Genomic DNA, 57,204 nt, shown 5'->3' with positions numbered 1-57,204 from the left:
CGCCGACTCCCCGGCCGGAGTTGTTGTGGCCAAGGCGCAAAGGGTCGTTTCCCGCCACCAGTCTCGTCTCCTGCCAGGCCAGACGCTGCATCTCCAGCTCGTCACTGGCAAAGTCGCGCTGCGGGTCCCAAAATGGCCCTGCCTCCAGCACGACGACGCGCAAGCCCGCTTTTGCCAACTCGTACGCCAGCACGCCTCCTGCCGCGCCCGCACCAACGATGCACACATCGGCTCCGTCTGCGTATTTCCTGTTTGCCATCTGCTGCGTGCCGGGTTTCTGACCAGCGCCTGCACGCTGCGCCTGTTCTTTATTCGACATTTGCCCTCGCCTCCCATGGGTCCGTCAGTCCTTTTTCTACGCGCACATAACCGCGCGGGTAAGCAGGCCCGCCGTAGCCAATATCTGACCAAACAATCGGATGGGAATAATACGCCTGCACGGTGTCATGCAGCAGCTTTTTGAAAAAATCAACGGGAGCGACCTGGCTCCATGCCTCTGCATCTGTGACGTTGCCAGTGGAAATTTGCCTCAGCACCTCCTGCTGCTGTTCGGCAGAAAGCGCTGCAAATTCCGTCTTGTACAGAGCGTGGCTCTCCGCTTCCACCCCTGCCAGTCCCAGACGGTACAGCTCTTTTTTTGGCGGAACCCCGACCTTGCGCTGTGACTCTCCGATCGTGCTCGCCAGCGAGTCATCCAGGTGGGCAACAACAAAGGTCAGCACCTCCAGCCGATGGTCGTCGACGAGGACGCTCACGATTGCCTGCAGCAGCAACGCTTCCGCCTGCTGCAAATAACGATGGGCAATCTGCGGCATTTTTCTCGCACCGACCACTTGTCGCGTATGGACGTCCCAGTTTTGGTGCTGCTCCCAGACGTCATAGGAAGGGTAACGACTATGCTTGGCCATCTGTGTTCACCCCCAGAAAAGGGCCAGTAGCCCTAAAGCCGCGATGGCAGTAATGAGCAGAGGCAAAATGACAGGCGGGCCGACGAGAAAATTTTGCGATTGTGAAAAGCCACCTACCCGCTGCTTGACTCCGGCGGTATGCAAGTAGGCCCCGTACACGCCGCCGCCCATCCCGACGATCATCATCAAGGCAAACAACCACCGCAGCCACCCTGCATTCACAAACGATAAAACAATAGCCGTAACCGCAAAAACAGGCAGTTCAATGACTGGCACCCACATCGCCCAATGGCGAAAGTTTTGCCTGGAATGAAAAAGAGTGACTTGCACGGCAATCAGGATGAACGCCAGTCCCGTAAACAAAATGAGCACACGCTCGATCGGCCAGCCCTGCCACATGGAAACATCCTCCTTTTTACTTACGTTGCGCCTATTTTTCCCCTCGCCGCTACCGTCCTATTCCACAAAAAGAAAAAGCCTGCTGATCGCATCTGTTGCAGCATCAGCAAGCCTTTTTGTCACTTCTATTCTCACCAAACCAGCGCCAGGTACAACCCGAGCAAAGCGATCAACAAGGTCGGTATCGTCAGCACAATCCCTGTCCGGAAATATTGTCCCCACGTAATTTTGACATCTTTTCGGCCAAGTACATGCAGCCAGAGCAATGTGGCAAGCGAGCCAATCGGCGTAATTTTCGGCCCCAGGTCGCTTCCGATGACATTGCCATAGATCATCGCTTCGCGAAGAACCCCTTCCGCCTCTGTACTGCCAATCGCCAACGCATTGAACATCACCGTGGGCAGATTGTTCATTACCGAAGACAAAACAGCCGCAATCAAACCCGTCCCGAGCGTCGTCGCGAAGAGACCGTACTCCATCAGCGTATCGAGCGCCGCTTTTACGAGATCGGTAAGTCTTGCATTGTGCAAGCCCCAGACCACGACGTACATCCCGATGGAAAAAATGACGACGACCCACGGAGCTTCCTTCAAGATTCTGCCCATGGCAATCGCCTTGCTTTTTCGGGCAGCAAGACAGAAGACGAGAGCAGCAGCAGCAATGATGAACGACACCGGAACATGGATGGACTCGCTGGCAAAAAAGCCGAGCAGCAGGACAGCGAGGATGGGCCATGCCAGGCGGAACAGTCTTGCATCGCGGATCGCTTCACCGGGTTGTTTCAGGTGGGACAAGTCCACCTGACGCGGAATGCTTTTGCGATAATAAAGAAATAAGACCAACAGGCTCCCCGCTACGGAAAACAAGGTAGGCAAAACCATCCGCACTGCGTACTCGGCAAAGCCGATGTCAAAATAGTCGGCAGATACGATATTGACGAGGTTGCTTACGACAAACGGCAGCGAGCTGGTATCCGCGATAAAGCCGCTTGCCATGACAAACGCCACGACCATGCCTGCTTCCAGCTTGAGTGCCCGCACCTGCGCGAGTACAATCGGAGTCAAAATTAGCGCTGTTCCGTCATTGGTAAACAGAGCCGACACCAATGTCCCGAGCAAGATGACGTAGGTGAACATCAGCCGCCCATTTCCTTTTGCCAAACGGGCCATGTGCAAGGCAGCCCATTCAAAAAAGCCGATCTCGTCGAGAATGAGTGAAATGATAATAATCCCGACCAGCGCAAATGTGGCGTTCCAAACTATCGACGTCACCTCAGCCACATCGTCTAGCGATACCACGCCTGTCAGCAATGCCAGAATCGCACCGCCTACCGCCGGATAGCCAATCGACAAGCCTCTGGGCTGCCAGATGACCAAGGTCAGTGTGACGATAAAAATCAATAATGAAATCCAGACCACCGAGTATGTCTCCCCTCCATGTAAAAAAGAGCGAACCCGCAAGCAGGCCGCTCCTCTACCTTACTACAAACTGCTATTATCCGAAACGTCCAGTAATGTAATCTTCTGTCCGTTTATCCCGGGGATTTTGAAAAATCGCCTGTGTCTGGTCAAACTCGACAAGCTCTCCATTGAGGAAAAACGCTGTTTTGTCGGAGATGCGCGCCGCCTGCTGCATGTTGTGCGTCACGATGACAATCGTGTACGTGTCCTTCAACTCTTCCAGCAGTTCCTCAATTTTGGCTGTGGAAATCGGGTCGAGAGCGGAGGTCGGTTCATCCATCAAGATCACCTGCGGCTGAACAGCGAGCGCCCGGGCGATACAGAGCCGTTGCTGCTGCCCGCCTGACAACCCGGTCGCAGGCTTTTTCAAAACGTCCTTGACCTCGTCCCACAGGGCTGCGGCCTTGAGACTTGTCTCCACGATCTCGTCGAGCTGGTGGCGATCCGTCAGGCCGTGCAGGCGCGGTCCGTACGTGACATTGTCGTAGATGCTTTTCGGAAACGGATTCGGGTGCTGAAACACCATTCCGATATTTTTGCGCAAACGTTCGACTTCCACGCCGGAACCGTAAATGTCTTCATCAAATACCTTGACCACACCTGTAATTTTCGTGTTCGGCACCGAGTCGTTCATCCGGTTCAGCGTTCGCAAAAAGGTGGACTTCCCGCAGCCGGACGGTCCGATCAGCGCGGTAATGGAATTCGCGTCAACATCGAGATTTATATTGTAGAGGGCTTGTTTGTTCCCGTAGAAGAGATTTAACTCCCTCACCGAAATAACACTCATGCGTCCTTCGCCCCTTCGCGGTTGTAGCATCTGTTCTCCCAACCACTATAGCGTGCGAATGTTATGCTTTGATGTGAACTATATTAATTTTCCTTAAAGTTTTAACGCCAGGTAAATTTATGGTAAATGTTTCTTGCAAACCATATACGCTCCCCATAGTCCCCCCTACAATAAAGCTGAACGTTTTGTCGAATAAGGGGAGAGCATGCAATGCCGAGAAAAATACACCGTTCCATCTTCACCAGATTGTTTTTCGGGATTCTGACCATGGTTGTCAGCATGATGGCCATCGCCGCTTTTTTTATCAGCTATCAATCCGAAAGCACGCTCAACGAAAAGACAAAACAGCAGCTCCACGATGCTTCGAGTGCCGCCTTGCAGGAAGTGAACAGCCGCGTCCAGTCCATTATCACTGCCTTGTCTTCCTATGCTTCCACGTACAAAAACAGCAAGGTCACAAACAGTCAAAGCTTTGGCATTTTTAGCGACATGGTGAACAACAACCCAACCATTTCCGAAATACAAGTCGCGACAGCAGACGGGCGCTATTTGACCTTCCCCGGCTCGCCGCTGGACAGCTCCTACGATCCGCGAACAGCCGACTGGTACAAGGGCGCCTGGGACAAGCCAAACGCCTTCGTCTCAGATGTCTTTCAGTTTTCTGCCACGGAGTTTCCGAAGATCGCGGTCTCCATGGCTTTGCGCAACGAAGAGGAGGAGCCTGTCGGCGTCGTCGTGGCCTTCGTCTCTGTGCCGAAGCTTAGTGAATCAATCGGTCAAATCAAGCTGGGTCAAACCGGATATGCCATGATTGTCGACCAGCAAGGAAAGCTGCTCGCTCACCCGGATAAAGCCTACGCCCTGCAGCGTCCGCTCCTGACCGAGCTGCCTGTGGTCGCCAATGTCATTGCGGGCCATTCCGGCTTTGAATCGATGCAGATCAATGGCATGGACGCCTTTGCCGCCTACAAATTCGATCCTGCGCTCAAATGGGGCCTGATCGTCGTGCAATCTGTATCCGAGGTCAAACAGGAGGTGCGCCGCCTGCAGTTGACGATACTTGTTGTCTCCCTCGGCGGATTAGGCTCGCTGGCATTGCTGCTCTACTTGTACGTCCGCAAGATTATCAAGCCCGTCAAAGAGGTGCAGCAAAAAATGACGGCATTCAGCGAAGGCGATCTGTTTCAGACGATGCACGTCCAGACGAGAGACGAAATCCGCCAGCTCGCCGACAGCTTCAATCGAATGAGCGGGCAAATCCGCACCATCATCGGGAAAATCCAGCACGTAATCGCCGACGTCAAGCAGGTGGCCGAGCATGTGGGGAAAGGCTCACGCCACTCTCACGCAATGCAGACAGAGGTCGTCTCCGTCACCGAGCGGCTGGCGCAGGAAATGGACAACCAGCAAGGGCAGATCGACGACATCCACGTCACAATAGCAGGCATTACAGAAGAAATGGCCCGGATTACGCAGTCCATGGAAACAGCCATCCTGCAAAACGAAAAGTCGCGGGAGCAGAGCGTCAAAACCGCTACCTCCATTGATCTGCTAAAGGATAACATGCAGAATATCTCGGCCGACATGAAAGCCTCCCTCCAGGCAATGAGCTCGATGCGCGAGAGCATGAACGACATCCGGGAGATTGTCGGCTGGATCTCTTCCATCTCCCAGCGCACGCGGCTATTATCGTTCAATGCCCGCATCGAGGCATCGCGAGCCGGTCAGGCCGGACTCGGCTTCGGCGTCGTCGCAGACGAAATCCGCCTGCTGTCCGAACAAACCGAAGAAGCGACCGCCCGCATCCAGCAGGTCATCGCCTCGGGGGAAAACCGGATGGAACATGTGGCAACATGCCTGGAAACGACCGATCACACAACCATCAACGGCATTTCGACGCTGCATCAGGCAACGGATACTTTTCAGCAAACTTTTGCCATCAGCGAAGCGCTCACCGCGCAGTTTGAAACGATCAGACAGTTGGCCGAATCGATTGCGCATCAAAGCCAGACCATCTCTAGCCGCGTGGACAGCCTGACCGACTCCGCCCAGGAAGTCGTCTCGGGCACACAGCAAGCCGTCGCCGCCACCCAGGAAAGCCTCTCCCTCTCGGAGCAGTTCCTGCACGATGCCGAGCGGCTGACAGGCATCGTGCAGGATTTGGAGCAGGAAATTCGCTTTTTCCGGGTAGTAGAGAAGCCTTCTGCGTAGAAGAACAAAACATCCTCTTTGCCCAAAGTTAACGTTTATCACAACTTTGGACAAAGAGGATTTTTCGTTGAGGTTTTTCCTCTATGATTTCTGCTTCCATCCAAATTTTCTTTCTAGCAATTTCATTTTCCATACAAACGTTGCAATATCGAAGCTACTCTATTATGGTTATTTTTAAACCGAGCATTTTGCATAATTCCATTTTCGAGAAAAAGACAACAGATTTATATGGTCCGTGGTTGGTTTCAATGTCGTGCTGTGATGGCTTTTTGGAAAAATGGGCAGACCTGCAGAATTTTCGTTTATGCTGAAAAATTTAAGCTGCGGCTTTGCTTGAATGCCCCGCCATAGCAAGGGCAGAAGCCAGCAGTACAATGGCATTCAGGTACTGGTGCGTCGTGACTTTCCGGATTCCCCACACGTGCATCGCGTCAGCAGTTAAAAAGGTTTTCAAGCGGGCATTGCATCGTTCCACGCTAGTTCGTTCGTGGTACAGTTCTTTCCAGCGCTTGCTATCCCGGTGCGGTGTGGAGTAGCGGCGCAGATCACTGGTTGTATCCACCTTAACGACCATCCCATAATTGGAAGACGAACAAGCGGCCATTCCGAGTGGACAGTCTACTTTACCCGTAGCATGGGGACAGCGGAATTTCAAAATATCCCCAACCGCTCCCCAATAAGTCATCGGAAACCCCATGGAGCAGCATGGCGTTCCGTTCGACATCATACCAGCGGGCGGTTCCTTCTCGTTACGAAGGTTCATCGGGATGATAGCCTGTGCTTTCAAATTCCGTGCTGTTTCGTAGTTTTTGAGCTGGTCGTACCCGGCATCAAGCACAAAGAACTCCACTTTGGTTCTAACAGCAACTTGTTCCATCAGATTCGGTGCTAGATCACCGTCATGGACATGAGCCGGTGTGACTTCCAGTGCCATCGGCAGTTCGCTTTTGGTGTCGACGGCGAGATGGAGCTTGTAGCCAAACCACTTTATCTTGTTGCCGAAGGAGTCAAACTTGGCTCCCCAGTTTGCATTGCCCGTGAGCTCGCTTTTACGTTTCGGCTGTTTCTTCTCATAAGCATGGATCGCGGCACTATCGATGGCCACATGACATCCATCGATGATGCCTTCTTGCTTGCAGCGTGTGACCAGATCCTCAAAAAGTCGCTTGGCCAGGTCTTTACTCGTCAAATCGGCAAAGACGCGGCTCAACGTTGCCACGGAAGGAGCCTCCCGATCAAGCCGAAGTCCGCATTGATAGCGAAAACGAAGATCCATATCCAGCCGACGGTGCAGGCCGGTGAACGTACTGATATTCTCAAGCGGAGCTGCAAGCAAAGCTCGAAGAATTCCTTGTCTGCAATGACCGTCAGCGCCACGGGGTGAACGGCTTCTTAGTTCTTTGGCGTAAGGACGTAGGTCAAGAGCGCTGAAAAAGATAGGCAATCGTTCTTTGGATTCAAGTTTTTGCAGTTCCTCGAAGGAAAACAGACTTTCTTGGAGAATATACAAGGTGACTTCCCTCCCTTGGGTTTTCTTGTTTCGTCACTTGAAAACTTCTCCAAGTCGGGGTGAAGTCCCTTTTTTATCCCTAGAAATCCTTGTGTCTTAAGGGCTCAGATTTTTGCAAAATGCTCAAACCAAATGCGTTCAAAAAAGATTCATTCGTTATTGGGAGGACTGTTATGGATACCAAATCAACAGAAGCCCAAACAAGATGGTATGCAGTAAAAGTATTATTTGAATCTGTTCATTCTGGAGATCCACTCCCTGATAAATCAGATGCAGACGATAGTGATGATAATTTGAAGCTCTTTGAGGAAAGTATTATACTCGTGAAAGCGTTAAACGAGAGTCAGGCTAATGAAAGGGCAGCACTTCATGCCAAAAAAGGTGAGCATGAATACTTGAACGCATATGGTGCTTCAATTAAGGTTCAGTTTGTGAGAATTTTGCACACTTTTGAGCTCAACGACGACGAACTCACTGACGGAACTGAAATCTATGCAAGATTTATTCACGCTCGTAACGAGAATACAGCTATGGATATTATTAAACGCTATTACCCAGAAGCTGAGTATATGGATTAGGTGAAGCCTTGTTAAAAGTCAAAAAGCCTTCCTTGCGCAGTGAACGCAACGGAAGGCTTTTTCGTGTGCAGTTCAACCAAACCGCCCACTAATATACGCTTCGGTCTTGTCATTTTCCGGCGATGTGAAAATTTTCCCGGTCTCGTCCATCTCAATCAGCTCCCCGAGCAAAAAGAACGCCGTTTTGTCCGAGATGCGGGCCGCCTGATGCAAGTTGTGTGTCACGATCACGATGGTGTACTCTTCCTTCAACTGCATGACCAGCTCTTCAATTTTCATCGTCGAAATCGGATCGAGCGCGGAAGCTGGTTCATCCAGCAGCAAAATCGTCGGCTGCATGGCGATAGCCCGTGCAATGCACAGCCGCTGCTGCTGCCCGCCTGACAAGGAGAGCGCCGAATCGCGCAGGCGGTCCTTCACTTCGTCCCACAGCGCCGCTTTGCGCAAGCTTGTCTCCACCAGCTCATCCAGCTCGCGGCGGTCCGTCATTCCGTGAAAGCGCGGAGCGAAGGCGATATTTTCATAGATGGATTTAAAAAACGGATTGGCGCGTTGAAACACCATTCCGACGATTTGCCGCAAGCTCTCAATGTTGACCTGCTCGCTATTGATGTCGATACCGTCAATGACGATGGAGCCTGTCACTCGGCAGGAGGGCACGAGATCGTTCATCCGGTTCAGGCTGCGCAACAGCGTTGATTTTCCACAGCCGGACGGCCCGATGAAGGCCGTGACCGAGTTTCGTTCAATGTCCATCGAAATATTTTTTACCGCTTGCTTTTCCCCGTAGTATACCGAGACATTGTTCGTCTTCATAATCGTATCTTGCATGGTGAGTACGGACATGGCGGATCACCTCTTTTTAGTTGGAACCTGACGTCATCTTTTTGTACACCCACGTCCCGAACCAGCGGGCCGAGACATTAAAGAGCAGCACGGCAATAATCAGCACGGCGGCAGCGCCATCCGCCACGTCGCGCGCGTCTGGCACAAGCCCCTCGCTGTTCACTTTCCAGATATGCACGGCCAGCGTCTCGGCCGGGCGGAACGGATTCAGCGGCGAAGTCGGGCTATTCAGTGAGAAATCCGCAAAGTTCAGGTTCGGTGATGACATCCCTGCGGTAAACAGCAAGGCAGCCGCTTCCCCGAAGACACGGCCGGAAGCGAGAATCGCCCCGGTAATAATCCCGGGCAATGCCGCCGGAAGGATGACGGAGACAATTGTCCGCCATTTGGTGATGCCAAGCGCCAGACTCGCTTCTTTTTGGCTGCGCGGCACGTTGCGCAGCGCATCCTCTGTCACACGCACGAGCAGCGGCAGGTTGAAGACGGTCAGCGCAAGAGCGCCGGAGAACAGCGTGTAGCCCCAGCCTGTCATGTTGACGAAGACGAGCAAACCAAACAAACCAACAACAATGGACGGCAAGGAAGATAGCACTTCTATACTCATGCGGATAAACTGTGTAAACTTGTTATCCGGCGCGTATTCCGCCATATAAATGCCTGCTCCGATGCCAATCGGCAAGGCGATCAGCATGGTTAAGACCAGCAAATAAATCGAGTTGAACAACTGTGGACCAATCCCGCCCCCTGCGTTGACGATGTCGGGCGGCGAGGTCAAAAAGTCGAGATTCAGCTTGTGCCAGCCTTGCGTCAAAATGAAGCCGAGCAAGCCAATGAGCGTACCGACAATCAAAACGGAAATCAACGTCAAAACAATGGTAGCAACGCGATCCATCAGTCTCGCTCTCATCTACTTCACCAGCCTCTTTCTGCCCAAAAAGCGCAAGATCATAATAAAGACGAACGACATCAGAAGCAGCAGAAGCGCCATGGACCAGAGCGCATTGTTGTACGGTGTTCCCTGAATGGTGTTCCCCATGTTCAGCGTGATGCCGCTTGTCAATGTACTGATCGGGTCCAACAGACTGCCCGGAAGCTTCGTCGTGTTCCCGATAACCATCTGCACAGCGAGCGCTTCGCCAAAGGCGCGAGCCATCCCCAATACCACCGCAGTCAGGCAGCCTGGAAGCGCAGAATGCAGCACCACATTCCAGATCGTCTGCCAGCGTGTGGCACCCAAAGCGAGAGATGCGTTGCGCAAGTCTTGCGGTACTGCCTCAATAGCATCTGTCGCCACGCTGGTGATCGTCGGCAAAATCATCAAGGCAAGCACCAGTCCCCCTGCCAAAAGACTGAAGCCAAGAACGTCAAACTGTTCGCGAATAAAAGGAACCAAAAGCGTCAGACCTACATATCCGTACACTACCGATGGAATTCCAACCAAAAGCTCGATCACCGGCTTCAACACTTTTTTGCCGAAGCCAGGGAAGATTTCCGTCATGAAAATCGCCGCCCCGATCCCGAGCGGTGCCGCGATCACCGCAGCCAAAGCCGTTACCAAAAACGATCCGAGAATGAACGGGAACACACCGTAGAGTGCGGGCTCGCCCTCCGGGTCCCATTTCACCTGTGTTAAAAATTCGCTGATACTGACGCCGTCGACAAAAAAGGTGGACAACCCTTTGGAAGCGATGAAGTACGTTATCGACAAAACAACGATAACCAGCAAGGCCGCACAGAGCATGGCAATCGTTCGCCCCGTCATGTTCTCTGTAAATTGCCGTTTGTTATATGTCAGCATTTTTCGCGCAATCAGCGATTGGCGATTTGTCCCGACCCCTTCAATCCGATGGTTCATGTTCTCCCTCCTAGAAAGAAAACGGCTTTCGCGCAAGCAAAATGAGGGGTAAGGCCCCCCACCCCTCTATTTTGCTGTTGACCCGTGCGTATCTTATTTTTGTGTTACTTTCCCTTCAGCGTCGCGCTCTACTTTCATGTCTGTGATCGGCAAGAAGCCCAGATCGGTAACGGTTTTCTTTTGCACTTCTTCCGACAGGATGAAATCCAGGAAAGCTTTTGCGCTGCCAGTAGGCTCGCCTTTTGTGTACATGTGCTCATATGCCCACACTGGGTATTTGTTCGTTGAGATGTTTTCTGCGTTTGCTTCCACGCCATCCAGTTTCAATGCTTTTACGGAGTCATTGAAGTAGGACAGAGCCAGATAGCCGATTGCGCCCGGTGTCTCGGCAATGATTTTGCGGACAGTACCGGAAGAATCTTCTGTGATGCCTTCTGCTTCTTCTTTTCCGTCCAGTGCGAATTTGCTGAATGTTGCACGCGTACCGGAAGATTTCGGGCGGTTCACCAGCGTGATTTTCATGTCATCGCCGCCAACTTCTTTCCAGTTGGTGATTTTTCCAGTGAAGATGTCGATCAGTTGCTGTTTGGTCAGGTTGTCTACTTTTACTTGCGGACTAACGGCTGCTGCCATTCCGACAACGGCTACTTTATGGTCAACCAGCTCGTTTGCCGGAATGCCTTTTTTCTCTTCTGCGAAAATGTCAGAGTTGCCGATTGTAGCTGCGCCGCTTGCTACCTGGCTCAGCCCTGTTCCGCTTCCTCCGCCTTGTACCTGGATTTGTACACCTTGATTTTTCGCCATAAAGTCTTTGGCCGCTTGCTCGACCAGAGGCTGCAAAGCGGTAGAACCAACTGCTGTGATCGGTTCACCGGATGTTGTTGTCGAACCAGAGTTGCTTTCCGGAGCTGGAGTAGCTGATTGTTGCTGCGCCGGTTGTTGCGCTGTTTGTTGGGATGGAGCCGCACTGTTGCTGCCGCATCCGGCGAGCAGTGCTCCTGCAAATGTCAGCGCCATAAACAGTTTGCCGAGTTTTTTCATTGGATGAAAATCCTCCTTAACAGGTTCGGTTTGTTTTTGTTTCTTACAAGTACAAACTATACAGACCGAATGTTGTTGGATTGTTTTGCGATTGTTAAGCTTTTTTAAAGATGGGGTCAATTCTGGATGAAATGAAAGCGGGCTGTTAACAGCAAAGAAGAGGCTGGCTGCTACCTCTCCAAAACAAAAAAAGTTGGGTGGGAAAAGCAATGTTTTTCCGCCCAACTTTTTCTTTTTGGAGTCATTCTCTTCGCTGCCATTACCGCATCGGCAATCACTGTTTTGGTAGGCAAAAAAGCCGCTGCTAGTCACTCCGGATGGAGGATGAAACTGCGTATCCGTAGAGCGGTGGTGCAGACTGTAGAATAAAAGAACTGGTTTTCCTTCGCCAGTTATACTTTGTACCCCAGTTTCAGTTGGCCATTTTACTTGTCTGGAATGGCCTCAATCATCTCGTCAATCACACGAGTCACATGATGGGCCGGGATATACAGTTTCATTTTATCGGCTAAAGCAAGACAACGTAAAGTTTCGTCAATCCCGATAGCAAATCTCTCTCTTTGGAGTTCATAAATCGCTTTCTGATAGCGAAAACGGAAATGTCGGCTAGCACTTAATCCGTTAAGGTCATCTTCCCTGTAGCTGGTATATTCTGAAAAACGCTCTAATACCTCATCAATACAAAATCCGTATTTGTTTGCACATTCCATGATCGTTACTAATGCAGGAAATATTTCTTCTGGATAATCAGCAAGGAAGTTTATACACTCAGGTAAAATTTCGTAATTGCCCAACAGCATATCAAGGGTATATGAATTAATTTTTGCCCAAACTCGAAACTTTTCTACCTCTTGTTTTCCCGTCTCATCAAGAAACTCAAACCATCCTAAATCAGCATAACCTTGTATATACTTCTTAGCCTCTTCATACAGCCGTCGTTTTTTCAACGCTGCCGCCTTGAGAAGAAATCCTTGCCCATAGTACACAACTAAATGACGTTCCGTTTTGGGTAAATCATTAGCTTTAGAGCTTGTCCGTCTACGCAATTCGTTTTCGTAGACGATCGTGGCTAAATTCCGTAACTCATCAGCATATTTCTCGACATCTTTCCACCTGCACATCATGAAACATACGTTTGCTAACTGTAACAGCGCATCCAGTTGGACATTCTCGGGAAGTCGTTTCCAATACGAATCAAAACGAATAACAGCCTTCCAGTTTTCTTCAGTATTTGTTCCTTGCACCGCCCGAAATAATCGGTATTGACTCATCACAAATTGGTCGGAATAACTATCTTTCTCGTTATCAATGACCAACTCATAAAAAAGCACCGACTCCTTCTGTTTGCCGCTCTGAAATAACTGTTCTGCCACAGAAAAGAGAATTGAAATGTTTTTGGGATTCTCTAGCAGGTTAGAAACAATCGCTTTAATACAATCCTTCCGCCCGATCTCTGCACACCGAACCAAATACGGTACTAATCGCGGACGTGAAATTTTCCCTTCGGATAAACACTCTTCCGGATACAATTCATACAGCCATCCAGGAGCATGTCCAAAAGCCTTGGCCATCGCATCCAACTGGTTCACCGTAATGGCACGCGACGGACTGCTATTTAGCATCTCACTCAAATGTCCCGTGCCAATACCGCTCAATTCACTGAGTTTGCTAAGTGTATACCCGTTCTCCTTCAAGCTTTTTTGAATCTCAGACCGCAACGACCGCTGTATGGTCTCTTGTAGCTCCATGAAACTCCCCCTTCCCTCAAAACAATCTTATCTATATTTTACATTTTCTGATATATTTATCAAATATACCCCTTGATCTTGTATAACAACATGGACATGCTGCTTAAGATCGACAAATTCATTCTGGACGTAATCTGAGACTCCCAACAGAGGGCTTATTTGCATACATGGAGAAAACTATGGTTTTTGCATCATTTTCATCTGAATTTGCAAGAGGTATGTATCCAACTGCTGACTGAGCGACACAACCTCATCGTGCAAAAAATCACCCTTTTCCAAAAACAGTCGAACCAGCTGCTCACGCAAGTGTTCTACAGTTTTGAGTAGATCGTCTGTTTCCTGAAAATCTCCCCCTTCCTGCTCTAAAGATTGCGTGATACATTTATTGATAGGAGTGGAAACTTTTCCTCCTATGGACGTTCCTTTGACCTGGCGAGGGGCTGAAACGTCCTGCTCACACCTTATCGCTCCTATGAATAACGCCCCCTTTTTTTTACAAATAAGGACAATATTCACTATACAGCAATCCCCTAAAAAAACCGCCCTTAGAAAAATGGGGAAAACAAAAAAAGTTGGGCAGGAAAACAATGTTTCCCGTCCAACTTTTTTGTTTTTTGCTGGAAAGTAGCGAGGCGGATACCCGCCCCCCTTTCGTGAATCGTGAGGCAAAGCTATTCGTTGTCCCGCGTCAATGGCTCCGAAACATCAACATGCCCCATCAACGATTCGGCTTTTTTGCCGTCCTCCAGAATGACGATTTGCTTTACCTCTGGGAACTGGAAGAAGGTTTTCTTCAACGCATCCAGCGCCATCCCTTCGCCGCTTGAACCCAGGTTGTACTGGTTTTTGCTGTCCGCATCAATCGTCAGCGTGCCATCCGCAAATGTGACGTCATGATAGTGGAAGTCTTTCCAAAGCGGAAAATGAGCTTCTGCTTTTGTCGGCTTCTCCAGAAGCGAGAGGGTTTTCTTGTACTTTTCGATGTCCTCTGCAAAAGTGATTTCCTGTTCCTCTGCTTGCAGCTCCATCAGGTCACTATCGGAGTAGTAAACGGTAACGACCTGTTTGTTCAGTGTCGGCTCTGCTGTCGATGGGTCAGTGTTTGCGCCAGATGGTTGTTCAACAGGTGCCGTAGGCTGCGGTGCGGGAGCCGTATTTTGTCCGCAACCGGCCATTAGCAGCACAGCCAGAGCAGCCACCCAGATCATCCGACTTTTTTTCATCGTGAAAGCCTCCCTTACTGATAAGACTGATAGTATTCACGGATCGCCGCAACGAGGGCTTTCGCGATTTTGTCCTGGAATGCAGGTGAAGTCAGCAGCGCATTTTCTTGCGGATTGGACAGGAAGCCTGTCTCTGTCAAAACAGCAGGCATTGTGGTGTTCTTGATAACGTAAAAACCGCTCACCTTGACTCCCCGATCCGGGAACTGCGTTGCCCCTTGCAAATGCTTGTGTACAATTTGCGCGAATGTCTTGCTGTTTGCATGATAATAGAAGGTTTCCGTACCGCCTGTGGTCGGTTTCGGGAAGGCGTTGGCGTGAATGGACAAAAACAGGTCCGCTTCCAACTCATTTGCGATCGCCACACGCTCGGACAGTTCGTAGAACACATCTGTCGTGCGCACAGGCACTACTTGAAACTCCGGATATTGCTTGAGCAAAGCGACTACCTTGTTGGCGACGGCCAGATTGTAGTCTTTTTCGTGGTTGCCCGCCACTCCCAACGTACCAGGGTCTTTTCCGCCATGACCTGCGTCGATTACAATGAGGTATCCTGTTTTCTTCGGCTTTGGCGTCAGCTTTACTTCAATGCCGTCTTTGGTATATGCCAGATTATACTCGCTCTTCTGATTCAACTCAATCACGACGCGCACAGTCTCTGGCGAAGCACTGTACTGGCTGTACCGCAGGTTGGCGATCAGCGGCTCTTCTTTTGGCTCGCTGGCTGCTGCCTGCTGCTCGTCCAGGAAGTCGGTTTCTTCCGCATCCCGCTCATCGTCCTCATCCTCAGTGGAAGCGGCTTGCTTGCGATCCTCTGACACTTCGCTTCTGCCGTTTTCTTCTTTTGCTTTCAACTCTTCCACCAGATTGTCTGCCAATGCAGTTTGCGGGAGGTCCAGCACGATACGATGGGGTCCGGTGAGCACAAAAGAATTTGCCTGCACAGGCAGCTTCATATTAATCTGTACGCGATCCCCATCCTGTGTAACCCCTGTCAGCCGATTGAGTCTTTCGATTTCAACCAGATTCTTTTTCTTGTTCCAGACAATGGAACCGCCAAGCTCGTCCTCTACCTGCTCGATGGGAAGAACAAGCTCGCTGTCGATGGTCATGCCGCGTTCCGGGCGATTCCAGACAAATCCTTTTTGCCCGACCTGCTCAGCGACCGCATCAGCAGACACATACATGGTGTCCGACACGTGATACAGCTTGATCGCTTTTTCAGGCGCACGACCGTTCAACGTAACTTGCGGCGTTTCGTTTGCAATGACAGTGCGGGAGCTGTTGTCCCACCCTACCGTAATCCCGAGCGATTCCCCGACAAACCGCAGAGGGAGCAGCATACGCTGCTGGGCGATAACAGGCGGCGTATCCAGCTTGACCTGCTTGCCGTTCAGCGTCGCTGTGCGCGAGTCCAATGTGAGGGAAAGCTGCGTCGTTCCTCGTGTAATCACCGCTGTCCGCTTCGCTTCGTTCCAGGCGACATCCGCGCCCAGACCTTCTGCGATGACACGCACGGGAACCAGTGTCCGCCCGCTCTTGATTACTGGTGGCACATCCGGGGTAACTGCTTGTCCACCGATCATCAGGTTGACGGCTTCCTCAGTTACACTACTTGCCGCAGCCGCCCAACCGGGGATAAGCAGCAGGACCAGCAGCGCCAGAAGCAGAGGGTAAAATCGTCTTTTCATCCTGACCTCCTCCGTGATGTCTGTTCTGTTCTGTGATGTGGTGTAAGCCCAAGCGCAACGTTCACCATTCTATTAGACGCTTCATGATCTGTAAAGTTTATAGTCTTTTCGTACCAAAAAGACAAAAGACTGCCCCTTTTGACAAAGAGGCAGTACATGCAAGCGAAAAAGCTGTCGATTACCGGAACAACCCGCGCCGTTCTCTTCGGCTTACTTCTTCTACAGGCCCTTTCAGCATGTTCAAGCCTCCGTTGGAGATGAACTGCTGAATCATGGACAGGACGGCCGGATTGGACAGCACTTTGATGGAATCGGCCACCTTCGGATTTTTCAGTTGCGGGATCGCCCCGCTCAGATGCGGCAACAGCGGCAGCAAATCTTCGAGCGAAATCGCAGGCTTTGGTTTCTCCTGAATGGGCTGCACATGAATCGGACGCCGACGCGCTCCAAACAGAATGCTGCGCCGCGGTTGCTGACTGGAAGCGGCCTTCAGCCTTCCGAGCGTATCCTTCATGTCCTGCAGCTCTTGCTTCATCTGGCTCATCTCGCGCATCATCTGGGCATTGCTCTCATTGTGCGCATCCGCCAGTTTGTGCATCGTCTCCAGCAGTTGTCCCTGAGAGTCGGCCTGTTTCTTTTTCTTTCTGGTCCTGGCAGCGATAATCCCACCTCCCTCCTGGTAAGCCCCCCTTTACTTGAAGCGCTTTTTCAGGCTGTCGATGTCTTTTGCGTTGACACCTTTTTTGGAAAGTTTGTTCAGCAGGCTACCGACATTTTCAGTCCTGGACATATGCCGAAACTTCTCCACATATCCGTTCAGTTCCTTATCCGTGAAGTTTTTGCCGACTTTTTTGCCCAAATCGCGGATGACTTCCTTCAAGCCTGCATCCGTCTTCAGCTTATCCTTGGGAATGGACCTTACCATATTGAGCAGTTTGCCAATATCCACAGCGTTCCCCCCTGGTTGCAGTTTGTTCCTTTTTACTCTATGTAGCTGGGAGCACAATGGATTGGTCATTTGTCCATGCCGGAGAAAAAAAGAAGAAGGGCAGCGCATCCCTTCTTCTTTGAATCATTTCCTCATATAAGATTACGGTTTGATACCGATGTATTTGAAGTCCAGCATACCAAGTCCGTCCAAAAGTGCACCGTCGACCTTCTCGCTTTGCAGCCAACTTTGGGTATAGTAGTAAATCGGCATAATCGGCATTTCGTCCATTAAAATTTGCTCCGCCTGGGCCAAAATCGTTTTCCGTTTTTCCGGGTCCTGCTCCAAAGCGGATTGGTTCAAGAGCTCTTTGTATTTGGGATGTTCCCAGCCCGTGTCGTTGTTTCCGCCGTTTTTGTCCTTGAACATTTCCAAAAAGTTGAACGGATCGTTGAAGTCGCCGAGCCAACCCATACGCGAAATCTGGTATTTCCCATGGTGTACGTCTTCCAGGAATGCTGTCCACTCTTTGTTCTCCAGTTTCACGTCTACTCCGAGCTTTTTCTTCCACTGGTCCTTGATTTCTTCCGCAATCGCTTTATGAGCAATCCCCGTGTTATAGGTGATCGTGATTGGAGGCAGTTTTGCGATTCCCGCTTCCTTCATCCCCTCCTGGAGCAGCTTTTTGGCCGCTTCTGTGTCATTGTCTGTAAAGTAGCCGCCGGAGCTAACAGCCATGGTCGGCGGCACAAAACCTGTTGCGGGAAGGTTGTTAGCCGTCATGGCTTCCACCAAAGCTTGACGATCCAGGGCATAGGCAAAAGCTTTACGGATTTTGGCATTGTGAAAAGGCGCTTGCTCTGTGTTGAAGCGATAGAAGTAAGTGCCCGCGATGGGATGCGTATGAAACAGAGCTGGCGACTCCGAGGCAAGCTCGAAATCCATCGGGACGTCAGAGAAAGGGGCGCCTGCCCAATCCAGATCACCGTTGCGAAACATCTCCAGCTCTATATACCCGTCATCAATCATGGAAAATTCAATCTTGTCCAATTTTACATGCTGTTTGTCCCAGTAGTTCTGGTTTTTCGTCAGAACGAGCTGCTGCTTGGGCTTCCAAGTCTCGATTTGAAAAGGACCGTTCCCTACTATGGTCTTGGGATTGCTCGCCCATTCCTTGTCGGCTTCCACGACTTTTTTGTTAAGCGGATAATAGGTGTGAAAAGCTGTCAACTCCGTGAAAAACGGGGTCGGGTTGGTCAGCTCCACAACCAATGTTTTTGCGTCGACGGCTTTGACACCAACGTCACTCGCTGTCCCGGTCCCCTTGTTGTACGCTTCCGCTCCTTTTATATAGTAGAGCTGGTAGGCGTAACCCGATGCTGTCTTGGGGCTTAGCGCACGTTTCCAGGCGTATTCGAAATCATGGGCGGTTACCGGATCGCCATTGCTCCATTTGGCAGGGCGAATTTTGAATGTATAGGTCTTGCCGTCAGCCGAAACCGTATAACTTTCCGCCGCTGCTGCATGTATTTTTCCGTCTTTGTCCAAACGGGTCAATCCTTCGAAAATTGCCCTGCTGATGGTAGCGGACGTCGTATCTTCGGCAATGCCCGGGTCTACGGTTAAGAGATGGAAAGACAGGTTCATCCTTAATACTTTTGCTTTTGGCTCCGCCGCCTGCCCGACCTCCGCATATCCTGCCAGACTCCCGCCGAGAAGCAGCATGGCAAAAGCAGCTGCAAAAATATTCTTCTTCACGATCAAGCACCTCTTTTTTATATACACTTCTAGCATCAGTATACAAGAAAAAGTCAGTTTTGGCTTATTTTGCTTTTCGCTCGAACCAAAAAGAAGAGAAGCGTCAAGAACGCCTCTCTTCCTTAAATCGGCTGCATTTCTTCTATTATTGCTTGATGTCAGCGAATTTGTAGTCAACAGCACCCAGACCGTCGATGATTACGCCGTCAACCTTGTCGTTTTTCACCCAAGATTGCGTGTAGTAGTAGATTGGCATGATTGGCATTTCATCCATCAGGATTTGCTCAGCTTCTGCCAGGATCGCTTTACGTTTGTCCGGATCTGTTTCCAGAGCGGATTGGTTCAGCAGCTCTTTGTACTTCGGATTTTCCCAGCGAGTGTCGTTGTTTCCGCCGTCTTTATCCTTGAACATTTCCAGGAAGTTGATTGGATCGTTGAAGTCACCCAGCCAACCAGCGCGAGCTACCTGGTATTTACCTTGGTGTACGTCATCCAGGTATACTTTCCACTCTTTGTTTTCCAGCTTCACATCTACGCCGAGGTTTTTCTTCCATTGGTCCTGGATTGCCTCTGCGATCTTTTTGTGAGCTTCGGAAGTGTTGTAGGACAGAGTCAAAGTTGGCAGCTTGCTGATGCCAGCTTCTTTCATACCTTCTTCCAGCATTTTCTTCGCGGTTTCGATGTCGTTGTCCTTGAAGTAGCCATCTGCTTTCACAGACATGCTTGGTGGTACATAACCGGTTGCCGGCAACTGACCCGCCTGCAGGATGTTGTCGATCAGGCTTTGACGGTCGATCGCGTAAGCAAACGCTTTACGGATTTTCACGTTGTTAAATGGCGCTTTTTCTGTGTTGAAGCGGTAGAAATAAGTACCCGCGATTGGTTGGGTAATCATTTTTCCAGAGTCTTTCAGAGCAGGAATCGCGTCAGTTGGCAATGCGGAAGTTGGAGCACCTGCCCAATCCAGCTCGCCGTTTTCAAACATGGACAGCTCCGTGTTCTCATCTTCTACCATGGAGAACTCGATTTTGTCCAGTTTTACGTTGTCTTTATCCCAGTAGTTTTCGTTTTTCACGACAACCAGCTTGCTCTTGTGTTCCCAGGTTTCCATTTTGAACGGACCGTTGCCCACGATGGTTTTCGCGTCACTAGCCCACTTGTCGTTGGCTTCCACTGTTTTTTGGTGAACAGGGAAGTAGGTTCTGAACGCTACCAGCTCCAGGAAGAACGGAGTCGGGTTTTCCAGTTCCACTTCCAGAGTCTTGTCGTCGAGCGCTCTTACACCAACGTCTTCTACTTTACCAGTACCTTTGTTGTATGCTTCCGCACCCTTCACATAGTACAGTTGGTACGCGTAGTTGGAAGCTGTTTTCGGATTGAGCGCGCGCTTCCAGGCGAATTCGAAATCTTTCGCGGTTACAGGATCGCCGTTGCTCCATTTTGCATCGCGAATTTTGAATGTATATTTTTTACCGTCTTCCGATACGGTATAGCTTTCTGCTGCTGCTTCTTGCACTTTGTTGTCTTTGCCTACACGAGTCAGACCTTCGAAGGTAGCAAGGATGATAGTACCGGAAGTAGTGTCTTCCGCGATACCTGGGTCTGCTGTTGGGGGCTCGGAGTGCAGGTTCAATTTCAACACTTTCGGTCCCGCTGCTGGTGCAGAGGTTTCCGTATTATTGCCTGCTGTATTGTTATCTGCTGGCGCTGCCTGGTTGCCGCCGCATCCTGCGAGTGCTGCACCAAGAACGAGGATGGAACTCATTGCTACAAAAACATTCTTTTTCATACAAGTAATCCCCCTTTTCTAAATCTTTTATCAATATACACGATTGTATATTATTATTAAATATGTTTTAGAATGATTTAATAAAATTTTATTTATTTATAAAAATAGTTAATGTTTTATAAAGAATTATGGGCGAACGAAACTCTGCTCGTCTGCCCCTTTATTTTCCGCAAAAAAAGGAAGGGCTATCCGCCCTTCCCGCATTTTTTCTGTCGATTGTTTTTTCTTATTTGATGTCCGCCCATTTCCAGTCTACGAAGCCGAGACCGTCGAGAACAACGCCTTGCACTTTGTCGCTCTTCACATAGGAATGGGTGTAGAAGTAAATGGGTGCCGCTGGCATTTCGTCCATGAACAGAGCTTCTGCTTCTGCCAGAATCTGTTTGCGTTTTTCCGGATCTTTTTCAACCAAAGATTGGTTCAGCAGCTGTTGATACTTCGGATTTTCCCAGTTGGTATCGTTGTTGCTGCCTTTTTTCAGCCTGAACAGATCCAGGAACGTGTACGGATCGTTGTAGTCGCCAGTCCAGCTGGAGCGAGCGATCTGGAATTTGCCTTGGTGCAGGTCGTCCAGGAATACTTTCCACTCTTTGTTTTCCAGCTTCACTTCTACGCCGAGTGCTTTTTTCCATTGGTCCTGGATTGCTTCGGCAATTTTCTTGTGCGCTTCGGAAGTATTATAGGAGAGAGTCACGGTTGGCAGCTTGGTGATGCCTTCCTCCTTCATCCCTTCCTCCAGCAGCTTTTTCGCAGTTTCCACATCGCCGTCCTTGAAGTACGGGCCAGTTGCTACTGCCATCGTTGGAGGCACCAGACCCATTGCCGGCTCCTGGTTCGCTTGTGTCACGTTGTCGATGATTGTTTTCCGGTCAATCGCATAAGCGAACGCTTTACGAATTTTCGCGTTGTTGAATGGCGGCTGCTCGGTGTTGAATTTGTACAGGTACGTCCCAGCAATTGCACGGGTTTGCATTTTGCCGGCCTCTTTCAACGCCGGAATCGCATCTGTCGGGAGTGCGCTGATCGGAGCACCTGCCCAGTCCAGATCGCCATTGTCAAACATGGACAGCTCGGTGTTTTCATCCTCTACCATGGAGAAGTCGATCTTGTCCAGTTTTACAACGTCTTTATCCCAGTAGTTCTCGTTTTTCACGAGAACGAGCTTGCTCTTGTGCTCCCAGGTCTCGATCTTGAACGGGCCGTTTCCTACGTGGGTTTTGGCGTCACCCGCCCAGTTTTGTGTGGATTCGACTACCTTTTGGTTCACTGGGAAGTAGGTGTAGAAAGCCGTCAGCTCCAGGAAGAATGGAGTCGGGTTTTTCAAGGTAACAACCAGTGTTTTGTCATCGGTTGCTTTGACACCTACATCTTCTGCTTTCGCTTTGCCAAGGTTGTACTCCTCCGCGTTTTTCAGATAGTACAACTGGTAAGCATATGTAGAACCGAGTTTCGGATCGAGCACTCGCTTCCACGCGAATTCAAAGTCTTTCGCCGTTACCGGGTCGCCGTTGCTCCATTTGCTGTCGCGCAAGTGGAATGTATAGGTAAGTCCATCTTCAGAGACCTCAATTTTTTCCGCTACGGATTCATGCGGCTTGCCATCTTCACCGATACGCGTCAGTCCATCAAAAGTCGCACGCATGATCGCACCGGATATGGAATCCTCCGCTAAACCAGGATCAGCCGTTGGCGGCTCAGTCTTCATATTCATGCGCAAAATTTTTGGACCGCTTGTTTGTTCACTTTCAGCAGAATTTCCTTGCTTTCCTGCTTGCTCGCCGCCGCCACATCCAGCCAGCGCTGCACTCAGGACCAGGATGGAGCTCATCGCAGCAAATACGCTTTTTTTCATTCAAATTGACCCCCTTTGATACGTGTAACACTCCTTGGAAGCTGCTTCCATAAATATACTGCATTTTCAACAATATTAAAGGTAATTTAAGCAAGATTAATTTTGTTTTATCCAAAGATCAAATTGTATGAAAGGAAATAAATTGATCGTTTGTCACATGAAGTTTTCCTCGTCCAAGAAAAACTATGCGAATCCTGGAAGCCCAGGCAAAACAAAAGTCCCCTTCCATCGCGAAAAAGCGATGTCACAGGGGACTTGATTTACAATGATAAAGTTTGGATTTTCCGGTGATTCTCTCCAGCAGCGAACTGCCTGTGGGGGTTTTCAGCTGTTACTCGACCATTTCCGCCCACTTCAGATCAATAAAGCCCAGTCCGTCTACTTGCACGCCTTTTACTTTATCGTTTTGTACCCATACATCCACGTCCGTAAACAGTGGAATGACAGGCATGGCATCCATGAAAATTTGCTCAGCTTCTGCAAACAGCTGCTTGCGCTTCTCCGGATCGGTTTCCAGGGCAGACTGCTTCAACAACTCCTTGTAGCGCTCGTTCTCCCAGCCGGTGTCGTTGGTTCCGGTGTTCGCATCGCGGAACATTTCCAGGTAGTTGATCGGATCGTTGAAATCGGCATTCCAGCCCAAACGGCCAATCTCGTAGTTCAGTTCATGCAAGTCTTGCAAATGCACCTTGAATTCTTTATTCATCAGCTTCACGTCGATGCCCAGGTTGCGCTTCCACTGATCCTGCATCGCTTCGGCGATTTTTTTGTGGCGGTCTGTCGTGTTATACGACAAGGTGATGGTCGGAAGCTGGCTCAGCCCCAGTTCCTGCATGCCTTCTGCCAGCAGCTTTTTCGCTGTCTCCACGTCGTTGTCGCGGAAGTAGCCCTCCGGCTTGATCGCCATAGATTGCGGCAGCATTCCCATCGTAGGCACCTGGCCGACCTGTGTGATGTTGTCCACGATGCTTTGTCGATCAATCGCATAAGCAAGTGCCTTGCGAATTTTTTCGTTTTTCAGCACTCCTTTGGTGGTGTTGATTTTGTACCAGTACATGGTCGCCTTTGGATGAACGACGAGTTTTCCGGATTCTTTCAGTGCCGGAATCGCATCGGTTGGCAGGCCGCCAAGCGGTTGCCCCGCCCAGTCGAGCTCGCCGTTTTCAAACATGGACAGCGCTGTATTATCATCCTCAATCATCACAAACTCGATCCGGTCCAGCTTGACTGCGTCTTTGTCCCAATAGTTTTCGTTCTTCTCAAAAACGATCTTGCTCTTGTGCTCCCAGGCTGTCATCTTGAATGGCCCGTTGCCCACGTGAGTTGCTGCCTCATGCGCCCAGTTCGGATTTGCCTCTACGACCTTTTTGTCTACAGGATAATACGTGTAAAATGCGGTCAGTTCCAGGAAGAACGGTGTCGGGTTTTCCAACGTGACTTCCAGTGTTTTGTCATCCAGAGCTTTTACACCCAGCTCCTCAGGGTTCGCCTGGCCTGCGTGTACTTTTTCTGCGTTTTTGATGTAGTAGAGCTGATACGCGTATTCAGCTCCAAACTTTGGATCCAGGACGCGTTTCCAGGCGTATTCAAAGTCGTGCGCCGTCACCGGGTCGCCGTTGCTCCACTTGGAGTCGCGAATGGTAAACGTATATACGCGCTTGTCTTCGGAAATTTTCACATCGGACGCAACCGAGTTCATCGGCTTCGCGTCTTTGTCCAGCCTCGTCAAGCCGTCAAAAGCCGCACGGACGATCGCCCCTGAGGTAGCATCCTTGGCCAGTCCAGGGTCTGCTGTCGAAGGCTCGCTGGTCAGATTCGCCCGGAACACTTGCGGCTTGTTGCTGGCAGTCGCAGGTGCTGCTTCTCCCGCCTGCTGTTTTGCAGGTTCATCCGAAGGCGTGCTTCCTCCACAGCCTGCCAAAATATTTCCTGCGGCCAATGACATGGCAATAAAAAGTTTAACATTTCTCTTCATCGGAATTTCCCCCTGATAAATTTTTTTCTATCGCAACCACAATATACGACAAGAAAAAATGTTTGAAAATGGGGTGTAGTTAGTTTTAATCAAATTTTATGAATATTTAATCTTTGATAAACAAAAATAAACCCAACCAGCCACTCGGGCTCATTGGGTCTATTTGTTGAACCATGCATCACTTTTTTTAGAACGCTGGAACGATGGAACCTTTGTATTCATCCTCGATGAATTTTTTCACTTCAGGAGAGTTCAGTTCTTTCGCCAGCTTTTGGATCGCTTCGGAATCTTTGTTGTCAGGACGAGCTACCAGGTAGTTCGCATATGGAGATTCTTTGTCTTCGATGAACAGAGCGTCTTTCGTTGGCACGAGCTTCGCTTCGAGCGCGTAGTTGGTGTTAATCAGCGCCAGGTCTACTTCTTCCAGAACGCGTGGCAGCATTGCTGCTTCAACCTCTTTGAATTGCAGGTTTTTCTTGTTTTCTACAATGTCTTTTACTGTTCCGCTGATGCCAGCGCCTTCTTTGAGCTTGATAACGCCGTTTTTCTCCAGGAGAGCGAGGGCGCGGCCGCTGTTGGTCGGGTCGTTTGGCAGCGCGATTGTAGCGCCATCCGCCAGTTCGTCAACGGATTTCACCTTTTTGCTGTAAGCGCCAAACGGCTCGATGTGTACAGCCACTACAGGTTGCAGATCCATGTTTTGTCCTTTATTGAAGTCTTCCAGGTAAGGTTTGTGTTGGAAAAAGTTTGCATCCAGTTGTTTTTCGTTGAGCTGTACGTTTGGTTGTACGTAATCGGTGAACTCTTGTACTTCCAGGTTTACGCCTTGTTCTTTCAGTTTTGGTGCAATGTGCTTCAGGATTGCTGCGTGTGGAACCGGAGAAGCGCCTACTTTCAGTGTTACTTCTTGTTGTCCGCCTTGAGCGCCGCCTTCAGCTGGAGCCGGAGCTGTTTCGGATTTGCTTCCGCACGCTGCCAGAGAAAATGCCAATACAGTAGAAAGTACAGATACAACCAGCTTTTTCATAAATGATTTCCCCCTACTTCTTTTGATTTTTGTCCTTGCAACTTCTATGGGAAAGACCTTACTTGCGGCTGAAGCGCAATACGAGGCGATCACCCAGCGACTGTAAGATCTGAACCAACACGAGCAAAATGACGACAGTGACAATCATGACATCCGTCTGGAAGCGTTGATAGCCGTAACGGATGGCCAAATCCCCCAGACCGCCGCCGCCGATCACCCCGGACATGGCGGTATAGGACACGAGGGCAACGGTTGTGATCGTAATTCCGGCAACCAGTCCCGGACGAGACTCTGGCAACAGGACGTTCCAGATGATTTGCCAATTGGACGCTCCCATTGACTGAGCCGCTTCAATGACCCCGCGATCTACCTCGCGCAGAGAGGTTTCCACCAGCCGCGCAAAGAATGGAGCAGCACCGATCACGAGCGGCGGAATCGATCCGAGTACGCCGAGCGAAGTTCCCACAATCAGCTTCGTAACCGGAATCAGCAAGATCATCAGGATGATGAACGGTACGGAACGCAGCACGTTGACGATGAATGAGGCAACCGTGTAAAATGCCTTGTTTTGCAGCAACTGTCCACGCGAAGTAAGGAATAGGATGATTCCCAGCGGCAAGCCGATCAAAATCGTAAACAGCGTGGAGAAGCCAAGCATCGTCAGTGTATCTAGTGTACCCTCCGCAATCTCCGACCAATCCACATTTTCCATTGTCCAGTCCATCTATATCACCTCTACTTCCAAGCCACGCTGACGCAACGTCTCGATGGTTTTTTCGTTTTGGCGAACATCGCCTTCCAGTTCGACGACCAGTTGGCCGTACGGCGTATCCTTCATGCGAGAAATCGTTCCCTGCAAAATACTGAACACAGTGCCTGTCTCCTGCATCGTCTGGAACAAAATCGGCTGGTACGTCTTTTCGCCCAGGAAAGTGACACGTGCAATCGTGCGGTTCCCCGCTGCTTTTTCGTGCGCAACTGCTTCGCGCAGCTCGGTGGAATCGGCCACTTGCTCGACAAATTCCTGTGTCGTCGGATGCTGCGGCTTGAGAAACACATCCAGCACCTTGCCCGACTCGACGATTTTTCCGCCATCGATCACGCCTACGCGGTCGCAAATCGAGCGGATCACGTGCATCTCGTGCGTAATCAGCACGATGGTCAATCCCAGCTTGCGGTTGATGTCCAAAAGCAGGGCCAGAATCGAGTTGGTCGTCTGCGGATCGAGCGCGGAAGTCGCTTCGTCGCACAGCAGCACTTTCGGATCGTTCGCCAACGCCCGCGCGATGCCGACGCGCTGCTTCTGACCGCCGGACAGTTGCGACGGGTATTTGTCCCGATGCGCTTCCAGCCCTACCAGCTTGAGCAAGTCGTCCACCTTTTTCTGAATCTCCGCCTTGGGACGCTTGGCCAGCTTGAGCGGAAACGCGACATTTTCGCCAACGGTCGCCGAGGACAGCAGGTTAAAATGCTGGAAAATCATCCCGATCTCCCGACGTTTTTCCTGCAGCTTGGCGTCGTCGAGCTTGGTCAAATCCACCCCGTCGACGATGACCTGTCCCGACGTGGGACGTTCCAGCAGGTTGATGCAGCGGATCAGGGTACTTTTCCCTGCGCCGGAATGGCCGATAATCCCGTAAATTTCTCCTTTCTCAATGGAAAGGTCAATTCCGAGCAATGCAGGAATCGTCTTGCCCTGCACCTGATAGCTTTTATGCAAATTTTGTAATTGAATCAACGCATCCACCTCCTGGCAAATCTGTATACATCCCTTGTGAAAAATAGAAAACCCCTTTTTTCACAAACGAAAAAGGGGCTGCAACGCATGTATACGTTCGCATCCACCCTTCTCATCTATCAAGATCCAACCAATCTTGTAGGAATTGGCACCGCGACGTCCATTTTCCAAAAAATGAACCGGTTGCCGGGCTTCATAGGGCCTGTCCCTCCGCCTCTCTTGATAAGAAAGATTTCTACGTATATGATGTTCGGTTTTTCAATTTTGATGATACAAACCGGATTATATCCCTTTTGAAAATATCCCGTCAATAGCAATCACAGGAAAAACTTTTTTGATCTACTTTTTGTAAAACATCTGCCCGAAACCACATCAAAAAAACAGCACACTCAATCTGGCGTGCTGTTTTCGTTGCTTTCTGTCGTGCCATTCGTTTGCGAAACCGACGCTTCTGTCGGCGGCTGCAATTTTTCCTGAATGAAGGACTGAACCTGATCGACATCGGGAATGAGTACCGCGCCTGCCCGATGGGATTCACGAAACATTCCCATTGGCGGCAGTTGGTAGTTGCCTGGCTCCACGGTGTTCAGTTTCAGCCCAAGCGCAGACAGTTTCAGCATATCCATGGAACTGATGTTTGTCTGGATATACGGCGTCACTTCTTTGAGGATCGACGGCAACTGCATCAGTGTCGCGCCGCTCTTCATCTGGCTAACTACAGCCGTCAGCAGCTTGCGCTGGCGCTCTGTACGCGTGTAGTCGGATGTTGCGTCATGACGGAAACGTACGTATTGCAGAGCCTTGTCTCCATCCAGTTGCTGCAGGCCCTTTTTCAAATTAATATCGTAGACGCCTTTATCTGTCGGGTCATGGTAATACATATTTTTTTCCACATCAATCTCGACGCCGCCAACGGAGTCGATCAATGCCTTGAAGCCTTCAAAATCTGTGATGACGTAGCGGTCCACAGGCAGTCCTGTAAACTGGCTGACGGTCTTCATCGCCAGCTCCGGTCCTCCGTCCACAATCGCGGAGTTGATGCGCGAGCTGCCGTGCCCCGGAATGTCCACGTACGTATCTCGCAAAATGGAAAATACATCGTAACGCTTGAAGACGGGGTCGATGCTGACCAGCATCATCGAGTCCGAACGGGGAAGCCCGTTGTTTTTCATTCCCCTGCGGTCCACCCCCATCAAGAGGATGTTCACCCGCTCTTCGCCGTCCCATTCGGGAATCTCGGCCGCTTTCGTCGAGGCCCCTCCATCAAGGGCAGGCGTAATGACATTGGGCTCTTGAATATCTTGAGCAAATTGATAAAAAGAGTATCCGTAGTAACCTGCTGTCGCGGCAACCACGACGAGCATCAGGAGCAACACCCGTTTCCACATTCGCATAAAAAATGACTCCACCTTTTGTTCTCGGTATCACATGGGCACATCCCACCACTTGTTTAGTATACTCGAATCTTTCCGTTATGGAGCAGCCTTTATTTGGTGGATCTTGCTGAAAATATAAAACAAGACGCCCGTTCCCGAGCGTCTCGTCATGGTCGTTTTTGCTTATTTGTACGTGTCGTAAGCGGTAGTCAACAGGTTTGCGATCGTTTGCAGATCATTGTTCTCGATCTGATGGCGCTCGATCATCGTCATGATTTTGCCGTCCTTCATGATCGCAAAAGACGGGGACGATGGCGCGTAGCCTTCGAAATACTCGCGTGCTTTTGCTGTTGCTTCCTTGTCTTGACCTGCAAATACGGTGTAGAGGTTGTCTGGCTTGGAAGGATGGTTCAAGGAATGAACCACTGCCGGCCGAGCCAATCCTGCCGCGCAGCCACAAACAGAGTTTACGACGACCAAAGTCAGACCTTTTGCATTTGGCAGCGTCTGCTCAACCTCTTCTGCTGTGCGCAGTTCTACAAATCCGTTGCGAGTCAGCTCGTCGCGCATCGGCTGAATGACCTGGCTCATATATGCTTCATAAGACATCATGGGGCAACCTCTCCTTTTGTATCACGTTTCCATATACGTATTATTATAACCCGATCAAGTGTCCGGGAGAACGAAGAAGTGCTCCCATCCTACACTTCCATCAAAATGGTGAGAATCATCGGATTGCGGCCGGTCTTTTCATAAATAAACGGCTTGATGACTTCGTTGATCTGGGACTTCAACTCCGACCATTCCTTGATCTTCTTGTCCAACGCTTCCTGGAGTCGCTGGCGAACAAGCAGCGTCGCTTCCTGGATGAGCGATTCCGAACCGCGCACATATACAAAGCCGCGGCTGACGATGTCTGGTCCGGTGAGAATCTTGAAGTTTTTCATGTCGAGACTGACGACGACGACCATCAGGCCATCCTCTGCCAGATGCTTGCGGTCGCGCAGGACGATGTTGCCTACGTCGCCGATGCCGCTGCCGTCGATCAGCACGATGCCGGCGTGAACCTTGCTGAGCCATGCCTTTTCGCGGTTGCAGTTCAGCACCTCGCCGTTGTCCATGATGAAAATGTTGCTCTCGTCAATGCCTACCTGCTGCGCCAGTTTCGCGTGCGTCTTCAGCATCCGGTACTCCCCGTGAATCGGGATAAAGTACTTGGGACGAATAAAGCTGAGCATGAGCTTCAACTCTTCGCTGCTGCCGTGACCGGACGCGTGAATGTCAAACACGTGACTGAGCACGACGTTCGCACCTGCGCGGTACAGCTTGTCGATCGTCCGGCTTACATTAATCGTGTTGCCCGGAATCGGGGAAGCCGAAATGATGACGGTGTCCTCTGGATAGATCGACACGTTGCGGTGCGATCCGGAAGCGATTCGGGTCAGTGCCGCCATCGGCTCGCCCTGGCTACCCGTGCAAATAATCAGCACCTGGTTGTCGGCGTAGTTGTCAATGTGCTTGATGTCAATCAGCATGCCCTCCGGCATCTGAATGTAACCCAGTTCTTGTCCAATCATGAACACTTTTTCCATACTGCGGCCGATCACCGCTACTTTGCGATTGCACTGCTCGGCAGCGTCTACCACCTGCTGCAGACGATGCACATTGGACGCGAATGTCGCCAGGATGATCCGGCCGCGCGCTTTGCGCACCACGTCGAGAATCCCTTCGCCAACGGTGCGCTCCGACATGGTGAAGCCGTAGCGCTCACTGTTCGTACTGTCCGAGAGCAGCGCCAAAACGTCACCGCTCGCCCCGATTCTGGCAATCTTGCCGTACTCGGTCGTCTGTCCGACTGGCGTCATGTCGAATTTGAAGTCACCTGTATGGATGACCATTCCTTCCGGTGTATGAATCACAACCCCGAGCGAATCCGGGATACTGTGATTGGTGCGGAAAAAGGTCGCCTTCAAGCGGTTGAACGGAATTTCCGTATCTTCCGAGATCGGAATCATCTTCACGTCGTTTTGCATGCGATGCTCTTCCAGCTTCGCCTTGACCAAGCCCAGGGTCAGACGGCCGCCGTAGATCGGCACATTGATTTGTTTGAAAATATAAGGAATCGCTCCAATGTGATCCTCATGTCCGTGCGTTAACAAAAGTGCTTTAATCTTGTGCTGGTTGTCCACCAAATAGGAAATATCGGGGATGACCAGATCGATACCGAACATTTCATTCTCGGGGAACTTCACCCCGCAGTCAATGATGATAATTTCGTCCTCATACTCGACGCAATACATGTTTTTTCCGATCTCGCCGAGTCCGCCCATCGCGAATATCTTAACGTCGCTCAAACTCTTTCCTCCTAACATCATCGTGCATGATTTTGGAAACCCGAACCAAGCATGCCATTCTTATTGTAACACAACGCAAGGCGTTCGTTTCACCCAGTCTTGTCAAATCCACACATTCATCTTCGGTCAATAACCGAAAACTGATACGCCATCGCGGCTACTCTCTCGTTTGTTCTGCTCCCGAAAAAATTGTTCCATGCGGGTAGCTTCTTTGGCCTATCGGCTATCGGCGCGATTACAGCGTAAAAATCGGCAGGATGAGCTAGCCCTCCGCACGCTTTCCAAATTGCAAAGATTTTCCACGGATGACATCCGAAAATGGCCTCAAAATAGATGGCAAGCTTGTTCACCCGCAAAAAGGGGGTTTTACGCCATGCCAGCCTTTGTCACCTCGCTCTTTGCCCGGAGCGTCCTGACTCCCCTCCTGGCAAGCCTGCTGCTTTTCTTCTTCCAGTACGACCCTGCCTGCGCCCAGCCGCCGTATGCCAAATGGGGCAGATTGGCGATGCAGGAGACGATGAAAAAATATCCGCATGCGCAGATCGTCGATTACCTGCACGTCGGGCGCACAGCAAAAACGCCCACCACGTCGGAAGAGACGTTCAAGCTCTTGCTCCAGGAGGGCAATCGCAGGTGGGCGCTTCTTGTGCATATTGAATTTGAAAATCAGACCGAGCATGTCGTGCAGATTACGTTCGAGGAATCAGCCTGATTCAGTCTGCAAGCTGCTCCATGTCCTTCATCATCTGCTCCATGTCCATGTCGGCTGCCATTCCGTAGGCGCGGCGCATGTTTCCGTCGCCGTCGACGAGGAACATGCGGGCGGTATGGGCAAAGGAACCGTCAGGCTGCTTCAATACCGCGACTCCGAAATCCTTCGTTACCTTTTCCACTGTCTGGGCATCGCCGCGCAAAAACTTCCAGCCGCTCTGATCCGCCTTGAACTTCGCCGCATACTGCTGCAACACCTCTGGCGTGTCAAAATCCGGGTCAAAGGTGATGGAAATAAACTCAACCTCGTCGCCAAACAGCTTTTTCTCCTTGAGCTGCTCTTGCAGCTTGGACATGTTGTACGTCGTCGCCGGGCAAATGTCAGGGCAGTTGGTAAACATGAACTCGACCAGCCGCACCTTGCCTTTTCCTTCCGAGAACGTATACGACGTGCCGTCACTGTTGTCCAATGTAAAATCGGCAATCGGCTTCATCACGGGAATCGGCTCTTTTGCCATGTATTTGTAGCCCAACACGCCTACAATCGCAAGGATAATCACACCTGCGAGCACCGTAAACCAATGGCGCTGCAGCGCGGACCCGTGCTTCTGTGCTCCCTCACTCACGCATTTCTTCCTCCCCTGCTTTTCTCATGCGCCCGCCGCAATCCCGCGAAAAGGCGCATGTTTCTTTTTGGGCGAAAACATCCGCATTGCCAGTGCGGTCGCAATCGTATCCGGCTTACACTTCCTTCTCGCCAGGCCAAGCCAGCATGCCGCCGACCATATTGGTAGCGTCAAAGCCCAGTTCAGACAAATATTCGGTCGCTCGGTGGCTGCGCGCACCGCTGCGGCATACCAAAACCACCGGGAGCTCCTTGTCCAGCTCGTCGATGCGGTGCGGCAAAAAGCCGAGCGGGATCAGCTTGGCCTCTTTGATATGGCCTTCGTTCCACTCCTCCACCTCACGCACATCAATCACCTGGAGCTTTTCATTTGCAGCAAGCTTTTCCAAGAGCTCCTGCGGTGTCATTTCCTTCACGCCATGACTCATCGCGTTTTTCCTCCTGTATGTACAATCGTTTCGTCGTTTTCTGCCACTCCCATCATATCATAGGGGCATGCCATTTTCTAACGACGAGGGCGACGAAAGCGCCAGGATCCAGGGACAAATTTGTGACAGGGTAAGAAATGGTTTGTTTTTGCGCAAAAAAGCGCTGCTTGCGGACACCTGCCACGGGTGAGCATGAGAGAATTCACGAAAATCCAACCTGAAAACTTATAATTAAATATTGACAGCTCCGTAAGCCTTTCATACAATTATGACAATAATTGAAGCAACATGTTCATCAAGAGCGGTGGAGGGACTGGCCCTATGAAACCCGGCAACCAGCAAGCAAGCCTTGCGCGGTGCCAATTCCTGCAGAATCCATAGATTCTGAGAGATGAGTGCACTCCCGTGTATAATCCGGAGCCTTCTTCTACTCAGAGAATGGCTCCGTTTTTTTATCCCCAATCCCCCATATATGAAGGAGAGATAAGCATGTCTGACCAGCAACAATGGAAACCGGAAACCCTCGCTGTCCATGGTGGACAAGAAGTAGACCCCGTAACAGGCTCGCGCGCCGTTCCGATCTATCAGACGACTTCCTACGTCTTCCGCGACACGGAGCACGCTGCCAACCTGTTTGCCTTGAAAGAGTTCGGCAATATTTACACCCGCATCATGAATCCGACCCAGGATGCCTTTGAAAAGCGCGTGGCCCTTCTCGAAGGCGGCGTCGGTGCTCTGGCAACTTCCTCCGGTCAGGCAGCGATCACCTTTTCCATCTTGAACATCGCACAGGCCGGGGATGAAATTGTCGCATCCAGCAGCCTCTACGGCGGTACGTACAACCTTTTTGCGCACACACTCCCGCGATTTGGCATCAAGGTTCACTTTGTGGATCAGTCCAATCCGGAAAACTTCCGGGCGTTCATCAATGAAAAAACAAAGGCGGTCTTCTGCGAGACGATCGGCAACCCTCGCATTGACGTAGCGGACTTGCAGGCAATTGCGGACATCGCCCACGAAAACGGCATTCCGCTGATCGTGGACAACACGTTTGCTTCGCCGATCCTGTGCCGTCCATTCGAGCATGGCGCGGACATCGTGGTGCACTCCACGACCAAATTCATCGGCGGACACGGCACAGCCATCGGCGGCATCATCGTCGATTCCGGCAAATTTGACTGGAACAACGGCAAATTCCCGGGCCTGACGACACCAGACCCGAGCTATCACGGCGTCGTCTATACGGAAGCAGTCGGACCGCTCGCCTACATCATCAAGGCGCGCGTCCAACTGCAGCGCGACATCGGCGCAGCCGTCGCCCCGATCAACTCCTTCCTGTTCCTGCAAGGTCTGGAGACGCTGCACCTGCGCATGGAACGCCACAGCCAGAACGCCCTGGCCGTAGCCCAATTCCTCGCCGCGCATCCAGCGGTCGAGTGGGTCAGCTACCCTGGCCTGGAAGGTGACGCCCACTACGCCCTTGCGCAAAAATATTTGCCAAAAGGCGCTGGCGCCATCCTCACCTTCGGCATTCGCGGCGGTGTCGAGGCAGGCAAAACACTGATCGAATCCGTGAAGTTGTTCTCTCATCTGGCAAACGTAGGCGATTCCAAGTCGCTCATCATCCATCCGGCCAGCACGACGCACCAGCAACTGACGGAGGAAGAACAGGCAGCCGCCGGGGTAACGCCAGGACTGATCCGGCTGTCGGTGGGCACAGAAGCGATCGACGACATCATCGGCGATCTGGAGCAGGCACTGCAACGGGCTGTTCAGGCTTCTGCTGTTAACTAGGTTTGCTTATATCGTAAAAAGCGGCACGCATCTCTTATGGGGGTTGCGTGTCGCTTTATTTTTTTGGGTGCTGTCTTCTGTTTGTTGCTAGCTTTCAGGTGCTCGGCCCCTCTACATCGCCATCGGAGCGCTCATCGTCGTCGCCGCCGTCAGTGGAATCAGTTTGCGAAAATTTGTAAAATACAGGATATTCCCTGTATAATAAAATCCGATCAACCGCCTTTCAATCCTATCTATAATAAAGGAGATTTTCCATGACCCATCCCGCTCTGGATAGTCTTTTATCTTCTGTCAACCGCGTAATTGTAGGAAAAGCAGAGCAGGTGCGCCTGCTGGTGACTGCTCTGTTGGCGCGCGGGCATGTGCTGCTGGAGGACTTGCCTGGCATGGGCAAGACCGTGCTCGCCAAAACGTTGGCGCAGGCCATCGGCGGAACGTACAACCGCCTGCAGTTCACCTCTGACCTGCTGCCTTCCGATGTAGTCGGACTGCACGTGTTCAACCAGCGGACGAACGAGTTTGAGCTGCGCAAAGGACCTGTGTTCGCGGACGTTTTGCTCGCGGACGAAATCAACCGCGCAACGCCGCGCACACAATCCGGCCTGCTCGAATGCATGGAAGAACGCCAGGTCACAATCGAAGGTATCACGCTGCCGCTGCCCTCGACGCTGCTGGTGATCGCCACGCAAAACCCGCTTGAATCTGAAGGGACCTATCCCCTGCCCGAAGCCCAGTTGGACCGCTTTTTGTTCCGTCTGTCGCTCGGCTATGGCACGCGCGAGGATGCAAAAGAAATACTCCGCAGATTCCGCAGCACCTCTCCTTTGGAGACCGTGCAGCCAGTGATGTCTGTGGAACAAATCGCCGCCCTGCAAAAAGAAGTAACAGCCGTCCATGTCAGTCAGGCGGTGGAAGATTACGTCATCGACCTGACGGAAGCGACGCGCAGCCACCGCTCCGTCGATGTCGGCATCAGTCCGCGCGCCATGCTCGCCCTGCTGCGCGCAGCCCAGGCATACGCTTTTGTCTCTGGCCGCACTTATGTATTGCCAGACGACGTGAAGGCTGTTTTCCCGAGCCTTGCCGCCCATCGCATCCGCCTGTCCATGGAAGCGGAGCTGCATGTTACCGAAGAGGAAGTGGTGGCGCAGATCCTGTCGAGCGTGCCCGCCCCTGTCGAGGAAAGCGTGTAGCCGGATGGATACGAAGCAAACCTTTCATGTGATTGGCTTTCTCCTTCTGCTTTTCGCGCTGTTTTCCGGCAGTTGGTTTCTTTGGCTGCTTGGCGGTTTTTTCTTTTTCATGCCAGCCGCCCAAAAGTGGTGGGCCAGGTCGCTATCCAAATGGCTCAAGCTGGAGTGGACAAGCGACCAAACCCGCGTCATGCCTGGCACGCCTGTGACGATTACTGTCCGCCTGCACAATCGCTCCTGGCTGCCGTTGCCCTCTACATGGGTACGTTTTTCCTTGCCTGAGCACGTCACGGTCGACGGCGGCGACGAGGTAAACACAAGCAACCAGCGGACGGTAGTGCGGCTGCGCTTCGACTTGCCCATGCGCCGAAGCGCCACCCGAACCTTGACGCTTACCCCCCACAAACGCGGCACCGTCTGGCTGACGGAGATTCAATCGGAGACAATGCCGCTGTTCGCCGGGGAAGCCACTTCGTTGCCGTTGTCGCTGTCATTTTCCCTGCTCGTCTACCCGTTGCCGCTCCCGCTTCCTCCGCTGTCACTGGAAGAGACGCAGCCGAACGGAAGCAGGCTCTCGCGCCAACGGCAACAGGAGGATGTCACCTTTTTGCGGGGAACGCGGCCGTATATGCCGGGAGATCGGCTCAAGCATATTCATTGGAAAACGACTGCCAGGTCGGGCACGCTCGAAACAAGACTTTTCGAGCACACCGCCCATCCAAACTGGCGGATCGTCGGTCATATTTTGCCATCGTATGAACCGATGCAGCAGCGGCATAACGACGAGGTCAATGAACGGGTCATCTCCAGTCTTGCCGCGCTGTCCATGCTGTGCCGCAAAATGTCGATTGGCTACGAACTGCTTCTCACCGTCAGGCAGCGCGGTCGCGAGCATTTTCATATGCCTGCTGGCAGCGGCAAGACGCACCATCTGCACGTCATGACCCAGCTCGCGCAAATGCACCATTACGTGACCACACCGCTTGCCAGTCTACTTCGCCGTCTGGAGGAAAGTCCGGCAAAGGCAGCGATCATCCTCGTAACGGCGCGGCCAGAGGAATTGCCCCAGACGACTGTGGAGCGGCTGGTACGGCGTGGACACAGCATTGCCGTGCTCGACGTATCCGGGGAACAGGTGACGGTCAGGCAGTATGAACGGTCACATCTGGAAAAAAGGAGCGTGATCGCACGATGAGCTTTTCCCTCGTGGGCCGCTGGACGCTTACGTTTTGGCTGGAAACGCTGCTTGTTGGCGCATCGCTGATGATGCTTGGCTGGATGACGGCAGGTTTTGGTGCGCTGCTGTTCTTTTGCCTCGCCGGCTGTCTGCTCCTGATCGCGGGAAGCTGGCTGTATCACCACGGCGGCCGACATACCGTGCTGCATCTGCTGCTTTATCCGTTTGTGCTTGGCGTGGGGGTGCTTAGCTTTGTTCTGTACGGCTCGTGGCTGATCGCCCTCGCTCTGGCAGGCGTCTTTTTTTGGCGCATACAAGGAGCGGCGGCAAATGGCATCAGCCATGTCAGCCTGCTGCGGCGGTTCGTCCTGGCCTTCATGGTCTGCCTGCTCCAGCTTGTTGTCGCGGCTCTGTATGGAACAGCCGTTCATCCCGACACGTTTTCGCCTGCCCCTTACTTCGGCATGCTCGCCCTTGTTACCGGAAGCTACGTGCTGATCGCAATCGGAGCCTACCTGCTGCGGGAGGAAGCTCTCCCCATCCGCCTGCCTGCCCGCCTCCGTCTTCTGCTCGCAGGTCAGGTGCTAACAACCCGTCTGCTTTTGACGGTTGGCTATGTGGCGGCTGCCTCTGCCCTGCTCGGTATTTTGGCCCTGCTCTGGTCCTGGGTGAAGGGACCGCTTGGCACCGGGCTTTACATGCTGATCGAGCCTGTCCTGCAGAAGCTGACAGAGTGGATTTCCGGGCTTTCGCAAGTATTGGACAAAGACCAGCGTGTTCATCATGCATTAAACAACGATGGGCAAGGCGGCAATCTTCCCCTGGACCCTGTCAGCCAGGGCGAGCCGCTCTTTTCCTTGCTGGAGCCTTATCTGATTGGGCTTGCCGTCGTCGTATCGCTGTTTCTGTTGGGCAGGTACATGTGGAAAAGGCGCAATCGTCAAGGGCAGGCGGAGCAAAAAGCAGCAGCCCCCGCGATGGATCTGGCCCCGCTGCCTCCCTCTACTGAGGGCGAAGCGGCGGCCGAATGGGATGTCTCCAAATGGTTCCAAAAACCGTTTGGCCCAACGGATGACGCAACCCGCTACGCCTACTTCCGTTTTTTGCAGACGATGGACAAGCAAGGGGTCACGATTCACCCGCATGAGACGACACAAGAGTTTTTGCAGCGGCTGCAAAAGCATCCTGCACTGACAGCGGTACAGCTGGAGCTGGCAGGCAAAATCACTGCCTTCTACGAGCAGTATCGTTACCTGGAGCGTCCCTTGTCGCAGCAGGAGCTTGCGGAGATGCAGCAGGCTGTGCAAGCGCTGGTGGCCTATGGGCAGACAAGCGATCCAGGTGGATAAAACTCCCTATTATTATGTAAACTTTTACACAAAAAAGGGGCTTCCCCCATGTCCGCCATAGCGCGGCATGGAAGGTTGCCCCTCCTACTTACCAAAAAATGCAATTAGAATGCACGCACATACTGCTTCGGCGGTTGGACTTCGTCCGCCGACAGCTCTTGGATCGCATGCAGGGCCCAGTAAGGATCGCGCAGCATGCCGCGTCCTACTGCGACCAGATCGGTGTCGCCGTTGCCAAGCGACGCTTCCGCCAGCTTCGGATCGTCGAGGTTCCCTACCGCGATGACGGGAACGTTCAGTGCCTGCTTGATCGCCCGTGCATACGGAAGCTGATAGCCAGGATGGATTCCCGGACGTCCGCCGGAGCCGATTGGGCCCTCTCCGCCACTCGACAGATGGAAAATGTCCACGCCTGCTTCCTTGTACCTGCGGCACAGCTCGGTGCTGTAGTCCAGCCCGTAACCGCCATCCACGTATTCCACGGCAGAGATGCGCATGATGAGCGGCATGTCTTCTGGAATCACTTCCTTGATGGCGGAAATGATTTCCACGCCAAACAGAGCTTTGTCGCGTCCGTACTCATCTTCCCGCACGTTTGTCAATGGGGAGTGGAACTGGTGGATCAGGTAGCCGTGTGCGCCGTGAATCTCGATTGTGTCCATGCCTGCTTCCACCGCGCGTCTTGCCGCTTCCTTAAACTTGACGACCATCGCTTTGACTTCTTCTGTTGTCAGAGCCCGCGGGGTTTTGTAGCGGGAGCCTGGAAAAGCAATTGCAGATGCGGATACGGGAACTTCCGCGTCTTCCGCTTTGCGGCCAGCGTGCCCGATTTGGATGCCGATTTTCGCGCCGTACTTGTGGACTTCTGAGACGATGCGCTTGTACGCCGGAATCTGCTCGTCGGACCACAGCCCAAGGTCGTAGTTGGAAATGCGGCCGTCCGGCTCTACGTCTGTCATCTCAACGATGATGAGGCCTGTGCCTCCTACTGCGCGGGACACGTAATGAACGAAGTGCCAGTCTGTCGGCGTACCGTCCTGCGCTTCCACGGAGTACTGGCACATTGGCGGCATGACTACACGATTTTTCAGGGTCAATCCTTTGAACTGAAACGGGGTAGACAACAAAGCCATTTGTTCCACTCCTTACTTTTTTTCATTATCATGCCAAAAGTTAGCATGGTCTGCAAGCTTTGGCTGCACTTTGGGGATTGGCTTGTGGGCGGCTGAAAAAGGTTAGCAGGTTTTGCTTTGTCTGTGTCTTTGTTGGGACGTGGGATTAGACGAGATTGATGGAGTTCGGCGGTAGGATCTGTTTTAAAATGCCCGTTTATCGGAGCTTTTGGTGAGGCGAGGAAAGCTCGGAACACAAGCCCTGCCTGGTCTGCCACAGCTCCCAGTTTGCCCCACACTTCTTTCAGCAGCAAAAAAGCCACCCGCCCTAACGGATAGCTTTCCTCCAAAACCAAAGACAAGACGCCTTCTCTATTATTCCGGCATGGTGCCGATGTAATTCGATTGTGGACGGATGATCCGGTTTTTCGCTGCCTGTTCCATAATATGAGCGGTCCAGCCAACCGCGCGGCTGACGGCGAATGTCGGTGTGAACAGGTTGTCGTCCAGCCCTACTGCGCGCATGACGGCTGCGGCGAAGAACTCTACGTTTGTATTGAGCTTGCGGCCTGGCTTGTATTCTTCCAGCAGTTGCAGGCCGACCTTTTCCACGTGTGTCGCCAGATCAAACCACGGGTCGTTGGCCGAAAGCTCGGAAGCGACGACGCGCAAGGCCGTTGCCCGCGGGTCGACTGTCTTGTAGACGCGGTGTCCGAAGCCCATCAGGCGGCCGCCGTTTTCCAGCCTGTTGCGCAGCCACGGCTCGGCGTTTTCCTTCGTGCCGATTGCTTCGATCATCTCGGTCACTTCGGATGGAGCGCCGCCGTGCAGAGGGCCTTTCAAGGTACCGATGGCTGCCGTAATGGCGGAGATCAGGTCAGACTCTGTAGAACTGACGACGCGTCCTGCAAAGGTAGAAGCATTCATGCCGTGCTCCTGCGTCAAAATCAGATAAGCATCGAGCGCGCGCGCATGGGCAGGATTCGGCTTTTCGCCTTTTAGCATGTACAGGTAGTTTGCCGTGTGATCCAGCTCCGGATTCGGATCGAGCGGCTCACGGCCTTCCAGACAGGCGAAGCGGTACGCGACAATCGTCGGCATTTTCGCCACAAGGGAAATAACCTCATCCATCGTCGGCGGGAAGCCGTGGGAAGAGCTGCCCAAAGCGGAAACACCGGTACGCAGCACGCTCATCATATCGACATCGGCCGGAATCAGCTTCAGGATGCTTTTTACATGCTCCGGCAATTCGCGGTTTGCTTTGAGCTTGTTCTTCAATTCGGCAAGTTCCTGCTCGCTTGGCAAATGTCCGAACCAGAGCAGGTGCGCAACTTCTTCAAATGTGTGATGAATTGCGAGATCGCGTGCCCAATGCCCGCGGTATACAAGCAATCCGTTTATGCCATCGACCAGACTCAGGTCTGTTTCTGCTACCGCGATTCCCTCCAGACCGATAGCCAAAGGATGGTGTTTTGCCATGATCGCCACTCCTTTTTGATCCTTTTTCTTTCAGTATATCGGGAACCACTTTGAAAGATAAATAGAATTAAAAATCAATATTAATCACATTTCGTAATCGTTCGTTATAACCTCAGCCCAGGCTATGGCGCTCCTTTGCTACCCGGCATTACTTGCGGCATCGGCGGATACAGCGCCTGCAAAATCTCCATGAAGTGCTTCGCAGGCTCGCTGATGCCGGCTTTGGGCACGAGCAGGTAGGAGGCGACCTTTGGCAAAACGAGTCCGGGCGTCGGCAGCTCGATAAAGCGATTTTCGAACAAATCCCGACTCACAGCCGAACGCGGCAAAAATGAGACGCCAAGCCCGTCTTCGATGAAGCGTTTGGTAATGTCCACCTGCGAGACAGCCATCGTGCGCAAGGCCAGTCCCCTCTGGCGCAAAAGCAAAAGCAGATCGTCCCAGTAGCCCGGGTGATTGTGCGTCAGCAAACGGTTGGACTGCACCTCCTGCTCCCAATCGGGCAGCGGCGCGTCCATGTCTCCGCCGTTGTGCGGGACCGCAAATACAACCGGATCTTCGTACAGCATGTACGTGTCCAGTTGCAGCTCCCCGGGCACCATCCGGGTCAGTCCCAGGTCTGCCTGGCCACTCTGCACGAGCGGGCCAATATCGACCGAGTCGGCAATTTTGATCGAGATGTCCACATCAGGGTACAGCTTGGTAAAACGATGGAGCAAATGAGAGAAGCGGGCACGGGCAATGATCGGCGAGACAGCCACCTGGAGCTTTGCCCGGTATCCTTGGCGCCACGCCTGCAAATCCTCCATGCTGTGATGCCACTGTTCCAAAAGCCCTTTTGCATGCGGCAGGTAGCGCTTGCCTGCTTCCGTCAGCCGAACCCGTTTGCCGACCCGTTCAAACAGCTTGATCCCCAGCTCCTTTTCCAATTGCCGGATATGTTGGCTGACAGTGGGCTGGGCAATAAACAACGCCTCAGCGGTCTGGTGAAAATTTTCAGTCGTAGCCGCCACCAGAAACGTTTGCAGCACGCGAAAGTCCACGCGATTCTCCTCCTATCCATCCCTTGTCTCTTTCGCACAAAAAGCAGCTTGTACTATCCATTTTCGTCGATTCACGCGGGAAAAGAAAGAAATCATCTGACAAATCGGCCTCAGCGAGAAAATAGTTAACAGACCCCCTGTATTTTTGGGTCTTTCTTCCTCATTTTTGCAATATTTTACTGGAAATCACTTTCAAACCTCCTCCTTATGGTACAATACGAAATTGAGTGCGAAAAACCATTTGCCATTCGCACCATAAAAAGAGAGAGAGAGTCAAAAAGGGGAGGAACTCATGGAAACCACAACAAGCGTGAACCCGCCACGTAAAAGCTTGAAAAAACCGCTATTGATTGCCGGAGCGGCTGCAGTCGTTATTTTGGGCGGGCTCGGAACGGCCTACGCCAAATTCGACTTGTTCAAAAGCCCAAAAACCATTTATCTGCAATCCGAGGCAGAGAGCATGCTGAAGTTCTCATCTGACATCTCCAAGGCTTATGGGGAATACGAGGACTACATGAAGCCTTATCTGGAAAAACCTGTACACTCCACAACGGAGCTGTCTGACATTACAGTAGATACCGCACTCACAGACCCGCAAGCCCAGAAGGTGCTCGAACTGTTGAAGAGTGCAAAAATCGTCGTGCAAAGCAACATCGACGAGCAAAAAAATCAGCAGCAAGGCAATCTCGAAGTCCATCTCAAGGACAAAAAGCTGGCTACCATGGAATTTTTCCTGAACGATACACAGCTCGGTTTTCGTTTGCCTGAATTTTACTCCAAGTATGGCTATATGGACCTGAAAGACCGCGATCTGTTCAAAGAAAAGTTTGGCCAAGAGCTGCCGAAGCGCTTCCTGACGTATCGCGACCTGATGAAGGCCGTTCAAATCAGCCAGGATGAAGTGAAAAGCGTCCTGACACCTTACGCGCTGATTTACGCAGATTCGATTCAGGACAGCCAGGTGACTCTGAACAAGGGCGCGTCCTTCTCCGAGGAAGGCTTCCAGGAAAGCGCACGTGAAATCACCGTAACCTTTACGCATGAAGAAGCGAAAGCCCTCGCAACGAAGCTCGCCGAAAAAGCAAAGGCGGACGAGAAGCTGTTTGACTTGATCTACACCCGCTACCACAACGTTGCGACATTGCTGGCGGACAGCGGCTATAAAGTAGAAGAAATCTCCAAGGAAGAATTCAAGAAAAACTACGAACAAAGCTTCGACAACCTGTTGAAAGAAATCAACGACTCCGCCACAGACAGCAAGGAGCAACTGAAAATGGTCGTGCTCGTGGACGGCGATCACCAAATCCTGTCGCGCAAGCTGATGTTTACCGGAAATGACAACAAGCAAGAGCAACCGTTCTTCAGCAGCATCACTTACCAAAAAGGCGCAGACAGCCTCTATCGCTACGCCCTGCACAATCCGGAGGACCCGGCAGACGGCGAAGTGTCCTACGCGTTCAAGGCGACCGAGCAAAACGGCAAAACAAACGGCAAGCTGAGCCTGTTGGTAAAAGACAACGAACAGCCTACTTTGGATCTGACTTCCACAATTGAATCTGTGAAGGAAGGCCAAAAAGTAAGCGGCAAGTACGATTTCGCCCTGGTCATGGCGGATAAATACAAACAGCCAATGGCTCTGAACGGAAACATCACCTTTTCCGAAACGAAAACAGATAACGGCCGCGACTCTGATAGCAGCGTGAAAATCAACTTCGACAATCCGCTCCCTGACATGCCAAAAGGATTCAGCCTGAAGCTGAAATCCAAGCAAGAATTCGGAAAAGCGCTGGAGATTCCGGCAATGACTGCGGACAATTCCGTCAACCTCGCAAACCTCACAGAGGAGCAAATGATGGAAATCCAGCAGGAAGCAGGAACCGCCGCCCAAAAATTCATGATGGAAAACGCCGAACTGGTGCAGCAATTCATGCAGCCGTAAGCATCGCACCTATGATAAGCAAAGACCCCTGTTCCAACGTAGGGGTCTTTTTCTTTACCAATATCCCGTGTAGACGATATATCCAATCGCCACGTAAAAAACGAGCCAGTCGACCGTGCGATAGAGCGTCTTCGGCAACGGCAGGCCGATCCACCCCGTCCGCAGCGGCCAAAAAAGCTGAATCCGCCCCACCAGCATATCGCTTGCCAGATGCGACAGCAATCCACAGAAAGCAGCCCAGCCCGCTGGCGTATCGCCCCAAAAAAAGGCAGGCAGCAGCAGGATGACCCAGGAATGAGTGATTGTCCGGTGGCCCAGTCCTCTTTGCAGCATTTTCGAAAAGGGGCCGAAAAGATGCCCCAGCTTGCTTCGTGCCTGATCGAGATCCGGCACCAGCGCCATCGTCGCTCCAATCACGCTGCCCTCCCAGGATGGGTACGCCCAGTAGCCCGCGATTGCGCCCAGAAGCATGTGTGTCTTCCACGTCATTTGCTGTTTTACCCCGACTTTCCAAGATGTTCTCGTTCGCTTTTGCCCAGTGGGTGTGAAGAGTTATGCTTCCAAGAGCGGCATGAAACTATGCGGATCAAGCCGCTCGCCTTCGATGACGATCGCCGTCATGCCGGACTCGGTTCCGGATTCGTGCCCTTCTCCCGTCTCCCAAAAAGCCGCCTGTCCCGCCAGAATCGGAATGCGCTGGTCATCCTCTCCCCTCACCCAGCCTTCTCCGCTGACCACGAGAAAAAGCTGCGGGCAAACAGCCGGATGATAGCCCACCACTCCGCCAGCCTGCAGATGAATGCAGCCGATAGACACTGACTCGTCTGTGCGCACGATACTGGAAAACACAGCGCTGACAGAATCAAAACGTTCGATCTCCTTGCCTGCCTGTCTGTCGAACCGAAAACGTTTCATAGCCTCTCCCCCATATTTTGTCATCGAAACCCTATCTTAGCGCAATTGCCGCCTCGCGGACAGTCTCGGATTTCCCTCCGCTTTGTGTTATAATCGAAGCAGGAGGAACTGGCCAATACACCTCCTCTTTTTTATGCCCGCGCGCATGGGTGCTCCCTCAATCAGCGCTTGCAGCATGCTCCTGTTTGAACCAGATGTCTTTGTAGTTGGCCTGTCCGAGCGCATTTAACGAAACACCGGCAAGCGCCGAGTTGTAGACCGAATGCTGCCGCGTATGGTACAGGTACAAGAGAGCCGATTGCTGCCCGAGCAAGAGCTCGATCGCGCGCAGCCTCCTTTGCTGGCACTCCCCGGACTGCTCCATCATCAACTGATCCAGCTCGCGGTCGATTTGCTCGCGCAAGGCCGGACTCCACAGTTGGCGCACAAAGCTGTGATCCGAACGGAAAAACTCAATCATGCCCAAAATCCACTGTTCATCAAAAACTTCCCCCGCCAAAACGAGATCGGCTTGCCGCAACACGTCCGGCTTTTTCAACTCTTCGACGGGCACGACCGTTACCTCGACAACCACGCCGCACTCCGCCAAATGCCGCTGTACCCACTCTGCGTTGTTTTCGTTTCCCGCTCCCGCGTACGTATACAGTTTCAGACACTCTCCACAGTAACCGCTCTGCATGACAACGGCCCGTTTTTCCGCACTGCTCCCCTCGGCTACCGCAGAATCCAATCCGGCGACTTCAGGAAAAAAACTGAAAGCACGCCCGTAGCGGTTCCACCCCAGCTCTGCAATCATTTGCCTGCGCGAAATAATGCGATCAAGCGCCTGGCGGAAAGCGGGAATCTGCTGCGGTCCTTGTCGATTCAGGTTAAAGGCGAGATAAGCTGCTCCCCGCTCCACCTGCTTTAGCTCCTGCCACCTGCCCAGCGGCTTCGGCATGTTCCACGCTGTCTGGAAGTGCACCTCTTTGGCTGCGGCAAAAAACTCCTCGCTGCGCTTGTCGAATGGCGGCACCACCCAGATTTCCACCCGGTCCAGATGAGCCCTCCCGAGAAAATAAGTCGGAAATGCCTCCAACACAAACATCTGCTCATCATTTGTCACGAGGCGAAAAGGCCCGCTCCCGACGGGCAAACGGCTGTACGCTTCCCCTTTTTGCTGCACCACGTCCCAAGGAACAATGGACAGCCGATCCGAGGCCAAATAGGCAGGCAGCAAACGGTTTGGCCGTCGCAGCTCGATTTGCAGGACGGTGTCCCGCAGCGCAGTCATTCGCACGACATCCTGCATCATCCACCGATACGGCGATTTCGTCTGTGGATCAGCTACCCGCTGCAGCGTCCAGATCACATCATGAGCCGTAAGCTCGCGCCCGTGATGAAACAACACCCCTTTTCGCAGATAAAAGGTCCAGCTCGTCCCGTCCTCATTCGTCTCCCAGTAATGGGCCACGTGCGGCTTGTACGTGTTTTGCTTCTCGTCGTACCGAATGAGCGTATCGAAAATTTGCCTGACCATGTGCGATTCGGTCCGTCTGTTGACAAACGCCGGGTCGAGAAAAGGGATCGTCCGGTAAAAGGACATGCGCAACGTATCCAGCGTGCGCTGTTCCACCGTCTGACTGCGAAAGCCAAACTGACCGGAAAGCCAGTTGAAAAAGCGTTCCCGTCCGCTTGCAGAGAGCGGGGATTCATGGAGAAGCTGCATGGCCCGTTCCAGATCACCGCGCCGGATATGCGCCTTGGCGAGCGGAACGACGATCTGCTCCACACTGCGCACAAAGACGAGCCGCGATCCTCGCCCGCGCCCCCGGCCCGGCAGCCACTCAATCCAGCCTTGCTCCAAAAACTGCTTCAAAATTTTTTTGACATTGCGAACCGTACAGCAAAAAATCTCAGCCAGTTCGCTCAACGTAATCTCCAGCGCCTCGCCCTCCGGCCTGTCGGAAAAATGCTGGCGCAAGCGCAAGTAATGATAAACAATCTGCATCGTCCACTCACTCTTTTCGTTAAAAGGGGAACTCTCTTTTCTATCACTCTACCCTTTTTCTTCCCCTTTTTCCAACTACAATGGAGTACAAAAAGGAGGGGTTGATTTCCATGCTGGTCAACCAAACAAAAACGCTGGCCGATGCAAAAGTGCCCCAACGCGCCTCGATCTGGCGCAATCGGCCGTTTCTTATCCTGTTTTTCAGTTCCACTTTGCTTGCTTGTGGCAGCAAAGTGTACGAACTCGCCTTGCCGCTTATTTTGTACGACATGACGCAGTCACCTGTGACGATGACGACAATGAAAAGCATCGAGTTTTTGCCTAATCTGCTGCTCGCCATGTTCATTGGCGTATGGGTCGACCGCTTTTCCAAAAAGCGCTGGTCACAATGGATGGTGTTCGGGCAAATGGTGCTACTCTTTTTGCTGTACGGCTTGTCAGCGGCGGGACAAGCCCAGGTCGTTCACTACTACGTAGCCGGATTTTTTCTCATGGCCATGCACTACGGCTTCCACAACGCCCGGGTCAGCATGCTCAAGCAGGTTGTCCCTACTCCGCTGCTCACTTCGGCAAATGCCCACTTTTCCTTCATGAGCACGTTCATCGAGATCATGGGGCCTGCGCTTACCGGCTTTATCCTGCTGCTCGCCAGCCTGCACGCGGGTCTTTTGATTACTGGTATTGCTTATTTGCTGGCTCTTGTGGCCATCTCCTTTCTGGAAAAGGCCGATGCTCCCCCGGTCCAGAAGGCAGGCTTCTGGCAGGATCTGAAAACCGGGTGGATCGAGCTTTTTCGCAATCAGGCGCTGTGGCGGATCAGCTTGCTCGTCATTTTTCTCAACGCGACTTCCGGCATGTATGACGCGATGATTATTTTTTTCGCCAAAGACCATTTGCGGCTGGACACGTCTACGCTCGGGCTGGTGCTATCCGCAGCCGGGATCGGCGGCCTTGTTGGCAGTTCGCTGGTCGCTTCCCTGCGGCGGCGCTTTCCGATTGGGCAGTTGATGGGCACGACGATTTTGTTGCTCGGCTTCTCCTACCTGCTCATGGTTTTTGCCAGCAGTACGTGGCTGCTCTGTCTGTCGCTGTTTCTCACCGGGCTTTTTTCTACCATTAATAGCGTTTGTATCTGGACGTTTCGCCAGGAGACTACCCCTGCCCATCTGATCGGGCGGATCAGCGGCATTACCGGCTCCATTTTCAAGCTGGGCATCGTCTTTTCCATCTACGGCTCCGGCTTCATGACGGTATCGTTCGGCCCGTGGGCAGTATTTCTCGCCGCTGCCGTCGGCAATGGGCTGATATTTTTGCTCTACCGCAAGCTGTCCTTGTGGCGGCTGGCGTGATCGCAGCGATCCTCCTGCTTTTGCTTTTTCCTAAAAAGAAAGAGCACCCGCGGAGCCGTCCGTGGATGCTTGGTATGCCTGTGATCTTTTCGTTTCGTTACAGCTTTTGGATGACTTTGTCGATCAAGCCGTAGTCAAGCGCTTCGGCTGCCGACATGAAGTAGTCGCGGTCGGCGTCTTGTTCGATCTTCTCGACTGGCTTGCCCGTGCGCTCTGAAATGATCGAGTAGAGCATGCTGCGGTGTCTGAGGATTCGTTCTGCGGCGATCTTGATGTCGCTCGCCTGCCCTTGGCTGCCGCCCCACGGCTGATGAATCATGATTTCCGCGTTTGGCAGGGCGTAGCGTTTGCCTGGCGCTCCTGCCACCAGCAGCATCGCTCCCATGGAGGCCGCCATTCCCGTGCAAATCGTGGATACGTCCGGGGCGACGAATTGCATCGTGTCGATGATCGCCATTCCCGCTGTCACAGAGCCGCCGGGCGAGTTGATGTACAGATGAATATCTTTTTTCGGGTCTTCCGCCGCCAGGAACAGCAACTGGGCTACAACCGCATTCGCAACCTGGTCATCAATGGCGCTGCCCACAAAAATGATGCGGTCTTTCAGCAAGCGGGAGTAAATATCGTACGAACGCTCTCCATAACTCGTCTGCTCCACCACTACCGGAATCAGATTCATGCAAAACCCTCCCTTTTATTTGTTCGTGGACAAAATGGATGGATTACGCGGCCAGCCTCATGCTGCTGGCCTGCGGTGCAGCCGCTTTGCTTTTGCCAAACCCGGAGGAGACTTGCGTGACGACAGCCGGGTTGTCAGCCGGTCCCACTGTCCAGGAGGTAACAGTGGCTTCACCGTCCACTGCGCCACTGCTGCCGTCTCTTGCAGGAAGCGCAATGACATTGCCCCGCCTGGCTTCGGTCCGCTTTTCCCACACGACGACTGGCCTTTGTTGGCCTGCTGCTGTGACTTCCGTCTTCATGACTGCTCGCCTCCTTCTTTTGGATACACCGCGAGAATGACCTGATACGTTTCCTGTCCCTGCGCTTTCGTCTGATACTTTTTGACCAACTGATTCACCAGTTGCACGTATTCCTCGACAAAAGCGCTCCGCTCTTCCTCACTGGCGAGGCGAATGGTGGTATCGAGTGTGGCGCTCGGAATTTCTTTTTCCTGATCCGAACGCTCCAGCAAGAGCAGGGCATCGCGCTTGATCCGCTCAGCCGTATGGATCAGATGCGACAAGGCGCCCTGGTCCTTCATCTGCTGTACCGTTTCGTTCGCCCAGTTCAGCCCTTCCGAGAGCACGTAGGTTCGGGCGATTGCCAAATACAGCACCTCGACCAGATTGCGAACCTGCCGGCTTCCCACCCGCCTGACCAGCCCGACTTTTTCCAAAGCCTTCAGATGATAATTGACGCGCTGCGGAATCTCATTGATTGCACGCGCCACTTCCGCCGCAGAAGCAGGCTCCGCCAGTCGGCTCAAAATCTCCGCCCTGAGCGGATTCAACAGCGCCATCGCCTGCTCCGGCGTCTCGACGACATACGTTTCCAGTTGTTCGTGGGCCACAACAACACCTCATGACATTAAACATTTACGTAAAAACAGTTTATTACGTGAGATTCAATTTGTCAAATGCTGGGCAAGCCCGAAAAATGGCGGCATGAAAAAAAGCAGCCTCCCGTGAGCGAAGCTGCTGTATCTGTCTTTTTCCGCCGGAATATTACCGGGGAGCCGGATAGGTGATTTTCTCTCCATCTGCAGGCACCCGCGCACGGTCCTGCAGCTTTCGTTCCGCCAAAAACGCATGTAACTCGGCGCGTGACAACAGGCAGTGATTCCACGTCTCCATGTGGGCAACGAAAAGGTGGCTGTCCGGCGATGCGGCGGCGACAAGAGCGATGTCCTCCCCCGTCATGGTGATCGGGTCGCCCGTCAAAAACCGGGCTGCTCCGGCAAACACAACAATCACGTCTGGAGCAAACCGCCGGATGGCTTCCTCCACTTCGGCACACCATACCGTATCCCCGGCCACGTACAGCGTCGGCTCGCCAGGCGCCTGCAACACAAAGCCGGACACTGGCCCCATCCGTTCCCCGATCTCGCCTGTCCCGTGCCTTCCGCCTGTGCGGTAGAGGCGAACCCCTTGCCACTCCTGCTCGCTTTCAATCGCGGTTACATGGGAAAAGCCGTGCTGGTGCAGCATGTCCCTATCCGGGAGCTGGCAAAAGACAGGCAGGTCGGCGGGCAACAAGCGGAGCGCCTTTTCGTCCAGATGATCTCTGTGCGTATGCGTCACCAAAACCACCTCCACGCCATCCAGCACTTCTTCCGCGGAAAAAGGCAGCTCTACCAGCGGATTCGCCCGCTGATTCGGCGTATTCGGCACAGCAGACAGCTCACCCGCCGCGCTGAACATCGGGTCGATCAAAAACGTGCGGCCGCTGTAGGTCACTTTGAGCGTAGCATGTCGAACAAGTTGGATTTGCATGTCTTCTCTGTCCTCCAATCGCAGTCGTATAATAGGTGTGAACTTGCTTTTATTGTAAAAGGCGCGCGCATGTAGCCGCGAAACGAATCAAACGCCTCACTTTCACCGCGAAAGGAGATTTTCATGCTCGACCCAACCGACCATGCCATTCTGGCTTTGCTGCGTCAAAACAGCCGTCTTTTGTGGAAAGACATCGGCGAACAGGTCCATCTGAGCGGGCAAGCCGTCGGCAACCGGATCAGAAAACTGGAAGAACAAGGCGTCATTATCAGATACACGACCATCGTCGACGAGGCCAAGCTGGCCCCTTCGCTCACCGCGCTGGTCACTGTATTCATGAAAACCACCGACCATTCGCGCTTTGCCCGCTTCGTCGCAAGCCGCAGCGAAGTAATCGAAGCCCATCGCATCAGCGGAGAAGGCTGCTACGTGCTGAAAATCAACGTCGCGGACCACACCGCCTTAAACCGTTTTTTGGACGATCTCCTGCCCTTTGGCAACTACCGCGTCAATCTGTCAATCGGCCAACTCAAATAGGGCAGCGATTCCGACCGGAAGCAATCTCCCTTCTTTTCCGTCTTGCCCGATCATGTGAACAGGGATAAAATGATGGGTACGAAAGGAGGGAAATCGCCATGGAAGATATGCTGTTGCTGTTTTCACTGGAGGATTTCTTTGCCTTGCTCGCCCTGTTTGTGGGCTGCTTTACGTCTGCTTTTTGTCTCAGACGCCGGCATCGCCCGCAAATACAGGCGTTTCGTTGGAATTCTGGTGACACCTATCGACCTTCGATCAATCCTGGCCTGGTTGAGACGTATCCGATGACAGCAAGGCAATCGTTGCGCCTTCGCCTGATCCGGCGTTCGCAGCACACGAGTGGCGACAAGGATTCGTACCGCTCCCTTTTGGATTTGGCTGTTTGACCCAAAATCCAAAAGGAGGTAGATCGCATGATCGCCAAGTACATCGGAGAAGCTTTGTTGTTTGTGGTAGGCTTGCCGCTTTTTGCTTACCAGACCGGGGAGAGCCTGCATGCTTTGGCAGAGGCTTTCGCGCAGATGTCTGATTTTGTTAACTGGAAATAAGGGGGCTTTTTAAGGCGAGATAGAAATAGCCTGGCTGTCTGTTTCTGATGACAGTCAGGCTTTTTGTTTTTAAAGTGGCAAGTGATTTTTAGTTAAGTTTGTAACGGAGTCCCATATCAATGGCTTTGCGGGCATAATATTCCCATTGTTTGCTTCCGGTGTAAGAAACGTCAAATCCTGCTGACTTTAGCGCGGATACACTGAAAGCCCCTGTTGCACTCGCAGAATTCGTGCTTGTGTAAACAATTGTTGCACTTGCACTCAGTTCAATTTCTTGGGTTGGGAATTTGTCAGAAGTTGAAATCCCGACAATCTCTTTATCTTCCAACTTAGCCGAGTTCGAATTTGTAATTTTCATATTCTTGCTCTCAATTGAATTAATTTGTCTAAAAGATCCAGAAGAGTAGACTTTCAATTTCGCGGATAACTCCGTATTTACAGGCCCATCTTTTTTATCTTTTTTCACTGTCACGGTAGTATAGTTTCCAGTGGCCATTGCTCTAATTCCTTTACCATTACCTTTCCCCGACACAGCAGGTACAACTTCTTCGATTATCTCCGAATATGTAGCTGTAATTTCACCAGTTTGTTTGTCAATCAATTCTACTGTTGCAGAATCTTCCGTCTCAGTACGAACCATTTCAAGGTCAGGGGTCAATTGAATCTCAACAGAAGTTAACTTAAGTTGCACCTCTTGAACACTTTCCTTTGATTGAGCAATAGATAGCCCAGAAGCCGAAAAAATTAAGGCTCCGCAAAGTAAACTCGCAAAGATCGACTTCACATTTAGAAGTTTCACAGAACAGCACCTCTATTTATTTGGTTTTTTTACAAAATTATGGTATAATGCAAAAATTGCAACGTCAATTCCTTTTTTAGTAAAGTTTGTAAAAATTCCAAAAGGGTGTGTTTTGTTTATGGAAAAACTGGACTTAACGGAATTGCATCAGTATTTTAATGATCTCTCCTTAAGTATTCGCGAAACAGGCGACAAGACTAGCAGTTCTTTACTTGCCGTTCAAGGAGAACTAGGTTCCCTTAATGCGACTCTACACACAACCAATTACTTACTTATTGGAATATTGATTATGAATGCTATTTTGCTTTTTCTAGTTTTATTTAAAAACAATAGGAAATAACCTCCCCAAGCCTTCAAATAAGTCGGTGACGAGTTATTAAAGACCTCATGCCAGTTTTGGGGACTTTTTCTGTTGCTTAAATTCACAACTAACCATGATTTGTATTGACTCACCTTCTGTCCTCACCATTGCAAGGTGAAGGGCAGTCTTTTTTCGGCTTCGGTAGCAGACTCGTTCTATCATGCCACGCTCCTCACAAACAGCAAAGCTCATGAGCTATTTAGAGACCATAAAGTTTCTTTCATATTAAGATCTTAATTTTTTAATAAAGTACTTTGAGATCCATTTTTTTGTGATAATCAAACTATCGTTGTCCATCCTTTTGTTCAAAATCAACCTGGTATTTTTTTCAAATAAACCAGGGTAACTCCTGCTGGTAATGCATAATGTTGCTTTACTTTCCGCAAGCGCTATGCTAAAATAAAGTCACAGTGTAAATGAATATCCACTTTGTTTATGGAGGAGCCTGTCATCATAGGGTTCTTTTTGTCTTTTTTCAGCCGACAAAAAGAAAAACCCCGTGATGGCGGGCTCTTTTTGCATCTTGCACACAGATTAAAAAGGGGGAAACCGCATGCTTATTTTTCAACTGGCTGTCATCCTGATCGCCTCCAAAATCGCCGGAGACATCAGTGTGCGACTGGGACAGCCGTCCGTTTTGGGGAAGCTGCTGATCGGGATTGTGCTCGGTCCAACGGTGCTCGGGCTGGTGACTGACACGGAAATTTTGAAAGAAATCAGCCAGATCGGCGTCATTCTGCTCATGTTCATCGCTGGACTGGAAACCGATATTGACGAGTTCAAGCGCACCGCCAAGTCTTCCACCAGTGTCGGAGTGGCTGGCATCATTGCGCCTCTGGCACTGGGCTATGTCGCCGGAGTTACGATGGGGCTTTCCTCATTTGAGGGTCTCTTTTTGGGGCTTTTGCTCTCGGCAACCAGTGTGAGCATCTCTGTGCAGACGTTGAAGGAGTTGGGCAAGCTCAAGTCGAGAGAGGGGGCAACCATCATGGGGGCTGCCGTCATCGACGACGTACTCGTCATTTTGGCGCTGGCGTTTTTGATGAGCTTCGCTGGCAGCGATGTGAACCTTGGCCTGGTCATTGCCAAAAAGCTGGCGTTTTTCGCGATTGTGATCCTGCTGGCCTGGAAAGTCGTCCCGTGGGTTTTGCGCAAATTCGCACCGCTGCAAGTTAGCGAAGCCGTGATTTCCGCGGCGCTGATTATTGGTTTCCTGTTCGCCTATTTTGCCGAGTACACAGGCGTTGCCGCCATTATCGGCTCCTATATTGCGGGTGTCGCGATCAGCCTGACCAGCTACAAGCAGGAAGTCACCCACAAGGTAGAAACGATCAGCTACGCCATCTTTGTTCCTGTCTTTTTCACCTCGATTGGCGTCACCGCCCAATTTTCCGGGATCGTCGAAAATTGGTGGCTGATTGTCGTGTTAAGTGTGATCGCCATTGTTTCCAAGCTGGTCGGCGGAGCCTTCGGCGCAAAAATCACCGGCTTCCCTTGGAAAAATTCGCTGGCCATCGGCGCTGCCATGGTGTCGCGTGGCGAAGTGGCGCTGATTATCGCCGCAATCGGGCTGGAAAACAACCTGCTGACCGAGGACATGTTCGCTGTCTTGATCGTCGTTGTCCTGCTGACGACGATTGTCACTCCGCCGATCATGAAATGGCTGTTTGCGGATAAAAATACGCAGGAAGAACCACTTTTGCTGAAAAAGAACGCGTAAACGACAAGCCGGGCTGTTCCACGTCAGATGACGTCGGAGCAGCTTTTTTCTTTCGCATCGCCTTCGCAATCGGTTCCGTTTCGGTTTATGATGAAGAAAAAAATGGTTCCTGCCAACAAGCAAAAGCTTCTTTCGCTGCTGGCGAAGCCCGTATAAAAAATGACGCAAAGGAGAGCGGTCTGCATGAAAGTTGTCGTAGCACCGGACTCATTTAAAGGAAGCCTCACTGCCAAGCAAGTCAGCGAAGCGATTCGCGCCGGCGTGCTCCGCGTGTATCCCCGTGCCAAGATTGTCGCCAAACCGATGGCAGACGGCGGAGAAGGTACACTGCCATGCCTCGTCGACGCGACCGCTGGAAAACTCATGACAGCCACGGTCAAAGACCCGCTCGGGCGACCTGTTGCAGCCGAGTTCGGCATTCTCGGCGACGGCGTTACCTGCGTGATCGAGCTGGCAGCTTCATCCGGCCTGTATCTCATCTCCGAAGCGGAGCGCAACCCGCTTCGCACCACGACCTACGGCTTCGGGCAACTGATTATGGCTGGCCTCGACCTGGGCTGCCGCCGCTTTATTCTCGGACTCGGCGGCAGCGCCACAAACGATGGCGGCGCAGGCATGCTGCAAGCTTTGGGCTACAGACTGCTCACCGAGGATGACCAACCCTTATCCTTTGGCGGGGGAGAGCTTTCCCGGCTGAGCCGCATTGATTGCAGCCAGAAAGACAAGCGTCTTGACGAATCTCAGTTTGTCGTCGCCTGCGACGTCACCAACCCGTTTGTCGGGCCAAACGGCGCTTCCCACGTATTCGGCCCGCAAAAGGGAGCTACCCCGGAAATGGCCCTCGCCCTGGACGACCGTTTGCGCCATTTTGCAGACGTAATAGAAAAAAGTCGGGGAATTGCCATTCACGATCTGCCGGGAACAGGCGCAGCGGGCGGTGTGGCCGGGGCGCTTCTCGCCTTTCTCGGCGGCGAGCTGCAAGCGGGAATACAGATCGTCATGGAGACAACCCGCCTCGCTTGCGCCATGCAGGGCGCCGATCTCGTCATTACCGGAGAAGGCCAGGTGGACGGGCAAACCGCCCAAGGAAAAACAGCGTGCGGCGTCGCCCAGCTCGCGCAGCAATTCGGCATCCCCGTCATCGTGCTGGCGGGTTCCATCGGTGAAGGAATCGAAGCGTTGTATGAAAAAGGCGTCACCGCCGTCGTCAGCATCGCCAATCGGCCGATGACGCTGGATGAGTCCATGCGGGACAGCGCCGCGCTTTTGGAACAGGCGGCCGAGCAGGTTATGCGGATTTGGGCTTGCCGGAGTGGTTTATGAAGGCTGGAAAAAAGCTCTCCCACAGCAACCTGCTGCCAAGGGAGAGCTTTTCGTCATCTACTTCGTTTCCCGATGCAAGGTATGGCGTTTCAGGCGGGGCGAATACTTTTTCAGCTCCAGCCGCTCGGGATTGGTTCGCTTGTTTTTGGTCGTGATGTAGTTGCGATCTCCTGTTTCCGTGCATTGCAGCGTAATGTTGACGCGCATGTCGCTTTCCTCCTTTTTGTCTTACAGCAGCATCTCTACGACGGTGCTTGCAGTAGGCAACGGGTCAGGCAGCTTGGCCCAGTCCGCATGGTACTCCTCATCCGTCAAGAGACAAGTATCCAGCTGCGCTGTGACCGCTTCCCGGTCCAGGCCGATGCCGATGAACACAAGCTCTGTCATTCTGTCGCCATGCACCGGGTCCCACGTCTGCCGCATATCCGGCTCCTCTGCCAACAGCGCTTCCCGCTCCTTGGCAGGCAATGCCGCCGCCCAAAATCCGGCGGTTCCAATCTCAATCGAAGGCCCTGCCTGGCTGAGCGTCATCGCCAGATCGTTGCGGGTAGCCAGCCAGAAAAACCCTTTTGCCCGCACGACTTCCTCCGGCCAGGCGGCCAGCCACTCGCCAAACCGTTCGGGGTGAAACGGCCTGCGCGCGCGATAGACAAAAGAAGAAATACCGTACTCGTCCGTCTCTGGCGTATGCTCTTCTTTTTGCAGCTCGGCAATCCACCCTGCCGACTGGCTGGCCGTCTCAAAGTCAAACAGTCCGGTATTCAAAATCTCATGCGGGTCGACCTGTCCGCGCACCGCCCGGATCAAGCGGGCCTTTGGCTGCAATTTGCGCAGTACCGCCTCCAGTTGCTCCAGCTCTTCCGGGTTTACCCGGTCGCATTTGTTCAAAATAAGAACGTCGCAAAACTCGATCTGGTCGATCAACAAGTCTACCACTTCGCGCGTATCGTCCTCCCCGACTGCCTGCCCCCTGTCCAAAAGACTTTCCCCCGAGGAAAAGTCATGCCAGAAACGGTACGCGTCCACGACCGTCACCATTGTGTCCAGCCGGGTCAAAGCAGACAGGTTGATGCCGTTTTCCTCATCGACATACGTGAAGGTCTGGGCGACGGGAACAGGCTCGCCGATCCCCGTCGATTCAATCAATATGTAGTCATACCGTCCTTCGCGTGCCAGCCGCTCCACTTCTGTCAGCAAATCCTCGCGCAGCGTACAGCAAATGCAGCCGTTCGACATCTCCACGACCTTTTCGTCCACACGGGAAAC

Annotated in this window: 56 protein-coding genes and 2 riboswitches (2 of these 58 cut by a window edge); of the genes, 15 read left to right on the top strand and 41 right to left on the bottom strand. The window is 52.1% G+C overall.

Annotated elements, in window-relative coordinates:
- From AAFJ72_RS02465 to pstB (AAFJ72_RS02445), 5 genes are all read right to left on the bottom strand, one after another.
- A protein-coding gene (locus tag AAFJ72_RS02465) for a GMC family oxidoreductase (RefSeq protein ID WP_432777135.1) crosses the window boundary here: on the bottom strand, positions 1-259 show its start. It extends 1,316 nt beyond the left edge of the window; 259 of the gene's 1,575 nt are visible here — the first part of the coding sequence; its start codon is at positions 257-259; its stop codon lies beyond the left edge, outside the window.
- A 49-nt stretch (positions 260-308) separates the two neighbouring features.
- Complete coding sequence (locus tag AAFJ72_RS02460; protein ID WP_432775938.1) at positions 309-908, bottom strand: gluconate 2-dehydrogenase subunit 3 family protein; 600 nt, start codon at positions 906-908, stop codon at positions 309-311.
- A 6-nt stretch (positions 909-914) separates the two neighbouring features.
- Positions 915-1,307, bottom strand: coding sequence for a hypothetical protein (locus AAFJ72_RS02455; protein ID WP_432775937.1), 393 nt, complete (start codon positions 1,305-1,307; stop codon positions 915-917).
- Between the two features lie 131 nt (positions 1,308-1,438).
- Entirely contained in the window at positions 1,439-2,725 is a 1,287-nt protein-coding gene (locus tag AAFJ72_RS02450) for an arsenic transporter (protein ID WP_432775936.1), read from the bottom strand.
- Between the two features lie 76 nt (positions 2,726-2,801).
- Entirely contained in the window at positions 2,802-3,554 is a 753-nt protein-coding gene (gene pstB / locus AAFJ72_RS02445; RefSeq protein WP_432775935.1) for a phosphate ABC transporter ATP-binding protein PstB, read from the bottom strand.
- A gap of 210 nt (positions 3,555-3,764) precedes the next feature.
- Here pstB (AAFJ72_RS02445) and AAFJ72_RS02440 point away from each other — a divergent pair, with 210 nt between their 5' ends.
- Positions 3,765-5,765: a methyl-accepting chemotaxis protein gene (locus AAFJ72_RS02440; RefSeq protein ID WP_432775934.1), complete on the top strand. Its 2,001-nt coding sequence runs from the start codon at positions 3,765-3,767 to the stop codon at positions 5,763-5,765.
- Between the two features lie 316 nt (positions 5,766-6,081).
- Here the strand turns inward: AAFJ72_RS02440 and AAFJ72_RS02435 are convergent, their stop codons facing one another.
- Positions 6,082-7,275, bottom strand: coding sequence for a transposase (locus AAFJ72_RS02435; protein WP_432775933.1), 1,194 nt, complete (start codon positions 7,273-7,275; stop codon positions 6,082-6,084).
- Positions 7,276-7,448: 173 nt separating this feature from the next.
- On the opposite strand from AAFJ72_RS02435, the gene AAFJ72_RS02430 reads away from it, so the two are divergent.
- Complete coding sequence (locus AAFJ72_RS02430; protein WP_432775932.1) at positions 7,449-7,853, top strand: DUF4288 domain-containing protein; 405 nt, start codon at positions 7,449-7,451, stop codon at positions 7,851-7,853.
- A 72-nt stretch (positions 7,854-7,925) separates the two neighbouring features.
- On the opposite strand, the gene pstB (AAFJ72_RS02425) is transcribed toward AAFJ72_RS02430, so the two are convergent.
- From pstB (AAFJ72_RS02425) to rnjA, 20 genes are all read right to left on the bottom strand, one after another.
- Positions 7,926-8,699 carry a phosphate ABC transporter ATP-binding protein PstB gene (gene pstB / locus AAFJ72_RS02425; protein WP_432775931.1) on the bottom strand — a complete coding sequence of 258 codons (774 nt, stop codon included), beginning with the start codon at positions 8,697-8,699 and terminating at the stop codon, positions 7,926-7,928.
- A gap of 16 nt (positions 8,700-8,715) precedes the next feature.
- Positions 8,716-9,606 carry a phosphate ABC transporter permease PstA gene (gene pstA / locus AAFJ72_RS02420; protein ID WP_432775930.1) on the bottom strand — a complete coding sequence of 297 codons (891 nt, stop codon included), beginning with the start codon at positions 9,604-9,606 and terminating at the stop codon, positions 8,716-8,718.
- On the bottom strand, positions 9,607-10,554 hold the full coding sequence (pstC, locus tag AAFJ72_RS02415) for a phosphate ABC transporter permease subunit PstC (protein WP_122905436.1): 948 nt from the start codon (positions 10,552-10,554) through the stop codon (positions 9,607-9,609).
- A gap of 93 nt (positions 10,555-10,647) precedes the next feature.
- Entirely contained in the window at positions 10,648-11,595 is a 948-nt protein-coding gene (locus tag AAFJ72_RS02410; RefSeq protein ID WP_432775929.1) for a phosphate ABC transporter substrate-binding protein PstS family protein, read from the bottom strand.
- 425 nt (positions 11,596-12,020) lie between these two features.
- Entirely contained in the window at positions 12,021-13,343 is a 1,323-nt protein-coding gene (locus AAFJ72_RS02405; protein ID WP_432775928.1) for a helix-turn-helix domain-containing protein, read from the bottom strand.
- A 177-nt stretch (positions 13,344-13,520) separates the two neighbouring features.
- On the bottom strand, positions 13,521-13,859 hold the full coding sequence (locus tag AAFJ72_RS02400; protein WP_246005817.1) for an aspartyl-phosphate phosphatase Spo0E family protein: 339 nt from the start codon (positions 13,857-13,859) through the stop codon (positions 13,521-13,523).
- Between the two features lie 155 nt (positions 13,860-14,014).
- Positions 14,015-14,566 carry a GerMN domain-containing protein gene (locus tag AAFJ72_RS02395; protein ID WP_122905433.1) on the bottom strand — a complete coding sequence of 184 codons (552 nt, stop codon included), beginning with the start codon at positions 14,564-14,566 and terminating at the stop codon, positions 14,015-14,017.
- 14 nt (positions 14,567-14,580) lie between these two features.
- Complete coding sequence (locus AAFJ72_RS02390) at positions 14,581-16,257, bottom strand: N-acetylmuramoyl-L-alanine amidase (RefSeq protein ID WP_432775927.1); 1,677 nt, start codon at positions 16,255-16,257, stop codon at positions 14,581-14,583.
- 178 nt (positions 16,258-16,435) lie between these two features.
- Positions 16,436-16,855, bottom strand: coding sequence for a hypothetical protein (locus AAFJ72_RS02385; protein ID WP_432775926.1), 420 nt, complete (start codon positions 16,853-16,855; stop codon positions 16,436-16,438).
- A gap of 93 nt (positions 16,856-16,948) precedes the next feature.
- Entirely contained in the window at positions 16,949-17,206 is a 258-nt protein-coding gene (locus tag AAFJ72_RS02380; protein ID WP_432775925.1) for a hypothetical protein, read from the bottom strand.
- A gap of 141 nt (positions 17,207-17,347) precedes the next feature.
- Positions 17,348-18,943: a peptide ABC transporter substrate-binding protein gene (locus AAFJ72_RS02375; protein WP_432775924.1), complete on the bottom strand. Its 1,596-nt coding sequence runs from the start codon at positions 18,941-18,943 to the stop codon at positions 17,348-17,350.
- A gap of 145 nt (positions 18,944-19,088) precedes the next feature.
- A complete protein-coding gene (locus AAFJ72_RS02370; protein WP_122905428.1) occupies positions 19,089-20,732 on the bottom strand; it encodes a peptide ABC transporter substrate-binding protein in 1,644 nt (547 codons plus the stop codon).
- A 226-nt stretch (positions 20,733-20,958) separates the two neighbouring features.
- Positions 20,959-22,584, bottom strand: a complete 1,626-nt coding sequence (locus AAFJ72_RS02365) for a peptide ABC transporter substrate-binding protein (protein ID WP_122905427.1) — start codon at positions 22,582-22,584, stop codon at positions 20,959-20,961.
- Positions 22,585-22,915: 331 nt separating this feature from the next.
- Positions 22,916-24,559, bottom strand: coding sequence for a peptide ABC transporter substrate-binding protein (locus AAFJ72_RS02360; protein ID WP_432775923.1), 1,644 nt, complete (start codon positions 24,557-24,559; stop codon positions 22,916-22,918).
- 187 nt (positions 24,560-24,746) lie between these two features.
- The gene (locus AAFJ72_RS02355) at positions 24,747-25,586 is read right to left on the bottom strand and encodes a MetQ/NlpA family ABC transporter substrate-binding protein (protein ID WP_122905425.1); all 840 of its coding nucleotides are present in this window, start codon (positions 25,584-25,586) and stop codon (positions 24,747-24,749) included.
- Positions 25,587-25,644: 58 nt separating this feature from the next.
- Positions 25,645-26,310, bottom strand: a complete 666-nt coding sequence (locus AAFJ72_RS02350) for a methionine ABC transporter permease (protein WP_122905424.1) — start codon at positions 26,308-26,310, stop codon at positions 25,645-25,647.
- Positions 26,311-27,324, bottom strand: a complete 1,014-nt coding sequence (locus AAFJ72_RS02345) for a methionine ABC transporter ATP-binding protein (protein WP_122905423.1) — start codon at positions 27,322-27,324, stop codon at positions 26,311-26,313. It abuts the gene before it with no gap.
- 109 nt (positions 27,325-27,433) lie between these two features.
- Positions 27,434-27,553: riboswitch (SAM riboswitch) on the bottom strand.
- Between the two features lie 160 nt (positions 27,554-27,713).
- Complete coding sequence (locus AAFJ72_RS02340; protein ID WP_432775922.1) at positions 27,714-28,718, bottom strand: LCP family protein; 1,005 nt, start codon at positions 28,716-28,718, stop codon at positions 27,714-27,716.
- A gap of 165 nt (positions 28,719-28,883) precedes the next feature.
- A complete protein-coding gene (locus AAFJ72_RS02335) occupies positions 28,884-29,312 on the bottom strand; it encodes a BrxA/BrxB family bacilliredoxin (protein ID WP_122905421.1) in 429 nt (142 codons plus the stop codon).
- Positions 29,313-29,401: 89 nt separating this feature from the next.
- Positions 29,402-31,072, bottom strand: coding sequence for a ribonuclease J1 (rnjA, locus tag AAFJ72_RS02330; RefSeq protein ID WP_432777134.1), 1,671 nt, complete (start codon positions 31,070-31,072; stop codon positions 29,402-29,404).
- Positions 31,073-31,427: 355 nt separating this feature from the next.
- Between rnjA and AAFJ72_RS02325 the strand changes: the two genes are divergently transcribed.
- A complete protein-coding gene (locus AAFJ72_RS02325) occupies positions 31,428-31,766 on the top strand; it encodes a YqzG/YhdC family protein (protein ID WP_432775921.1) in 339 nt (112 codons plus the stop codon).
- Between the two features lies 1 nt (position 31,767).
- On the opposite strand, the gene AAFJ72_RS02320 is transcribed toward AAFJ72_RS02325, so the two are convergent.
- Together AAFJ72_RS02320 and AAFJ72_RS02315 are read right to left on the bottom strand one after the other, a co-directional pair.
- Positions 31,768-32,391, bottom strand: coding sequence for an SCO family protein (locus tag AAFJ72_RS02320; RefSeq protein ID WP_432775920.1), 624 nt, complete (start codon positions 32,389-32,391; stop codon positions 31,768-31,770).
- Positions 32,392-32,506: 115 nt separating this feature from the next.
- Entirely contained in the window at positions 32,507-32,818 is a 312-nt protein-coding gene (locus AAFJ72_RS02315) for a rhodanese-like domain-containing protein (RefSeq protein WP_432775919.1), read from the bottom strand.
- A gap of 289 nt (positions 32,819-33,107) precedes the next feature.
- A riboswitch (SAM riboswitch) is annotated at positions 33,108-33,216 on the top strand.
- Positions 33,217-33,307: 91 nt separating this feature from the next.
- Between AAFJ72_RS02315 and AAFJ72_RS02310 the strand changes: the two genes are divergently transcribed.
- The 4 genes from AAFJ72_RS02310 (at position 33,308) to AAFJ72_RS02295 (ending at position 38,331) form a co-directional block, all read left to right on the top strand.
- On the top strand, positions 33,308-34,612 hold the full coding sequence (locus AAFJ72_RS02310; protein ID WP_432775918.1) for a homocysteine synthase: 1,305 nt from the start codon (positions 33,308-33,310) through the stop codon (positions 34,610-34,612).
- Positions 34,613-34,866: 254 nt separating this feature from the next.
- Positions 34,867-35,805 (top strand): AAA family ATPase, encoded by a 939-nt coding sequence (locus AAFJ72_RS02305; RefSeq protein ID WP_432775917.1) that lies wholly within the window; start codon positions 34,867-34,869, stop codon positions 35,803-35,805.
- Positions 35,806-35,809: 4 nt separating this feature from the next.
- On the top strand, positions 35,810-37,000 hold the full coding sequence (locus AAFJ72_RS02300) for a DUF58 domain-containing protein (protein ID WP_122905413.1): 1,191 nt from the start codon (positions 35,810-35,812) through the stop codon (positions 36,998-37,000).
- The gene (locus tag AAFJ72_RS02295) at positions 36,997-38,331 is read left to right on the top strand and encodes a DUF4129 domain-containing protein (protein WP_432775916.1); all 1,335 of its coding nucleotides are present in this window, start codon (positions 36,997-36,999) and stop codon (positions 38,329-38,331) included. Before AAFJ72_RS02300 ends, AAFJ72_RS02295 begins: the two co-directional genes overlap by 4 nt.
- A gap of 104 nt (positions 38,332-38,435) precedes the next feature.
- On the opposite strand, the gene AAFJ72_RS02290 is transcribed toward AAFJ72_RS02295, so the two are convergent.
- The 3 genes from AAFJ72_RS02290 to AAFJ72_RS02280 form a co-directional block, all read right to left on the bottom strand.
- Complete coding sequence (locus tag AAFJ72_RS02290) at positions 38,436-39,464, bottom strand: NADH:flavin oxidoreductase/NADH oxidase (RefSeq protein WP_432775915.1); 1,029 nt, start codon at positions 39,462-39,464, stop codon at positions 38,436-38,438.
- A gap of 354 nt (positions 39,465-39,818) precedes the next feature.
- Positions 39,819-40,922: a citrate/2-methylcitrate synthase gene (locus tag AAFJ72_RS02285; protein ID WP_432775914.1), complete on the bottom strand. Its 1,104-nt coding sequence runs from the start codon at positions 40,920-40,922 to the stop codon at positions 39,819-39,821.
- A 122-nt stretch (positions 40,923-41,044) separates the two neighbouring features.
- Positions 41,045-41,965, bottom strand: a complete 921-nt coding sequence (locus AAFJ72_RS02280; protein WP_122905409.1) for a LysR family transcriptional regulator — start codon at positions 41,963-41,965, stop codon at positions 41,045-41,047.
- A gap of 292 nt (positions 41,966-42,257) precedes the next feature.
- On the opposite strand from AAFJ72_RS02280, the gene AAFJ72_RS02275 reads away from it, so the two are divergent.
- Positions 42,258-43,904: a hypothetical protein gene (locus tag AAFJ72_RS02275; RefSeq protein WP_432775913.1), complete on the top strand. Its 1,647-nt coding sequence runs from the start codon at positions 42,258-42,260 to the stop codon at positions 43,902-43,904.
- Positions 43,905-43,958: 54 nt separating this feature from the next.
- Here AAFJ72_RS02275 and AAFJ72_RS02270 read toward each other — a convergent pair whose 3' ends face one another.
- From AAFJ72_RS02270 to AAFJ72_RS02260, 3 genes are all read right to left on the bottom strand, one after another.
- Positions 43,959-44,393, bottom strand: coding sequence for a metal-dependent hydrolase (locus AAFJ72_RS02270; RefSeq protein WP_432775912.1), 435 nt, complete (start codon positions 44,391-44,393; stop codon positions 43,959-43,961).
- Positions 44,394-44,456: 63 nt separating this feature from the next.
- Positions 44,457-44,819: a cupin gene (locus AAFJ72_RS02265; RefSeq protein WP_432775911.1), complete on the bottom strand. Its 363-nt coding sequence runs from the start codon at positions 44,817-44,819 to the stop codon at positions 44,457-44,459.
- Between the two features lie 157 nt (positions 44,820-44,976).
- Entirely contained in the window at positions 44,977-46,809 is a 1,833-nt protein-coding gene (locus tag AAFJ72_RS02260; RefSeq protein ID WP_432775910.1) for an ABC transporter substrate-binding protein, read from the bottom strand.
- 110 nt (positions 46,810-46,919) lie between these two features.
- Between AAFJ72_RS02260 and AAFJ72_RS02255 the strand changes: the two genes are divergently transcribed.
- Positions 46,920-48,158 (top strand): MFS transporter, encoded by a 1,239-nt coding sequence (locus AAFJ72_RS02255; RefSeq protein WP_432775909.1) that lies wholly within the window; start codon positions 46,920-46,922, stop codon positions 48,156-48,158.
- A 97-nt stretch (positions 48,159-48,255) separates the two neighbouring features.
- Here the strand turns inward: AAFJ72_RS02255 and clpP are convergent, their stop codons facing one another.
- The 4 genes from clpP to AAFJ72_RS02235 form a co-directional block, all read right to left on the bottom strand.
- On the bottom strand, positions 48,256-48,837 hold the full coding sequence (clpP, locus tag AAFJ72_RS02250; RefSeq protein ID WP_122905405.1) for an ATP-dependent Clp endopeptidase proteolytic subunit ClpP: 582 nt from the start codon (positions 48,835-48,837) through the stop codon (positions 48,256-48,258).
- Positions 48,838-48,880: 43 nt separating this feature from the next.
- Positions 48,881-49,138, bottom strand: coding sequence for a hypothetical protein (locus tag AAFJ72_RS02245; protein WP_432775908.1), 258 nt, complete (start codon positions 49,136-49,138; stop codon positions 48,881-48,883).
- The gene (locus tag AAFJ72_RS02240) at positions 49,135-49,728 is read right to left on the bottom strand and encodes a winged helix-turn-helix domain-containing protein (RefSeq protein ID WP_432775907.1); all 594 of its coding nucleotides are present in this window, start codon (positions 49,726-49,728) and stop codon (positions 49,135-49,137) included. Before AAFJ72_RS02240 ends, AAFJ72_RS02245 begins: the two co-directional genes overlap by 4 nt.
- A 154-nt stretch (positions 49,729-49,882) precedes the next feature.
- On the bottom strand, positions 49,883-50,650 hold the full coding sequence (locus tag AAFJ72_RS02235) for an MBL fold metallo-hydrolase (RefSeq protein WP_432775906.1): 768 nt from the start codon (positions 50,648-50,650) through the stop codon (positions 49,883-49,885).
- 123 nt (positions 50,651-50,773) lie between these two features.
- Here AAFJ72_RS02235 and AAFJ72_RS02230 point away from each other — a divergent pair, with 123 nt between their 5' ends.
- The 3 genes from AAFJ72_RS02230 (at position 50,774) to AAFJ72_RS02220 (ending at position 51,735) form a co-directional block, all read left to right on the top strand.
- Entirely contained in the window at positions 50,774-51,187 is a 414-nt protein-coding gene (locus tag AAFJ72_RS02230) for an Lrp/AsnC family transcriptional regulator (RefSeq protein WP_432775905.1), read from the top strand.
- A gap of 98 nt (positions 51,188-51,285) precedes the next feature.
- On the top strand, positions 51,286-51,573 hold the full coding sequence (locus AAFJ72_RS02225) for a hypothetical protein (RefSeq protein ID WP_122903240.1): 288 nt from the start codon (positions 51,286-51,288) through the stop codon (positions 51,571-51,573).
- A gap of 27 nt (positions 51,574-51,600) precedes the next feature.
- The gene (locus AAFJ72_RS02220; RefSeq protein WP_281274192.1) at positions 51,601-51,735 is read left to right on the top strand and encodes a hypothetical protein; all 135 of its coding nucleotides are present in this window, start codon (positions 51,601-51,603) and stop codon (positions 51,733-51,735) included.
- 88 nt (positions 51,736-51,823) lie between these two features.
- Here the strand turns inward: AAFJ72_RS02220 and AAFJ72_RS02215 are convergent, their stop codons facing one another.
- On the bottom strand, positions 51,824-52,534 hold the full coding sequence (locus tag AAFJ72_RS02215; protein WP_432775904.1) for a hypothetical protein: 711 nt from the start codon (positions 52,532-52,534) through the stop codon (positions 51,824-51,826).
- Between the two features lie 118 nt (positions 52,535-52,652).
- Between AAFJ72_RS02215 and AAFJ72_RS02210 the strand changes: the two genes are divergently transcribed.
- The 3 genes from AAFJ72_RS02210 to AAFJ72_RS02200 all read left to right on the top strand — a co-directional run bounded on the left by AAFJ72_RS02210 (position 52,653) and on the right by AAFJ72_RS02200 (position 55,938).
- Positions 52,653-52,874, top strand: coding sequence for a hypothetical protein (locus tag AAFJ72_RS02210; RefSeq protein ID WP_432775903.1), 222 nt, complete (start codon positions 52,653-52,655; stop codon positions 52,872-52,874).
- A 574-nt stretch (positions 52,875-53,448) separates the two neighbouring features.
- Entirely contained in the window at positions 53,449-54,615 is a 1,167-nt protein-coding gene (locus tag AAFJ72_RS02205) for a cation:proton antiporter (protein WP_432775902.1), read from the top strand.
- Between the two features lie 183 nt (positions 54,616-54,798).
- Positions 54,799-55,938, top strand: coding sequence for a glycerate kinase (locus AAFJ72_RS02200; protein ID WP_432775901.1), 1,140 nt, complete (start codon positions 54,799-54,801; stop codon positions 55,936-55,938).
- 57 nt (positions 55,939-55,995) lie between these two features.
- Here AAFJ72_RS02200 and rpmG read toward each other — a convergent pair whose 3' ends face one another.
- Together rpmG and AAFJ72_RS02190 are read right to left on the bottom strand one after the other, a co-directional pair.
- A complete protein-coding gene (rpmG, locus tag AAFJ72_RS02195) occupies positions 55,996-56,145 on the bottom strand; it encodes a 50S ribosomal protein L33 (RefSeq protein WP_005833307.1) in 150 nt (49 codons plus the stop codon).
- 21 nt (positions 56,146-56,166) lie between these two features.
- Positions 56,167-57,204: the 3' portion of a GTP-binding protein gene (locus AAFJ72_RS02190; protein WP_432775900.1), read on the bottom strand. 171 nt of this gene lie beyond the right edge of the window; only the last 1,038 of its 1,209 coding nucleotides appear in the window; its start codon lies beyond the right edge, outside the window; its stop codon occupies positions 56,167-56,169.

This window comes from Brevibacillus gelatini, assembly GCF_050920745.1.
In the GTDB taxonomy this organism is placed as follows: domain Bacteria; phylum Bacillota; class Bacilli; order Brevibacillales; family Brevibacillaceae; genus Brevibacillus; species Brevibacillus gelatini.
The sequence above is the reverse complement of the archived record's forward strand: the minus strand, read 5'-3'. Positions and strand labels throughout refer to the sequence as shown.

Coding starts and splice junctions, on each gene's coding strand:
- AAFJ72_RS02230 (WP_432775905.1), top strand. CDS start 50,774: ATGCTCGACCCAACCGACCATGCCATTCTGGCTTTGCTGCGTCAAAAC.
- AAFJ72_RS02300 (WP_122905413.1), top strand. CDS start 35,810: ATGGATACGAAGCAAACCTTTCATGTGATTGGCTTTCTCCTTCTGCTT.
- AAFJ72_RS02350 (WP_122905424.1), bottom strand. CDS start 26,310: ATGGACTGGACAATGGAAAATGTGGATTGGTCGGAGATTGCGGAGGGT.
- AAFJ72_RS02260 (WP_432775910.1), bottom strand. CDS start 46,809: ATGCAGATTGTTTATCATTACTTGCGCTTGCGCCAGCATTTTTCCGAC.
- AAFJ72_RS02290 (WP_432775915.1), bottom strand. CDS start 39,464: ATGGCTTTGTTGTCTACCCCGTTTCAGTTCAAAGGATTGACCCTGAAA.
- AAFJ72_RS02285 (WP_432775914.1), bottom strand. CDS start 40,922: ATGGCAAAACACCATCCTTTGGCTATCGGTCTGGAGGGAATCGCGGTA.
- AAFJ72_RS02405 (WP_432775928.1), bottom strand. CDS start 13,343: ATGGAGCTACAAGAGACCATACAGCGGTCGTTGCGGTCTGAGATTCAA.
- pstC (WP_122905436.1), bottom strand. CDS start 10,554: ATGAACCATCGGATTGAAGGGGTCGGGACAAATCGCCAATCGCTGATT.
- AAFJ72_RS02370 (WP_122905428.1), bottom strand. CDS start 20,732: ATGAAAAAGAATGTTTTTGTAGCAATGAGTTCCATCCTCGTTCTTGGT.
- AAFJ72_RS02255 (WP_432775909.1), top strand. CDS start 46,920: ATGCTGGTCAACCAAACAAAAACGCTGGCCGATGCAAAAGTGCCCCAA.
- AAFJ72_RS02305 (WP_432775917.1), top strand. CDS start 34,867: ATGACCCATCCCGCTCTGGATAGTCTTTTATCTTCTGTCAACCGCGTA.
- AAFJ72_RS02225 (WP_122903240.1), top strand. CDS start 51,286: ATGGAAGATATGCTGTTGCTGTTTTCACTGGAGGATTTCTTTGCCTTG.
- AAFJ72_RS02220 (WP_281274192.1), top strand. CDS start 51,601: ATGATCGCCAAGTACATCGGAGAAGCTTTGTTGTTTGTGGTAGGCTTG.
- AAFJ72_RS02440 (WP_432775934.1), top strand. CDS start 3,765: ATGCCGAGAAAAATACACCGTTCCATCTTCACCAGATTGTTTTTCGGG.
- AAFJ72_RS02390 (WP_432775927.1), bottom strand. CDS start 16,257: ATGAAAAGACGATTTTACCCTCTGCTTCTGGCGCTGCTGGTCCTGCTG.
- AAFJ72_RS02355 (WP_122905425.1), bottom strand. CDS start 25,586: ATGAAAAAGCTGGTTGTATCTGTACTTTCTACTGTATTGGCATTTTCT.
- AAFJ72_RS02315 (WP_432775919.1), bottom strand. CDS start 32,818: ATGAGTCATGGCGTGAAGGAAATGACACCGCAGGAGCTCTTGGAAAAG.
- AAFJ72_RS02265 (WP_432775911.1), bottom strand. CDS start 44,819: ATGAAACGTTTTCGGTTCGACAGACAGGCAGGCAAGGAGATCGAACGT.
- AAFJ72_RS02245 (WP_432775908.1), bottom strand. CDS start 49,138: ATGAAGACGGAAGTCACAGCAGCAGGCCAACAAAGGCCAGTCGTCGTG.
- rnjA (WP_432777134.1), bottom strand. CDS start 31,072: ATGTTAGGAGGAAAGAGTTTGAGCGACGTTAAGATATTCGCGATGGGC.
- AAFJ72_RS02395 (WP_122905433.1), bottom strand. CDS start 14,566: ATGAAAAAAAGTCGGATGATCTGGGTGGCTGCTCTGGCTGTGCTGCTA.
- AAFJ72_RS02325 (WP_432775921.1), top strand. CDS start 31,428: ATGCCAGCCTTTGTCACCTCGCTCTTTGCCCGGAGCGTCCTGACTCCC.
- AAFJ72_RS02275 (WP_432775913.1), top strand. CDS start 42,258: ATGGAAACCACAACAAGCGTGAACCCGCCACGTAAAAGCTTGAAAAAA.
- AAFJ72_RS02335 (WP_122905421.1), bottom strand. CDS start 29,312: ATGATGTCTTATGAAGCATATATGAGCCAGGTCATTCAGCCGATGCGC.
- pstB (WP_432775931.1), bottom strand. CDS start 8,699: ATGTCCGTACTCACCATGCAAGATACGATTATGAAGACGAACAATGTC.
- AAFJ72_RS02205 (WP_432775902.1), top strand. CDS start 53,449: ATGCTTATTTTTCAACTGGCTGTCATCCTGATCGCCTCCAAAATCGCC.
- AAFJ72_RS02340 (WP_432775922.1), bottom strand. CDS start 28,718: ATGCGAATGTGGAAACGGGTGTTGCTCCTGATGCTCGTCGTGGTTGCC.
- AAFJ72_RS02410 (WP_432775929.1), bottom strand. CDS start 11,595: ATGAAAAAACTCGGCAAACTGTTTATGGCGCTGACATTTGCAGGAGCA.
- AAFJ72_RS02385 (WP_432775926.1), bottom strand. CDS start 16,855: ATGCACAAACTGGCGGATGCGCACAATGAGAGCAATGCCCAGATGATG.
- AAFJ72_RS02310 (WP_432775918.1), top strand. CDS start 33,308: ATGTCTGACCAGCAACAATGGAAACCGGAAACCCTCGCTGTCCATGGT.
- AAFJ72_RS02210 (WP_432775903.1), top strand. CDS start 52,653: ATGGAAAAACTGGACTTAACGGAATTGCATCAGTATTTTAATGATCTC.
- AAFJ72_RS02365 (WP_122905427.1), bottom strand. CDS start 22,584: ATGAAAAAAAGCGTATTTGCTGCGATGAGCTCCATCCTGGTCCTGAGT.
- AAFJ72_RS02455 (WP_432775937.1), bottom strand. CDS start 1,307: ATGTGGCAGGGCTGGCCGATCGAGCGTGTGCTCATTTTGTTTACGGGA.
- AAFJ72_RS02430 (WP_432775932.1), top strand. CDS start 7,449: ATGGATACCAAATCAACAGAAGCCCAAACAAGATGGTATGCAGTAAAA.
- pstA (WP_432775930.1), bottom strand. CDS start 9,606: ATGAGAGCGAGACTGATGGATCGCGTTGCTACCATTGTTTTGACGTTG.
- AAFJ72_RS02360 (WP_432775923.1), bottom strand. CDS start 24,559: ATGAAGAGAAATGTTAAACTTTTTATTGCCATGTCATTGGCCGCAGGA.
- clpP (WP_122905405.1), bottom strand. CDS start 48,837: ATGAATCTGATTCCGGTAGTGGTGGAGCAGACGAGTTATGGAGAGCGT.
- pstB (WP_432775935.1), bottom strand. CDS start 3,554: ATGAGTGTTATTTCGGTGAGGGAGTTAAATCTCTTCTACGGGAACAAA.
- AAFJ72_RS02235 (WP_432775906.1), bottom strand. CDS start 50,650: ATGCAAATCCAACTTGTTCGACATGCTACGCTCAAAGTGACCTACAGC.
- rpmG (WP_005833307.1), bottom strand. CDS start 56,145: ATGCGCGTCAACATTACGCTGCAATGCACGGAAACAGGAGATCGCAAC.
- AAFJ72_RS02200 (WP_432775901.1), top strand. CDS start 54,799: ATGAAAGTTGTCGTAGCACCGGACTCATTTAAAGGAAGCCTCACTGCC.
- AAFJ72_RS02295 (WP_432775916.1), top strand. CDS start 36,997: ATGAGCTTTTCCCTCGTGGGCCGCTGGACGCTTACGTTTTGGCTGGAA.
- AAFJ72_RS02460 (WP_432775938.1), bottom strand. CDS start 908: ATGGCCAAGCATAGTCGTTACCCTTCCTATGACGTCTGGGAGCAGCAC.
- AAFJ72_RS02270 (WP_432775912.1), bottom strand. CDS start 44,393: ATGACGTGGAAGACACACATGCTTCTGGGCGCAATCGCGGGCTACTGG.